Source organism: Dyadobacter jiangsuensis, assembly GCF_003014695.1.
GTDB lineage: Bacteria > Bacteroidota > Bacteroidia > Cytophagales > Spirosomataceae > Dyadobacter > Dyadobacter jiangsuensis.
The window spans coordinates 172,287-229,957 of the sequence record NZ_PYAS01000016.1 but is presented as its reverse complement, the minus strand read 5'-3'; the positions used below and the strand labels follow the sequence as shown (position 1 = coordinate 229,957).

32 protein-coding genes and 1 tRNA gene (1 of these 33 only partly in view) are annotated in these 57,671 nt (G+C 51.4%); 22 read left to right on the top strand and 11 right to left on the bottom strand.

What is annotated here, in order from left to right; translation table 11 throughout:
• From CLV60_RS28185 to CLV60_RS28145, 9 genes are all read left to right on the top strand, one after another.
• Window positions 1–6,338: the 3' portion of a SprB repeat-containing protein gene (locus CLV60_RS28185; protein ID WP_170118884.1), read on the top strand. The gene continues 739 nt to the left of window position 1, outside the view; 6,338 of the gene's 7,077 nt are visible here — the last part of the coding sequence; its start codon lies beyond the left edge, outside the window; it ends in the stop codon at window positions 6,336–6,338.
• A 7-nt stretch (window positions 6,339–6,345) separates the two neighbouring features.
• The gene (locus CLV60_RS28180; protein ID WP_106598740.1) at window positions 6,346–8,169 is read left to right on the top strand and encodes a hypothetical protein; all 1,824 of its coding nucleotides are present in this window, start codon (window positions 6,346–6,348) and stop codon (window positions 8,167–8,169) included.
• A gap of 51 nt (window positions 8,170–8,220) precedes the next feature.
• Window positions 8,221–13,284 carry a fibronectin type III domain-containing protein gene (locus tag CLV60_RS28175; protein ID WP_106598739.1) on the top strand — a complete coding sequence of 1,688 codons (5,064 nt, stop codon included), beginning with the start codon at window positions 8,221–8,223 and terminating at the stop codon, window positions 13,282–13,284.
• 84 nt (window positions 13,285–13,368) lie between these two features.
• Entirely contained in the window at window positions 13,369–20,760 is a 7,392-nt protein-coding gene (locus CLV60_RS28170; protein WP_170118883.1) for a fibronectin type III domain-containing protein, read from the top strand.
• An 8-nt stretch (window positions 20,761–20,768) separates the two neighbouring features.
• Entirely contained in the window at window positions 20,769–21,218 is a 450-nt protein-coding gene (locus CLV60_RS28165; protein ID WP_106598737.1) for an SMI1/KNR4 family protein, read from the top strand.
• A 67-nt stretch (window positions 21,219–21,285) separates the two neighbouring features.
• Window positions 21,286–21,723: a hypothetical protein gene (locus CLV60_RS28160; protein WP_106598736.1), complete on the top strand. Its 438-nt coding sequence runs from the start codon at window positions 21,286–21,288 to the stop codon at window positions 21,721–21,723.
• Window positions 21,724–21,996: 273 nt separating this feature from the next.
• Complete coding sequence (locus CLV60_RS28155) at window positions 21,997–22,779, top strand: hypothetical protein (protein ID WP_146151607.1); 783 nt, start codon at window positions 21,997–21,999, stop codon at window positions 22,777–22,779.
• A gap of 119 nt (window positions 22,780–22,898) precedes the next feature.
• A complete protein-coding gene (locus CLV60_RS28150; RefSeq protein ID WP_106598734.1) occupies window positions 22,899–23,999 on the top strand; it encodes a PQQ-binding-like beta-propeller repeat protein in 1,101 nt (366 codons plus the stop codon).
• Between the two features lie 135 nt (window positions 24,000–24,134).
• On the top strand, window positions 24,135–25,103 hold the full coding sequence (locus CLV60_RS28145) for an exodeoxyribonuclease VII large subunit (protein ID WP_106598733.1): 969 nt from the start codon (window positions 24,135–24,137) through the stop codon (window positions 25,101–25,103).
• Between the two features lie 345 nt (window positions 25,104–25,448).
• Here the strand turns inward: CLV60_RS28145 and CLV60_RS28140 are convergent, their stop codons facing one another.
• On the bottom strand, window positions 25,449–26,762 hold the full coding sequence (locus CLV60_RS28140; RefSeq protein WP_106598732.1) for a site-specific integrase: 1,314 nt from the start codon (window positions 26,760–26,762) through the stop codon (window positions 25,449–25,451).
• A 226-nt stretch (window positions 26,763–26,988) separates the two neighbouring features.
• A tRNA-Lys gene (locus CLV60_RS28135) sits at window positions 26,989–27,061 on the bottom strand.
• Window positions 27,062–27,303: 242 nt separating this feature from the next.
• Between CLV60_RS28135 and CLV60_RS34165 the strand changes: the two genes are divergently transcribed.
• The 6 genes from CLV60_RS34165 (at window position 27,304) to CLV60_RS28110 (ending at window position 35,040) form a co-directional block, all read left to right on the top strand.
• Window positions 27,304–27,672 (top strand): hypothetical protein, encoded by a 369-nt coding sequence (locus CLV60_RS34165; RefSeq protein WP_146151606.1) that lies wholly within the window; start codon window positions 27,304–27,306, stop codon window positions 27,670–27,672.
• A gap of 20 nt (window positions 27,673–27,692) precedes the next feature.
• On the top strand, window positions 27,693–27,872 hold the full coding sequence (locus CLV60_RS28130; protein WP_106598731.1) for a hypothetical protein: 180 nt from the start codon (window positions 27,693–27,695) through the stop codon (window positions 27,870–27,872).
• A 55-nt stretch (window positions 27,873–27,927) separates the two neighbouring features.
• Window positions 27,928–30,957, top strand: coding sequence for a sensor histidine kinase (locus tag CLV60_RS28125; protein WP_106598730.1), 3,030 nt, complete (start codon window positions 27,928–27,930; stop codon window positions 30,955–30,957).
• Between the two features lie 3 nt (window positions 30,958–30,960).
• Window positions 30,961–31,767 carry a LytR/AlgR family response regulator transcription factor gene (locus CLV60_RS28120; RefSeq protein ID WP_106598729.1) on the top strand — a complete coding sequence of 269 codons (807 nt, stop codon included), beginning with the start codon at window positions 30,961–30,963 and terminating at the stop codon, window positions 31,765–31,767.
• A gap of 109 nt (window positions 31,768–31,876) precedes the next feature.
• On the top strand, window positions 31,877–34,297 hold the full coding sequence (locus CLV60_RS28115; protein WP_106598728.1) for a TonB-dependent receptor: 2,421 nt from the start codon (window positions 31,877–31,879) through the stop codon (window positions 34,295–34,297).
• Between the two features lie 158 nt (window positions 34,298–34,455).
• A complete protein-coding gene (locus tag CLV60_RS28110) occupies window positions 34,456–35,040 on the top strand; it encodes an RNA polymerase sigma factor (protein WP_106598727.1) in 585 nt (194 codons plus the stop codon).
• A gap of 2 nt (window positions 35,041–35,042) precedes the next feature.
• Here CLV60_RS28110 and CLV60_RS28105 read toward each other — a convergent pair whose 3' ends face one another.
• Window positions 35,043–35,945, bottom strand: coding sequence for a LysR family transcriptional regulator (locus tag CLV60_RS28105; protein WP_170118882.1), 903 nt, complete (start codon window positions 35,943–35,945; stop codon window positions 35,043–35,045).
• A gap of 95 nt (window positions 35,946–36,040) precedes the next feature.
• Between CLV60_RS28105 and CLV60_RS28100 the strand changes: the two genes are divergently transcribed.
• The 4 genes from CLV60_RS28100 (at window position 36,041) to CLV60_RS28085 (ending at window position 38,709) form a co-directional block, all read left to right on the top strand.
• Window positions 36,041–36,796 (top strand): MBL fold metallo-hydrolase, encoded by a 756-nt coding sequence (locus tag CLV60_RS28100; protein ID WP_106598725.1) that lies wholly within the window; start codon window positions 36,041–36,043, stop codon window positions 36,794–36,796.
• 65 nt (window positions 36,797–36,861) lie between these two features.
• The gene (locus CLV60_RS28095) at window positions 36,862–37,470 is read left to right on the top strand and encodes an alpha-ketoglutarate-dependent dioxygenase AlkB family protein (RefSeq protein WP_106598724.1); all 609 of its coding nucleotides are present in this window, start codon (window positions 36,862–36,864) and stop codon (window positions 37,468–37,470) included.
• A 96-nt stretch (window positions 37,471–37,566) separates the two neighbouring features.
• Window positions 37,567–38,010, top strand: a complete 444-nt coding sequence (locus tag CLV60_RS28090; protein ID WP_106598723.1) for a hypothetical protein — start codon at window positions 37,567–37,569, stop codon at window positions 38,008–38,010.
• A gap of 159 nt (window positions 38,011–38,169) precedes the next feature.
• The gene (locus CLV60_RS28085) at window positions 38,170–38,709 is read left to right on the top strand and encodes a hypothetical protein (protein ID WP_146151605.1); all 540 of its coding nucleotides are present in this window, start codon (window positions 38,170–38,172) and stop codon (window positions 38,707–38,709) included.
• 72 nt (window positions 38,710–38,781) lie between these two features.
• Here the strand turns inward: CLV60_RS28085 and CLV60_RS28080 are convergent, their stop codons facing one another.
• Window positions 38,782–42,990, bottom strand: coding sequence for a M4 family metallopeptidase (locus tag CLV60_RS28080; RefSeq protein ID WP_106598721.1), 4,209 nt, complete (start codon window positions 42,988–42,990; stop codon window positions 38,782–38,784).
• A 269-nt stretch (window positions 42,991–43,259) separates the two neighbouring features.
• Here CLV60_RS28080 and CLV60_RS28075 point away from each other — a divergent pair, with 269 nt between their 5' ends.
• Genes CLV60_RS28075 through CLV60_RS28065 form a run of 3 tightly spaced genes read left to right on the top strand, consistent with a single transcriptional unit; the run spans window position 43,260 to window position 46,864 of the window.
• A complete protein-coding gene (locus CLV60_RS28075) occupies window positions 43,260–44,315 on the top strand; it encodes a glycosyltransferase family 2 protein (protein WP_229211161.1) in 1,056 nt (351 codons plus the stop codon).
• 8 nt (window positions 44,316–44,323) lie between these two features.
• Window positions 44,324–45,991: an ArnT family glycosyltransferase gene (locus CLV60_RS28070; protein WP_106598720.1), complete on the top strand. Its 1,668-nt coding sequence runs from the start codon at window positions 44,324–44,326 to the stop codon at window positions 45,989–45,991.
• A gap of 3 nt (window positions 45,992–45,994) precedes the next feature.
• Entirely contained in the window at window positions 45,995–46,864 is an 870-nt protein-coding gene (locus CLV60_RS28065) for a lysylphosphatidylglycerol synthase transmembrane domain-containing protein (protein ID WP_106598719.1), read from the top strand.
• Between the two features lie 79 nt (window positions 46,865–46,943).
• Here CLV60_RS28065 and CLV60_RS28060 read toward each other — a convergent pair whose 3' ends face one another.
• From CLV60_RS28060 to CLV60_RS28030, 7 genes are all read right to left on the bottom strand, one after another.
• Window positions 46,944–48,440: a choice-of-anchor I family protein gene (locus CLV60_RS28060; protein WP_106598718.1), complete on the bottom strand. Its 1,497-nt coding sequence runs from the start codon at window positions 48,438–48,440 to the stop codon at window positions 46,944–46,946.
• Between the two features lie 208 nt (window positions 48,441–48,648).
• Window positions 48,649–49,470 carry a ThuA domain-containing protein gene (locus CLV60_RS28055; RefSeq protein WP_170118881.1) on the bottom strand — a complete coding sequence of 274 codons (822 nt, stop codon included), beginning with the start codon at window positions 49,468–49,470 and terminating at the stop codon, window positions 48,649–48,651.
• A 17-nt stretch (window positions 49,471–49,487) separates the two neighbouring features.
• Entirely contained in the window at window positions 49,488–50,957 is a 1,470-nt protein-coding gene (locus CLV60_RS28050; protein ID WP_106598716.1) for a glycoside hydrolase family 28 protein, read from the bottom strand.
• A 150-nt stretch (window positions 50,958–51,107) separates the two neighbouring features.
• Window positions 51,108–52,541 (bottom strand): TolC family protein, encoded by a 1,434-nt coding sequence (locus CLV60_RS28045; protein ID WP_106598715.1) that lies wholly within the window; start codon window positions 52,539–52,541, stop codon window positions 51,108–51,110.
• Complete coding sequence (locus tag CLV60_RS28040; protein WP_106598714.1) at window positions 52,531–55,737, bottom strand: efflux RND transporter permease subunit; 3,207 nt, start codon at window positions 55,735–55,737, stop codon at window positions 52,531–52,533. Before CLV60_RS28040 ends, CLV60_RS28045 begins: the two co-directional genes overlap by 11 nt.
• Before the next feature lie 21 nt (window positions 55,738–55,758).
• Window positions 55,759–56,844 carry an efflux RND transporter periplasmic adaptor subunit gene (locus tag CLV60_RS28035; protein ID WP_106598713.1) on the bottom strand — a complete coding sequence of 362 codons (1,086 nt, stop codon included), beginning with the start codon at window positions 56,842–56,844 and terminating at the stop codon, window positions 55,759–55,761.
• Between the two features lie 156 nt (window positions 56,845–57,000).
• A complete protein-coding gene (locus tag CLV60_RS28030) occupies window positions 57,001–57,423 on the bottom strand; it encodes a hypothetical protein (protein ID WP_106598712.1) in 423 nt (140 codons plus the stop codon).
• Between the last annotated feature and the right edge of the window lie 248 nt (window positions 57,424–57,671).

The following is a 57,671-nucleotide window of genomic DNA, read 5'->3' as shown; positions in this document are numbered from 1 at the left end:
TGGCGATCCGTCAGGTAGGCAACAGCGCATTCAGCATCGAGAAGGCGGCGCTGGGAGGAAATTTTACCAAAACGACTTATCCGGCCACACCCAATACAGTATACAAGGTTACCTATGACGGGGTTTACTACCGGGCATACGCCGATAATGTACTGATCGACGAACTGCGCAGGTTTGTCGAGTACGGCGCGTCAAGCGGCAGCTTAAACCCGGGCTCGGGTGCGGGCCTGGATTACAGCACGCCCGTCACCTGGACGGGTATGTCCTCGGGCGCCCAGTGGGTGAGCGTGCTGGTAGACGGGGTCCTCTACACCCGCCAGCAGTTTCAGGTAGCGGCAGATATTATCATTAACCCTACGGTGACCGATGTGGCGTGCACAGGCTCGAATACCGGGCAAATCACGGTAGGCACTTCGGGCGGCCTTGCGCCGCTGCAATATACGTTGAACTCGGGCGCTTATGTTGCAAGCGATGTATTTTCAGGCCTTGCGGCCGGGACGTATCAAGTGCATGTCCGCGACGCGTCGGGCTGTACGGCCACGCGCTCGGTTACGGTGGGTTCATCCACACCGATGCAGGTTTCGGTGGCCTCCAAAACGGACGAAAGCTGCGCGGGTGCCGCCAGCGGTTCTGTCACTATTCAGGCTTCGGGCGGGGCTGCTCCATATTTGTATGCGGTGGGAAATGGCGCTTTTGGTAGCAATGCTACCTTTCCAGGGCTTTCAGCCGGGGCCTATTCTTTTTCGGTCAAGGACAACAATGGCTGTGTGGCATCGGTAACAGATACGATCAAAACGACGAGCAAACTGCTGGCAACGATTGCCTCCAAGCAGGATGTAAGCTGTTTTGGCGGAGCCACGGGCTCATTTGTTATCAGCACGGCAGGTTCTGTCGTCAATGGGGCATTATCTTATTCGAGCGATAATGGCGGCAGCTTCCAGGCTTCGCCTACATTCGCTGGTCTTGCGGCAGGTACTTATAAGGTGGTTGTCAAAGACAATGCCTGCTCGGTCTCTGTGGACGCTGTCATCGCGCAGCCGGCCGAACTTCTGATTTCGGCAGCACTCAAATCGGCCGTTTCCTGCAATGGCTTGGCCGACGGGGTGATTCTAGCCAATGCATCGGGAGGCACAGCTCCTTATCAGTTTTCGATCAATGGCACCCAATATGCTGCCGCGGAAAGTTTTACCGGCCTGGCACCGGGGAATTATAAGGTGTGGGTCAAAGACGCAGCGGGCTGCATCAAGGAATCTGCTATTGTAACTGTAACCGAGCCGGGCGTGCTTTCGGCTTCGGTTACTGCTAAAACGGACGTATCCTGCTTTGGCGGGGCAAACGGCTCGCTGACGCTTGCAGGTGCAGGCGGTACTCAGCCTTACACCTACGCAAAAGACAGTATCAATTTCCAGACTTTCCCGATATTTTCCACGCTCAGCGCGGGCACTACCACATTTATATTAAAAGATGCCAATGGCTGTAAAGTGGCTGTGAAGGGAGAAATCCTGTCGCCCTCCAAAATTACATTATTAGCGGCGGCCAGCGCAGCGGTAAGCTGCTTTGACGGAACCAACGGCCAGATCACCGCCGCAGCGACCGGCGGGAGCGGTGTTTTGCAATATTCGATCAATGGTACCGACTTTTCGGGTAGCCCTGTATTCAGCGGTTTAAAGGCGGGTGACTACCAGGTAACAGCGCGCGACGGCAATGGTTGTACGCAGGCTGCGCCTATTGTGAGCGTTACCCAGCCAACCCGTATCGAGCCTGCTTTCACCAAGACCAATGTCAAGTGTTTTGGTAATACCGATGGGTCTGTAGGCCTTACCGCCACGGGCGGAACAGGTGCTTACACTTTTTCGAAGGATTCGATTAACTATCAGGCTGCCGGCCTGTTTGCCGGATTGAGCGCGGGAAGTACGCCCTTTTTTGTCAAAGACGCCAACAGCTGTGTGCGCCGCATTACCGTAGACATTACCCAGCCATCTGCACTGGCCGCCACTACGACCATCAGCAGCCAGGTGCTTTGCTACAATGGCAACAGTGGTATGATCCAGACGAGCGCCTCAGGGGGCACGGCGCCATATCAATATTCCATCAACGGGACAAGCTATCAGACCCCGGCTACTTTTTCCTCTCTGGTAATAGGCACCTACAAAGTGTGGGTGAAGGACGCGCAGGGTTGCCTTTTGGAAACGCCTGCCGTAACCCTTACGCAGCCTACCGAGCTGCTGGCTTCGGTAGCTTCTCAGACGGCGGTCAAATGCTTTGGCGGCTCAGACGGTTCGGTGACCCTTGCGGCATCCGGAGGGGTAAGCCCTTACAGATTCTCGCGCGATTCGACGAATTTTCAGTCCGCGCCGTTGTTCCCGGGTTTGCCTGGGGCGCAGATCCGCTTTACGGTGAAAGATGCCAACGGTTGCACCAAACCGGTGACCGCTACGGTAGCGCAGCCTGCACAGGCCTATACGGTCACGCTCGCCTCGCAGGCGAACCTGGGCTGCTATGGTAATAATCAGGGGATGATCCAGGTCAAAAACAATGGCGGGACCGCGCCTTACCAGGTCTCGCTTGACAACACGCAGTTCCAGGGTTCGGAGATTTTTAATAACCTTTCAGCGGGCACCTATTCTGTATTCGGAAAGGATGCCAATGGCTGCACGTTTACCCTGGCAGGCATTGCGCTCTCGCAGCCGACAGACATTGTTGTTTCATTGATCAGCAAAAAGGATGTGGATTGCGAGTACTACGAAACAGGCGAGGCGCAGCTTTCGGCAACCGGTTCCGCCGGTGGGTTTACCTACACGCTGACGGGCACGGACTTCAAATTCCGCCCGGTCAATCCTGTTACCAGCGCTAATGGCGCCTTCGATGACCTGATGGCAGGCGACTATACCATTACCGCCCAGGACCAGAGCGGTTGCAAGAAGGAATTTGCACTGGCTATTGTTCCGAAGAATTCGAATATCCGCTACGATGTTTCCAAAACGCTTCCCACCAGCTGCAACAGTCAGGACGGCTCGATCAGCATAGTGAATGCAAATGGGGGCAGGCCGCCTTATCAGTACAGCATCAGCTCGCAAAACAGCTTTTCGGACAGTCCGAATTTTACCGGCCTTTTGAATGGGACCTACATTGTAACGGTAGCCGACGAGCTTTGTTCTTATAAAAAGGAAGTCGATCTGACAATCCCGGGCGGGATTAAGGCCACATACAGCATAGCACCCGTGAGCTGCTCAACGCCGGTGGCCAGTCTGAACATCACTGGCATTACCGGCGGCAGCGGTAGTTACCAGCTCTCGCTCAATGGCGGCGCGTTTACCTCGGACAGAAGTTTCACGAATCTTCACCCGAATGTTTACTCGGTGGTAATCCAGGATAACCCACTATCATGTAAAACCGTATTGGGCATTGAAATCAAGGAGCAGAACCGGGCCGATTTGACGCTGGTCTCCCGGCAAAACGTGCTCTGCTACGGCGGCAACACGGGCGTGATCGCAGTGAAAGGCGATAACAACGTTGGGCCATTTACCTACGCGATCGGCAGCGGTCCGTTTGGTGCCGATGGGACATTCAATGGCCTTGCGATTGGTACCTACAATATCTATGCAAAGAATAGCATGGGCTGCCTGGACAGCTTGCGTGTGACGCTCACCCAGCCTTCGCCACTTACAAGCACATTTACCAAAACCGATAATAGCTGTAACGGGGACAAAACCGGCTCAATAGAGCTTATCGGTAGTGGTGGTACTCCGGCCTATACCTATTCCCTGAACGGGACTGATTTTGTGGCTTCGGGTAGGTTCAACGCATTGACTGCCACTACCTATCACGCGGCCGTCAAAGACGCCAACGGGTGTGTCAGCTCGCAGCGAATAGAATTGATTCAACCGAGCGCTGTGACCGTTGTCCCGGTTTATCAGGACACGGTCCGCTGCTATGGCGAGTCTAATGGCGTGGTTGAGATCGCCGCCTCGGGTGGTACACCGGATTACAGTTATTCCATCAATGGAAACGATTATCTGACCGATAACCGGTTTGCCGGTCTGCCGGTGGGTAAATACAAATTCTCGGTCAAAGACAGCAGGGGCTGTGCTGGGTCAGGGGAAATCCAGCTTTCGCAGCCGGAAGTACTCACGCTTGCCCTAGCAAGCAAATCCGATCCGCTGTGTTTTGAAAGCAAGGACGGGGTGGTAACCGCCAGTGCTAAGGGCGGTAATGGCGGCTATCAGTATACGCTGGACAACGGCTCTGCCCAAGCCGGTAATGTCTTCCAGGGTCTCGGACAGGGCCAGTTTGCTATTACGGTCACCGACCGCCGGGGCTGTAAGGCAGACATGCCCTCTGTCAGCCTGAAATGGCCGGAGAAAATCGTGTCCACTTACAGCACTGCGCAGCCGGTTTGCTTCGGGCAATCCAGCGGCAGCATTACCCTGGATGTGAAAGGTGGCACTCCCGGCTATAAAGCGCTTTTTAACGGGCAGAATTATAATGCCGGTAACGGCATCTTCAAATTTGCCAGTCTGGCCTCACAGACTTACCCGGTCGAAATCACCGACAGCCACGGATGTATCGATAAGCTTGAAATACTGCTTTCGCAGCCCGAAGCGCTCGACGGACTTATCAATATTACCAACAATAAATGCTTTGGCGACAAGACCGGCCAGATCGCTGTGACCGCATCGGGCGGGGCACCGGGTGCATATCAATTCGCATTCAATAGCGGTGCTTACAGTACCACATCAACCTTCGCGGGCCTGGTCGCAGGTTCCTATAGCGTGAATGTGAAGGATGCGGCAGGCTGCACGTTTTCCAAAACTGTTTCGGTTGTCCAGCCTTCCCTTTTGAAACTCGCGGCAATGAACCAGGACACTGTGCGGTGTTATGGCGAAAAAAGCGGCTCGATCCGGATCGCGGCGACAGGCGGCACGCCGGTGTACCGCTATTCGCTTGACGGGGCGCAGTACTATTCGGACAGCCTGTTTACGGGCCTTGCCGCAGGGGATTATAAGTTCTGGGTGAAAGATGCGATGGAATGCCAGCAGACAACGGCTTTGCGCATTAGCCAACCCGAGGTCCTGGATCTTTCTTTAATGCGCAAAACCGACCCGTTATGCGCCGGAGAACAGAATGGGACGATCACCCTGGCTGTAAAGGGCGGCAATGGCGGCTATTCCTATCAGAAAGACAACACGGCCCAGCAGTCTTTGCCTGTATTTGAAAGGCTTTCCCAGGGCGAATATACCTTCAAGGTTACCGACCGGAAGGGCTGCCAGGATACGGTAAGCTCGGTCAGGCTGGTGTGGCCCAAGGCGCTGGCCAGCCAGGTAAGCTGGAAGGCCCCGGTCTGTGCGGGCGAGGCTAATGGCAGTATCAGCGTAAAGCTTTCGGGCGGGACGATGCCTTACAATGTAACGATGCCGGCCGGCACGGTTTCACAAACCACCGATACCTGGAATGTGACGGGAATTGGTGCGGGCAAATATGCCGTTCAGGCAAAGGATGCCAATGGCTGCGTTTCAGTCTCTACCGTTTCAATAGCCGCACCTGACCAGTTCGATGCGGTCGGCTTCCCGGTCGCCGAGCCAGTTTGCAAGGGACAGGAGGTAATATTGCAGGCCGGCAATGCGGGCAAATCCACTGTTTGGTATTATAAAGAGCAGGAAATTACTCAGGCCCGCAATGAGCAGACGCTCACGGCCGTCGAGCCTGGTACCTACAAGCTCGTAATTAGTAATTCCACCGGATGCAGCATCACCCGCGAGTACACGCTGATCAATAACAACAATGCCCTCAAAGCAGACTTTCTGATGACCGTCCAGGCGTTTGTCGGTGATACGGTCCGGGTGCTGGATATTTCCCAGCCAACCCCGGATGAGATAGAATGGCAGCTGCCGGGTCCGGCCGAGATCATTTCCAACCAGATTACCCGCCTGGCATTCGCGGTGGTATCGCCCGGTGAATACCCGGTCAAAATGATCGCTAAAAAGGGGGATTGCATCAATACCAAGATCCGCAATATCAAGATTTTCGACAAGGACGATATCGATCAGACCGACTCGCTATTGCATTACCAGGACATTAATGTGATCCAGGAAATGGTGGCAGCGCCCAACCCGAACTTCGGGCGGTTTACGGTAACGGTCAAGCTCGCCAAAACCACGGATGTGAGCCTTGCCATTACCAATTCGACGACCAATGCGCTCGTGTTGGCTGATGAAAAGAAAGGGCAGAAAGACTACGTGTTCGATGTCGTGCTCACTGGTTATGAGCAGGATACCTACATCGTTACCGTCCGGGCGGGTAAGTCGGTGCTGTACAAACGGGTTCTGATTTTAAACTAAACAGGCTATGTATAAAATTCTAAAAGCCTGCTTAGGCGGTTTGCTGTTGTGCTCGGTCTGTGAGGGACAAGACTTGGAGAAGCTCGGACGCTCGCCGCTGGGCGATCTTAAAAACATCAACGCCAAAGACGTCCTCAAAAAGAGCGTGAGCATTACCGGGATGGCAGCCGCCAACTTTGTATACTACCGGCCAGACGGCATTCAAGGCAGGAATATCCCGTTCAATACACTCTTCACAGGTAACCTGAGCGTCGACCTGTTTGGCAAAGTCCGGATGCCGGTCAGTTTTAGTTTATCTAACCAGAATATTAACTGGTCGCATCCTTTCGATGGTAAGCATAGGTTTATCCAGCCTTTCAACCGGTTTGTCATTAAACCAACTTATAAGGGCTTCACGCTGAGTGCGGGCGTGTGCTCGTTGAACTTTTCGCCATTGACATTGGCAGGTCACCGTTACGATGGGGTCGGGCTTGAATACCGGCCGAAGGACAAGCCATTCTATTTTGGATTAATGCTGGGGAACCTGCGGCGTGCGGTGCGGGTGGACAGCAGTTTCAGCACCTACGGTGCGGCGGTCCGCAATAATATCCCTTCCTACAAAAGAAGCGGCGCGGGCATTCAGCTGGGCTACCGCAAAAAGGAAGACAAGGTCGAGCTGATTTTCTTTACCGCCAAAGACCGCGTAAACTCGTTGCCCTACACGCTTGACGATTATTATCTGTACCCGCAGCAGAATGCGGTGGCATCGGTCAAACTGGCCAAGGCCATTCAGAAGGAATGGCTGTTGGATGGTGAAATAGCCGTTTCGGGCATTACCAACGATGTCCGCGCGAGCAGCGAGGGCACTTCCCGCGATGCATTCAACAGTTACCTGGGCACGCTGCCGCCGAATGCGAGCACCGAATATAAAAAAGCAATCAAAGGCGGGGTTACCTACCGCGGCAAGGGTTTCAATGCAGGGGTCGATTACAGCCGTATCGAGCCGGGTTACCGCACGCTGGGCGCTTACTATTTTGCCGACGACCTGGAAAATATCTCGGCGAAGCTGGCGGGTCAGCTTTTCCAGGGAAAGCTCAATGCGAGTGTCAATGCCGGGATTCAGCATGATAATGTTCAGAAACAAAAGCTGAAAACGCTCCGGCGCTGGGTCGGGGCGGCCAATGTGACCTATGTTCCTGCGGAGTGGCTGACGGTGATGGCCAGCTACTCGAATTTTACCAGCTATTCCAATCTGCGTCCGACTTACGATTACCTCAGGCAGGTAACGCCTTACCAGGCGCTGGATACGATCAATTTCCGGCAGGTGAACCAGAATATCCAGGCCGGTTTGAACATTGTGCTGCCCTCCCGCAGCGAAAATATCACTCAGAGCGTGGGATTTAATACGGTTATCCAACGTGGGAGTGACCAGCAGGGGAGCTCAGAGGTTAGTAACAACCTGAGTAACCTGTCGCTGGACTATAATTATGGGTTGAAACCCCTGAAACTGAATGTGTCCGCTTCGGTCTACTATTCGGCCAGCGATATTTTTGGGATCTCCGGCAAGCAGTGGGGGCCTTCGCTGGGCATCACCAAGGGGTTCGGCTCGGAAACCGGTGTGCAATGGAAGACGCAGCTTTCAGGGACTTACACGACAGGCGAAATGTCGTCGGTGGATCAGTCGATCCTGAACCTTCGGGCCGGGGCCTCGGCCGGACTCACCCGGCAGTTGAACCTGAATTTCAATGTGATATACCTGGATAGGAAGAATGTAAGCACCGAGCGCTACATCCCTTCTTTCTCGGAGCTGACGGCCACGCTTGGGCTGGTTTATAACTTCTCTGTCCTCTAACCTTCATCAACAAACGTTTATTCCGGCAGCTCGGCTACCGCGCCTATTTCCATGAGATCATTTTTTCTTTTTCTAAGCTTTCTGCTGGTTCTGTTTGTTCAGAACTGCGTCTTCGGAAAAGCTCCGAAGGCCGCTCAACCTACCCAGGCGGAGATCGATGCGGCCATGCAGGCGGCAGAGTCCCAGGGACGTATCATCAAGGTGGTCGCCGGTGGGATCAATGTGCCTGCCACGATGAAAGAGATTGCCAGCCTGCCGGTCATCTTCCGCGCTACGATCTCGGGCGTGGGCTATGATGTGGTAGTTATGTCCATGGATATCACGCCCACAGGCGCTAAGCTCGCTGCGGGTGCACGCTTCCGTGTGCACGATTCACAGACCGACCTTTATTTTGGCTCCAATGAAATCGCGGTTTCAGGTAAAAGTGGTTTTGCGGGCGCGTTGCCGATTTTGGAAAGCACTTTGGACGGTGATTTTAAAGAATTTGCTGTTCCTCGTTTGGGAAATAACTTCTTAATGGGCCTTGATAAAAACTCCAAGCTGGATTTTTCCTGTGGGGCGTTCAAAGAATTTGAATTATCGGGTCAAATTAAAGTCTCGAACCTGGTAGCATTGGAAACAGCCGATGGAAAGCCCGCCAGCGGGCCGCTTGCGATTACATTCTCAGGTCAGCATGTAGGGGATTGGAAGGATATATTGATCAGCGGAAAGGTTTCCGCCTCCGGGTCGCCGGCCGCCGCGTTCCATTCTGCTAATTACCCTGATCTTGGTTTTCAATTTACAGGCAGTGATCAGGCGCAAATCGATCTGAGTGATTTCCGAAACCCGGACGGGGTTCCTTCGTGTGCGCAGGTGTCCGGGGCCGCCTGGCAGGGGATCGCATTCCCCTCGTTCCGCGTAAGGCTTCCTGCGTTTTTCAAACTGCGGCCGGGAGTTACCCTGGGTTCCGCAAGTGGCAGTAACCTTTTCTTGGACGGTAAAGGGCTGGTGGGAAGTGTGGTCGCGGAAAACGTATTCTCGCTTGCACAAGGCTACACCGACGAGCTGAACAAATTCGACATGTCGCTCTCCAAGTTGAGTGCCGACTACTCGTGCAATGGCCAGGTGACAGCCTCGATGCTTGGCCAGATCGCGCTTCCCTGGTGTGGTGGCGGATCGCCGGCCGCCGGACCGCCGGATGCGCCTATGCTCTGGTACAGCTTCCGGTACATCAATGGGCATTATGAGTCTTTTGTCAAGGACAGTGAGCGTGGGCAGTTTGCTTCTGATCGTTACAAGTTATCTACCGGTTCGGAAATGAGGTTCGCGCTCACGCCCGGTGAGTTGGACATTCAGGCGACGCATAACCAGAAGCCCGGCATATCGGCCAGTGTGTTTAACAACAGCATTTGCCGCGAATTCCCGGCAACACTTACCGCATCGGGTTGCGAGGGCAAAGAACTGGTATGGAGCACAGGTGCTATCGGCGCGGCCATTCAGGTGAAACCATTGGAAACAACGACCTACTGGGTTAAATGCCGGGACAAATACTGCGTTGCGGCCAGCTCGGATTCGCTGAAAATTACCGTATATGAATCATTGCCCAAGCCCACGCTGACGGCAGGCCGCGATGTGATATGCAGCTACGAAAGCACTGACTTGCGTGCAGAAAATTGTGTGGGGATCATGGAATGGAAGATTCCTGGCGTCGCTGCATTTGCCGCCGGCGGTTCGGGGGATCTGGTTCGCAATGTCAGCTTCTCCGGCCAGCCCGGAGACTACTCCTATGCCGTGCGCTGCAATCTGAATGGCTGTTATAGCCCCGAGGCAACCAAAACGGTGCGTGTGCTGGCCGAGCCGCAAATGCCGGCATTGTATTCCAATGCGCCCAACAATACCATCGACCGGAACGGAAGGGTAACCCTTAGTGGTAGTTGTACGGGTGGCGATAGACTGGTTTGGGAAAACCTGGGGCAGGCCAACCTGCCAAACCCGGCGGTGACACTCGCCTCGACAGCGACTTACCGGGCGGTTTGCCGCAATGATCAGACCGGCTGCCAGAGCAAGACCTCGGCCAGCATTACGATCAACGTATTGTACCTGCCGCCTGCTGCTCCCTCTGATCTTGCATTTAGTAATGTGGCTACTGGTAGCCTGACGCTCTCCTGGAAAGATAATGCGTATAACGAGGATGGTTACACGGTACTCAGGTCGTCATCGCCCGATTTTTCAAATCCGCAAACCATCGGCCAGGTGGGGATGGGTGTAACTTCTATTAATGATAGCGGCCTTTCCGAGGGCGTTACCTATTACTATCAGGTAATCGCCCACAACAAATACGATCAGGCTGCTTCCGAGCGCGCCTCGCAGCGGACGCTGGTCAAGCCGTCGGCACCTGTGCTATCGGCAGAGAATATGAGTATCGTCAAAGGCGGCATGGCCAATGTCTACGGGACTTGCCCGTCGGGGGCCTTGGTTTGGACCGTTCCCGTCGGTTTCGGTGGGGGCCAACGGCAGCAGAATGAGAATACTACTTATTGGGCTAAATGCGTCAACCAGGGCGTGGAAGGTCCCGGGGCCAGCATTACGGTCTCGGTCTACACGCCTGCGCCGAACATGCCGCATTTATCGGTATCGAGCGCCAACATTGTAAAAGGTAGCGCTGCTACTGTTAACGGTTACTGCGATAGCGGTACGCTCGTATGGACTGTGCCTGTCGGGTTCTCGGGCGGTGAGCGAGTCCAAGCAGAGAACACGACCTATTGGGCCAAATGTGTCAATGAAGGAGGCGAAAGCCCGGGGGCCAGTGTTACCGTATCGGTGTACACGCCCGCGCCGAATTTGCCGCACCTGTCGGCATCTGCTACCAATATCGAAAAAGGTTCCAGGGCCAATGTGACGGGATACTGTGATACTGGCACGCTGGTGTGGACAGTTCCGGTCGGTTTCACCGGCGGCGAGCGTGTCCAGAATGAGAATACGACTTACTGGGCCAAATGCGTCAACGAAGGTGGAGAAGGCCCTGGGGCGAGTATTACGGTTAATGTTTATGACAGGCCCTGCCCGCCACCGTCGGCTCTTTGGGTGGCTGTGGATGATATTACGATTACGAATGGCAACTGGGGAACTCTTACTGCTCAGGGTTGCGAGGGCGGGTCATTGCAATGGAGCAATGGCTCTACCGATCGTAGCATCGGGGTAAACCAGGGCGGACAGTACTCGGTAACCTGTACGGTTCGAAACGATTGCGGCAGCGCGACCAGCAGCGATGGGGCGAATGTGAATGTGCAGAATGCGCCTTGCAACCCGCCTTCGGCTCCGTGGGTGGCTGTGGATGATATTACGATTACCAACGGCAGTTGGGGCACGCTTACTGCCCAAGGTTGCGAGGGCGGCTCCTTGCAATGGAGCAATGGCTCTACCGATCGTAGCATCGGGGTAAATCAGGGCGGGCAGTATTCTGTCACCTGTACCGTTCGTAATGATTGCGGAAGCGCTTCCAGCAGTGATGGGGGGACTGTCAATGTGCAGAATGCGCCATGTAATCCGCCTTCGGCACCGTGGGTGGCCGTGGATGATATTACAATCACTAACGGCAGTTGGGGAACGCTCACGGCACAGGGCTGCGAGGGCGGCTCCTTGCAATGGAGCAATGGCTCTACCGACCGTAGCATTGGTGTCAACCAGGGCGGGCAGTACTCGGTAACCTGTACCGTACGCAACGACTGTGGCAGCACGACCAGCAGCGATGGCGCGAACGTGACTGTGCAGAATGCACCTTGTAATCCGCCTTCGGCTCCGTGGGTGGCTGTCGATGATATTTCGATCACCAGCGGCAGTTGGGGAACGCTTACGGCCCAGGGCTGCGATGGTGGTTCTTTACAATGGAGTAATGGTTCTACCGATCGTAGCATTGGTGTAAATCAGGGCGGGCAGTATTCTGTAACCTGTACAGTGCGTAATGATTGCGGTAGTGCGACCAGCAGCGATGGGGCGAATGTGACTATTCAAAACGCGCCTTGCAGTCCGCCTTCCGCTCCATGGGTAGCAGTCGATGATATTACGATTACCAACGGCAGTTGGGGAACGCTCACGGCACAGGGCTGCGATGGCGGTTCTTTACAATGGAGTAATGGTTCTACCGATCGTAGTATTGGTGTAAATCAGGGCGGGCAGTATTCTGTAACCTGTACAGTTCGAAATGATTGTGGTAGCGCCTCCAGCAGTGATGGAGGAAACGTAACGATCAGAAACTGCCCAGGCGCGCCACAGATAACGGTTCCGAACGTTACTATGTCAGGCTTTAACACTGCAACCCTGGTTGCTTATGGCTGTAACGGAGGAAGTGTCCGCTGGAATACAGGGCAGACAGGCGACCGTATCCAAACCTCGCAAACAGGAACCTATACAGCCTATTGCTCGGTGAACACCGAATGTGGTGTCGTTGAAAGTTCGGCTTCCGGCACTCTGAGCATTTGTATCGCCGGGACGCCCATTTTCCGAGTCAATGGCTCGGGTACTTTCAGCGATCAGATCAATGTGACTAATGGCGCGAGTGTGAATATCGACGCATCCTGTACGTTTGGAAATATTGAATGGCTGGAAGGTGGGCCGGGGACATTTAATGCATCCGGTACCCGGACTTTCCGTGTCAGATGCGGCGATTCCGAAAGTTGTAAAGGTTCAGAGAAACAATTCAGGGTGGTAGCTGACGCACCTCCGGTTGTATCAGCGTGTGATTTGAATCTGAATTCAATTGGAGGCGATGCAGGATTTAGCGGGGACTATACCATGTTTGAGTCAGGCAAAATTACATTTGGTTTTATGGCAAGTGCCAAGCCTGACCAATTGATTATAACTGTGAATGGCAGAGAAGCTATTAATAGTGGTTGTATTTCCATGGGTAATAATGGTGTTTACGAAGCCTCAGTTTCTTTCTCACAGGGCGACCAGATTTCAATTCGAGTTAGACCTAATTGTACAGGAACTAATGACACCTGGTGGAAGCTCTTCTCCTCATGTCAGTATAACACCAGCGCAGCGCCACGTCTCCCGGTCCAAATTGGATCAAACTTTGACCCTGAGACAACAAACCAATATTTCAGTGATAAGATCAAGGTGCCGACCCTAGAATAGGTTTTAGCATCGGACAAAGTTGACAATTTAGCATCGACCTGCTCAATGAATAACAGTTTCGAATTATCTAGTAAATCTGGACTAATGCCACGTCTTTTTCGCTTCATGCTATTCTTAGTGACAGCATGTTGTAGTCCAAAAGAAGTTCATGCCCAAACCACTGACCAGAACTACCCGGTCACCGCTCAGGCATTCATTGCTGCTCAGCCTAACGCAAGGCTTTCGACCTATTTCAGTAGTAATACGGCGCTGATGGTCAACCTGCTGCTGAAAGATTTGACCAAAAGCAGCATCCAGGTGTATCTGAAATGGAGCCTGGATGGGCCGGGTGTCCGCGTAGCCAGCCAGGAGGGGTACATCCCGGCGGGGCTGATCACCCTGGACCGGGGCGTGATCGTGCGCCTGAGCGGCGCGCAGCTGCAAAACGATTACTTTTTGGCGGGCGCGATTGAAGAGCAGGGTTTAAATGGGAATCCATTGAGGACGAGCTTGCCAGAGGGTTTCTATACCTTCCGTGTGCAAGCGCTCGAAGCAGGCACAGGCCGGGAAGTTTCCAATATCGGTGAAACCTATTTCAGTATCACCACCCCACTACCGCCGATCATCAACATTCCTTTCAATGGTGCTGAACTTACAATGAATCAGCCGCAGCGGGTAGATATACAATGGATGCCAAGGCATTACCGGCTACCCGGGAACATCACCAGCTACGATCTGAAAGTGTGCAAAGTCCCGGATGGCTACGAGCCGACAGAGGCACTGGATGCCTGCGTGAACCCGGTGATCGATGATAAAGGTAACCCGGGCACTTTCTATCCGGGCAATACCGGCATTGGCAATAGTATCATAGGGGCCTTGGAGCGCGGTGCCCGGTATGCGGCGCGTGTGACCGTGCATGAGATTGATGCGGATGGAAATGAGGTGGTGTTTGCCAACGACGGGCAGAGTGAGGTCACATGGTTCAGGTATGGTAAGCCTTGTGTTTCACCGGAGAAATTTACCATCAATGAATCCGGGCCTGGGAGGGTTCAGCTCGGTTGGGACTCACAACAGGATGTAGATGGGTATCATGTTTTGTACAGGAAGGAAGGCGAGCTGAAATGGACTAGCCAGAAAGTATCGGCAGCCAGCGCGACAGTTACAGGGCTTGAAGGGGCAAAATACGAGTTTGCTATTCAGAGTGTTTCATCTTCCGGTGGCTGCCCGGTAGGTGAACCGGAAAATAGCCAGCCTTATACGGTCAGCGGTGACGAGCAGGACGAATTGGATCTTCCTATCGCGCTCTCAGACCCGATGAACCTGCCTGTTCAGGCCTCAGGATGCCAAAGCGTTGATCCCGGGCAGCTGGGCGATTACTATTCCAATTTCCCCGGCGCGGTAGGGGCCGATACGACAAACAAGCTGAAAATCCCGGGCTGTGCGTTGCAAAGCGGGGTATTTACGGTTTGTAGTCCCGAGCATCCAAGCGTCGCATTGCCTGCGGGACAGAAGCTGACCAGCCTTTCTGCCGGCGACGTGCTGGGGATTTACGACTTTGCCGTGTTTGTGACCGAGGTTTCCGGGTCAGGTGCCTTCTCGGGCCGTGGCCTTGTCCGGATGCCGTTCATGGAAGGTACGCTGGCACTTGCCGAATTCAGCGGCCTGAAAGCGACCACAAGTGGCGACGGCGCGGGTGGATGCGTGTATGAAGCAGCCGAATTTAAAATTTTGAGTGTATCCCAAGCGGAAGTAGCAGCTGCCAGGAGCAAACTGACCGGCGCGCTTGCAAAGCGAACGGACCCCGCTGCTTATACCGGTACGCTTGCTGACGCGCTCGCACGATATGATTCGGTACCCGCCACAGCAGGTGCGCAAGCCCGGTGCAGCTACCAGGCTGCGATTGTTGGGGCAACTCAACAAATCAAAGAGGCATTGCAGCAGGTACTTTCGGACAATCCGACTCCTGCGGTGAACAACCTGATTGCCAAGATCGATTCGCTAATAGGTGGTTTGGCAGGTAATAGCAAAGTGGATAGTCTGCCTCAGAAGTATCAGGAACTGATTAGCCAGATAGATACCTGGAAACAGGAAAGGCAACAGCCGGGCGGCGGAGACGGCAGCACCGATCCTGTGTACCAGATTCGAAACGTAAGGGTGAATAATATCACTTATCAGGGTGCGGTTATTAGTTGGGAAGGACCTGTCGGCGTCAGCAAATATGTTATAGAATATACAGACAAGGATGGTGCTGTTTTACAGGAGACCGTGCAGGAAACGCAGATAGACCTGGCGCGGCTGCGGGGAGGAATGCAGTATAACTACAAAATAACGGCCTATAAGGACAATCAGGCGGTAGCCAGCGTGGAAGGTGCGTTTCTCACTGACATGCGCAGTGTTCCTCGTCCGGAAAATTTGCAATATGTCCGGATCGACGAGGAGTCTGTGAAAATCACTTGGGATAAAAACAGGCTTCATGACAGCTACATGCTTGTCTACACCGATCGAAACGGCGTGCGACACACGGTTTATCCGACCGATAATGCAATTGTTCTGAGAGGCTTGGATCCGTCGCAGTTTTACGATTACGAAGTGGTTGCTTATGACCGAGCGCGGCTTGCAAGCGATCCGGCAAATGCAAGAATTGCTTCGAGTGAGAAGTGTGAGCTAGGAATTGTTGTCCAAAACGCCAGGACTACTGCTTCACTGGCAGGGAATGTTCACATCCTCACCATAGCAGGCTGTATCGCAACGCCGGGAACAGAAAATCCAATAGCTTGGTCTAACGGAACCGCCGGTATAAGCCAAACAAATGGTCAAATAGTCTTTGGCGACGGTGAGATAGCTCAAATTAGCACAGGTAACACCCCATTGATTGGGGCTACACGTATGCTGACAGTAAAACCATCCAAAAATACGTTCTACACCGCAACTTGCGCGATGGGTAAGGGTGCTGCGACCAAGATCTGTACTTATTCGGTGGAGGTGAAAGTTTCTTCCCCGGATTGTGGATCCCGTTTCGCTATCACAGTTTCATCGGGCCAACAAACAGGCACTTCAGTGTCGGTGACGTCTGCTGCGATGGTCGAATTAAAGGCAACGGGATGTGACGGAGATGTCAGATGGTCCCCGGGACTTGGAAGCGGAAATGAGCTAAAACTGACTCCTATCAAAAACATGCTTGTTTCGGCCCAGTGCCTTAAAGGTGAAAATATTTGCTATTCGAATACTGTTGATATCAAGGTACTGCCGGCTGAGACGCCAGAACCTGTGCAGACCTGTAAGGACAAGTTACTTTATTCATCTACTGACCCTTACACAGCGGCAATTGAGGTTTATTCATACGCAGGGAGCTTTTTACTTTCTGATGGAATCAAAGATTACAACTCAACTCCGCTCAGCAGGGTGTCCGTTCCATCGCTGAACGTCAGCAATATCTACGTTGCTACCTTCCCGAATGGCTGCAAAACAAGCATTCAGATCCCCAATAAGTTCGAAATTGTTCTTTCAAAAAATGGATCGGGCATTGTAGGCGACGGTTACGATATTTCAGCGATACGATATGACAATCAATCCCAATTAAGAATGCTGGCTCGTACAGCTTGCAATGGACGGATAGTCTGGACTAACGATCAGGATGATAGCTTCGAATCGGAGGGGCCTTGGCTGGAATTCGGGGCAACTCCTTACCCTCCTGACATCCACCCCTATCCTTCTCTGACGACAACTTATTATGCCACCTGCTTTGCTAATGACGGTACGCTGTATCAGGCCACAAACCCGAAAACACTGATAGTGCCATCCGAGGAATGCATTGTCATGATCGGAAAGACCCAATATGGTAAAGGAGAAAGTGTAAGTCTGGCAGTCAGGTCCTGTGTTGGGAATGTGCAATGGGAAAAGGACGGTAAACCGTTTACAAATGGGCGTGCGCTTGAAGATGTAGCTCTCAAAGAGGCGATCTACAAGGCAACTTGTGATATGCCGGCTTGCTCGGTAAGCAAGCGTATAACTGTGAGCGGTTGTGGCCTGGTTGTAAAGCAAACGAAACTATCAGAAAGACCAGGAGATGATATCATACTAAACGCGACAGGTTGCGCAACGAAGATAAACTGGATGGATTCCGATGGGACGGTTGTGGATGCAGGTGCTGAATTGCGGGTGTCTCCTAGGCAAACGACTTCCTATAAGGCGGTCTGTGAGCTTACCGATTGCTCTTTCACAATAGAAGTCGAAGTTCCGGTTATCATGCCGCCTTTGGTTGTTTGTGAAAACCTGTCAACACAGGCTCAGCCAGCTGTTATCCGTAAAGGCGAACTGAACGATATTGTACTTACTGCCGCAGGCTGCACTGACGGAACGACGATTTGGAATGGACCAGGGCTTCCCACTGACACGAAAGGTGTTGGTCAGGAACAACAGGTTATCGCAAAGGGCGTCAAAGACCTGGCAGTATACTCAGTAAAATGCCAAAAAGACGTCGTAGGTGAAACAGAGGCTACTATTGAGGTCCCGGCCCAGATCAGACTGGATTTGATAGCCGAGCCTTCATCGGTTGAAAAGGGGCAAAAGACGACATTGATCGCGGAGGGATGCGGTGGAGGATTGATTACTTGGAGTGGTGGCGTTACCAAAACTTGTGCGGCACCTTGCAGAGTGGAAGGTGTAGTGATTAATGTTCCGTCAACTTTTACTGCGACCTGTGTTTCGGGTACCGAAACCTTGGCCAAACAAGTCAAGGTTTCGGTCAAGACTCCGATCGCTGGTCCTTCTGGTAACGACTATACTTCTGTGTTCGGGCCGGATTGTGCGAGCTTCGCGGCATACGTCTATCCTTCGGACAGGGCCAATGCTGTAGATTATCCCTATTTCGCGGGCACAAAACTGAAATTTGAAACATCGAATTGTAACGGCGGAACGGTGCGTTGGCGACTATTAGAGGGAGGCACTGTGGATATTTTAAACGAATCTCCAAAGGAAACAACAACCTACATCGCACAGTGCGTAGTGGGAGGCGCTGTATGTGCAGAATCGGTCAGAACAATAGATATTGTTGATTTCTCTTGTGAGGATTTTTCAGTGGCATACGAGCAAGTTAACGGACAGTTCAAGTTTTATCCAACCTGGTGTGTGGGAACTCAGACTGTTAAGTCTATCACGCTTTTTAAGAACAACGGAACGACTGAGAATCTGCAAATAGGGGGGACGAATGCCTATTGGCCAGATATCGACGATCTTAACGCCATTGAGTTTAAATGTACGCCCGAGATGCGTTACCCCGACCGCAGTTGTTACCACACCTTGTATTTTTCAGATAACAAAATAGTCCGGGGACAAGATAAGCCCTACAACGAGAAATTCGGTACCGAGCTTTCATCAGAACGTACCAGCGAGGGAAACAATGCTAACCTAGTTGATTGCCAAAGCCAGTATCCAATGTCCAACTTAATGGGCAGCTATTTTGATGCGCTGGTTTGCAATACAATCTATCAATATCAGGGAGTTGATAATGTTTTGTCGGAAGCGGATGCTAAGTCGTACCTGGAAAATCTTCAAAGAACTCTCGCTTCTGATCCCGCATTCAGCAAATACAGTTTTGATTTCTCAGCGGTAACACCTAAGGCGTTGGCGGCTGCAATGCTTAGCGAAACGCCCTGCAAAACTGCCGGTGCGCTACTTGGAAAAGCGGTAGATGGGTCCGAGTCGGCCGACACATATAACAATGTTATCAGAAATACCTTCCCAATTATTAATCAGAAACTTTTGGGTGAGGAATGTATCGATCCTCCCACTACCATCGCAGATGCTGCACCAACAACCGGACGGGTTGCTGCACTGGAGATTGATTACAATAGGTACTTCATTGCTCCGGATGGTATGGCGGTAAAGTTACCGACGGGAGCCGTTCCTAAATTCTCCAATTTTGGCGGGCGTTGGGCGGCTCCGCCTGCCGGTACTTTACAAGGCTTCACACTTGCTGATGGACGCGAATTCTTTGCTGAAATTACACATAGCCCTTCGCGCTTTGTAGGTTATCTGTTAAAGATGAGTCCGATTTGTGAGCCACGGGAATATTACGACAAGGATCTGTTTTATCTGCCTTCGGGTAAAAATCCGGTTTACTATTTTGCGCAACAGCAGGGTGGCGGGCAATGCGGGTACAATTGGATCGAGGCGAACTATACTTTCCAGCCAGGTTCTGGGCGGGCGACAATCGAGATTTCACCTGAATTAACTGGGCCTTATAACAACACAACCCGGTTTAAGGAATGTGTAGAAGATGGCGACTGGATCACAGGGAGCGACGGCGTGAGGCGAAAGACTATTACCGAGTCAGGAAGCAAATTTAACCTGGAAGATCGGAGCGGCAACATCACCGTTACCGGAGATTGGAAAGCATTTTCCAAATGTCCGGAATGCAAGCAGGTAGCAGAACAGGCGCTGCAATCCGCGTTAACAAAAGCACGGGCAGCAAATGGCGGAAAACTCTCCGAGCAAACAAGCGTCATTGCTAAAAACACGCAGAATTACGGAGATGCGGGCGTCGTCGAGTATGCCGATATGAAGCTCGGTGACATCCTGAAAAACCTGGCTCAAACATACAACAGCCTTTTGGACCGAGCCAAAGTGCCGACCGAGGCATGGGAGCCTGGTAAGCAGTTCTATGTGCGGGATGAAACGGCCGTGATTAGCGGTGCCATTGACCAAGCACTCGAAGAAGCAACGGAGCTACCGCAATTAGTGGGCCTTGGACTGACGCTGGCATCGGATCCCGAGGGCGCGCGAAAACAGCTGGAGTCTTTCGCTCAGGAGTTGGATTGGGAAAAGGCAAAAGAAATAGCTGTGGAAGTTGCCCGAGGAGCCGTGTTTGCCGACGAATTTGAGAAGGGTGGAAAGTATGCTCGCCATGCAACCGGACGTGCCGGAGTGGTGCTGGCGAAGACGGTGGCTACGGGCGGGGTACTCACGGCAGTGATGTTGGCACCGAGTAAGCTAAAAAAGGGTACTGAGTTATTGAAAGGATGGATTGTTGATCTGTCCAAAGTGAAGTTGATTAATGGAAGGTTTCCAATAAATTCGCAGATGTATGCTGGCAGGAAGTATTCGTTCGATATAGATCAAAATCTGCCACTTCAGGCAAAATACGCCGGGGAAGTACCAGGTGTAGTAAAAGCGAGAATAGATGCGCTGGGCGCAAAATATCCAAATGGAGTTGATTTTGATGAATTAGGATTTGCTCGGTTTGAACCCTACACGGTTATGGTGAATGGAAGGGAAGCGAAAGTGACCATTCAAACATCGGGGAGTCGGGATGTCGATTTTGCAGAGGCCGACAGATTGATGGGTATAGATAAGATTTATAGAGGGGAGAACGAACTTACATGGCATCACGTGGAAGATAGTAAAACAATGATCTTAGTACCATTTGACATTCATGATCAAGTTAAACACACGGGCGGAATCGCAGTATACAAAAACGATGTTTCAGTTGAAGAATAGAAAATAATATGGAATTTTTAAAAAAATTTGACAGTATCCCTTCTTCAAGAATTGATGCTTTTGAAGAGAAACATGGATTTAAACTCCCAACCGACTACTATGAATTTTTAAGTACTCATAACGGCGGATATCCGAGTCTCGATAAATTCGAAATTAGTGATTCGCAGGGTGCTGACGTGCTAGATGTGTTTCATGGGCTTGACGTGCAATCCAGATTTTGCAACCTAGATTATTTATTGGATAACTATCCTGACAAGTTTTTAAAAAAAATGATACCAATAGCGCATGATCCCGGTGGGAACTATATCTGTTTGAACGTTAATGAGGGGGATAGTTTCGGGCACGTCTACTTTTACGATCATGAAATAAGTAATGAAGGAGTTGATGGAGGTTTGACATCAGATAATTTGTATCTAATCTCCCGGAGCTTCAGTGAATTTCTTTTAAAAATTTATTAGGGAATGCGTTACGCTGGCGTGCAGAAGTATGGCATACAGGCGGCATAGAAATAATTGAGAATGATATTTGGTGATTGCCACCTTGCTTAAAGAAGATGCTAGTGTGTTCCCGCCGCAAACTACTATTTTTGAACAGACCATCATCGGTATTGACAGGCGATATGATGCCATTGTAGATGGGGCTGTGACGATAGGAGGCCGACCTGGAAAGAGATACTTTGAATTTAAATCCTATGGTAGTGTTCCGCCAGCAAACTTTGCAGAACAATTCCTCAAAGATTTAAATAATCCAGACATTATTGATCTTAACCAACTCCGCTGGCTATTTGACGCTGCTAAGAATCCAGCTAATTTTGAAATGAATATGAAAACGGCAATTGATGGGTTGGATTTATCCGTAAATAAAATCCCCGCAGCGACATTTCAGGAATTAGGTATTAATGGAGAGGCTGGGTTAAGAGTATTGATTGAGCAGAATTTTTCAAACATATTTAATTTGAATTGATATGAGAAAACATAAGAAAATAAACAATGCCTTTGAGATATTTAAAATTCGTAATAGCCTATTTTTATACAATTCGGAAAAAAAGTAATTGAAAACCTTGGGAATAGCGCACAAATTAGCATTCCTTTAATGTGCAGGTATTGGTACGATATTTACTATTTATCCTTAATTTTCGACGGAGAAATACAAATATTAAATCCGTTTTTTGAAGTGGTAGAAACTATAAAAGATGATCGAATAAAGAGTGACGGATCATGGATATTTTATTTTAGTATGAATTACTATATCCTTTTTAATGAGCATTTTGATATGAAAGCACGGAAGCTTGTTTCGACAGCGGTTATAAAGAGAGAAGGAAAGGAGATTTATCAAAATGGCTTTATTGGAAAAATTTTAAACTCTAGTTTTCGATTAAACTTCAACGAGAGAGAGAGGAATACTCCTCGTAATTTCCGATGCAGCGATTTGCTGGATGAACATACCTATTGGGAATACGATTGTGGCGAAGGGTATATCGCTGGCAGGTTCTACATGTGGAATGAAAAGCTGGTTTTTTCAAAAAGCAAAGGCGCAGATGTACAATTAATCTTAATCGACATGCCTACTGGTATAGTTGATTGGGAAGTGGAAATTCCATATGGATCTTTCTTTTTTGATGAGCAGAACGGGATGTTGACTTCTGTCTGGGGAAGCAAGAAGGAAGGTGGCGAGTTTCAAATAATTCATTTGGATAAACGTTTGGTTGAAATTGGAAGGTTAGAAGATTTTAACATGGAATATGTTCGTGTGAACTGGCAAACCCAGTACTTGGAAAACAATAAATACTATTTTACAGAAACCGTTTATACAACTAGCAACGAAAGGCCTCGGCCCATTAAATTTGGACGGTTTGATATAGAAACAAAAAAGATTGATTTTTTACAGGAAGTCCCTGGATCAGCTGGTCATCAATTTGCGCAGGTTATTTACCATGATAGTAAGCTGTATTTGCGCAGCTCTGCTAATGAGCTTTTTATTCTAGGGGAGGAAAACAGTGCTATGCACCTGAAAGTGTGAAATAGTAGACGAATCTATTTGAATTGGCTTTCGAATCCTTTATAGATACTGCTAGCACTGCCATCTGCCTTATTTCTCTGTGAAATACAAAATATGCTTACTATACAATAATAAAATCGATGAAGTTCCTCCGCTTATTTACCCTCCTTTTGTTGGTACACACTTTCGCATCCTGCGATAAAGATTATCTAGCCGAGATTGATGTTGCCGAAACGGTATACGTGGGCAGTTATGACAAGAAGCTATACGCGATTGACGCGGCTACTGGCGTAAAAAAATGGGAGTTTGCTACTAACGATGAAATTCATTCGAGTCCTTACCTGGCAAATGGTACCGTATACGTAGGAAGTGACGACCATAAACTATACGCACTTGATGCTGTTACGGGTGTGAAGAGGTGGGAATTTATTACTGATGACGAAATTCGTTCGAGCCCAATTGTGGCTAATGGAACTCTGTACGTAGGGAGCTTAGACGGGCGGCTTTATGCACTTGATGCTACTACCGGCGCAAAACAATGGGTGTCTGAAACTTCCAGCGGCCCAATTTATTCGAGTCCAAGTGTGGCTGGTGAAACAGTCTATATTGGAGGCAAGGACGGGAAGGTCTACGCAATTGATGCTGCCACAGGTGCGAAAAAATGGGTATTTGCAGAGATTCCGTCAAATGGGATAACTGGCCTTACATTGGCGAGGGGGCTGGTCTATGCAGGCCTGGATTCGACGTTGTTTGCTTTTGACGCGATCACCGGAGCAAAAAGATGGCAATTTCAGGCAGAAAGTGTGGTTACTTCCGCCCCGACCGTCAAAAATGGAAAAGTATATATAGGTACGTTTAAGGGGAGGTTGTACGCTCGGGATGCGGCCCAGGGGATCGAAAGATGGGAATTTTCCAGCGACACGACCAATTCCAGCGCTATGGTAGGTAATGGCATGGTATATGTAGCCAGTGTTGATGGTAAACTGCATGCGCTCGACGCAGTCAACGGGCAAAAGAAATGGGAGTCTATGACCAAAAGTCCAATTCATTCGAGCCCCACCGTTGCAGGTGGAGGCGTATACGTATCTAGCCTAAATGAGAAAAGCCTTTATGCATTCGATGCTACTACTGGGGCCGTCAGGTGGGTTTTTCAAACAGGAGGTAATATCAGTTCTTCGCCCTGTGTGGTGATGAAGAGCGGGGAAGCATATCACTCGGGGGGAATCGGCGTACAGGAATAGGAGCGTTGTTGGCATCTTACTATCTATCGGTTTTGCTGCAAAAAGGACTGCCATCAAGATTAATAAAAAGATGCAAAGGCATTAATCGATTAATTGTTACCATAAACTGATCAACGGCTCCCTAAAAAGCTCACTATGCATTCTCACAACACCATTAAGGACTCCTTTGTATTCACCCCAACTGAGCTACTGACTCAATTCCGCAATTCGTTACATTCAACGATGGACGGTCAACTCTTAGCTGTTTCCGGCTTTTATAACAGCACCGGTAGAGAGCAATACGGTGATTACTTTTATGACCAACTTTCTTGCAGTGCTGACGTAACGGGCAGCCTAGCAGTCAAAGTGTCGGCATTGATTCGAGACGGGCTGGAGAATGATAGCTACTATACCTTCAAGGGGTTTATTGAGAAAGGAAGGGTAAACCGGCAAGGGATCAACCTTAGTTTTCAAGTGACTGAAGTGGCGGGTGTTGACAAAGCGATAAGCCGATTTTCGAATGAAGACTTCAATTTAATCGGTAATAGAGTTAAAAGAGGGTTTGCTGATATCAGGACGATACTCGCCGGGCAAATTGAAAAAGGTCTCAGGCCACCAATCTTGGTATTAACTGGTAACGAGTCAATCGCGGACCAGGATTTTAAGCACGCGTTGGAGGATACCTATTCGTGTTTTGACTTCTTCTGGATTAGGGCCAAACTTGGTACCCCTGGCACAATCATCGAAGCTATTCAAAAAGTGCGCCTAGATAATCCGCCGTTGCTGGTATTCATGCGAGGAGGAGGGAGCGGCCTTGAAGTCTTTAATAGTATAACTCTTTGCAAAGCGGTATTCGATCTTGGTATTCCGTTTGTAACCGCAATTGGCCACCATAGTGATGAACCCTTATTACAAAAATTCGCGGATAGAGGTTTTGCCACACCCACCGCTTTTGGACATTTTCTTAAAGATTTAGCAAAACACGTTGCAAAGCAAACCAAGACAATCAGTTACTTATCTTCGGAATTGGAAAAAGCCCGTAACGAGCAGAAGAAGGAGAGACGGTTGTTGTATTGTATAATCGGGGTGATCCTCTTATTGCTTTTACTTGTCTTACTTCGTTAATCAGATGTTATCGGGATTGAAGATTTAGCTGCAATCTTCTAACGTGCTTGTTGGTATGCGCAAATCCGGCAAGCAGTTCTATGTCAAGGCGCCGCCCGCGTTGACGCGGGTGGCGCCCCTGTGACCTTCGAAGGGAGCGGAAACAAATTGTCTGGTTGAAGGTTTGTAACAAAAAGAGTCCCCTAGTCTTCACTCAGGGACTCCCGTAATCGAACTATAGGACACGGATGATCAAGTTCGCTCACCGAAGCTGGCAATAGCTATAACCAAAGATTGCTAGTCATCTCGGTAATTTTTGGATCGGTCCCCGACGAGTCCGAAATTTGAAGAAAGACGGTTTCAGCGTCAACCTAAATGTTTCAAGAAGCCTGTCTTAGAAAATAACCTGTTCCTCACCTTCGCCATATTCTCGCTAATTCGCGATTTTCTTACTCGGCAATAACGCATCGTTGTTCTAATGCTTCGGTGCCCCAACATTTTGCTGACATCTTCGAGAGGGACCCCATTGTTGAGCATCATATCTGCGAAGAAATGCCGGGCGTCGTGTGTATCCAGCCGTCTAATGTTTCCACTAACATCCCTGATTTCGCATAGCTGCGCAATGTCTTTCAAATACACGTTGTAGCGGTAGTTACTGTTAACAGGGATCAGTTTGCGGTTTGCTACACAATAAGGATGGTCTTCATATTTGGATATCAGTTGGTCGACGATCGGCAGGATCGGTACCATTTCGCCAACCTCTGTTTTACCTCTGTGCTTGACAAGCCAGCGTTCTTTCTTAGGCCCTACAAGGACGACGTTTTCCGGACTGAGGTCATAAATGTCCTGATAGGCAAAGCCAGTGAAGCACTGGAAAATGAATGCATCCCTAACCTCAGAAATCCTATCCACGCTAAACTGTTTTTGCTGAATTTTCTCGACTTGCCAAAATTCCAGCGGGATTACCTCCACATCGCCGCCAGAGCACTTGAAGCCTTCCATGGGGTTGGAAGGGATATATTTCTTTTTAACCCCAATTTTGACGATCTGACGCACCCATTTCACTTCTTTCCGCGCTGTCACCTCAGCTAGCGGTTTCGAAACGTGTAGGGTCAAATAATCGTACAAATCTTCGGCAAACGTGTCCGGAAGAGAAGAAAAGTGAACATCCTCACGCTCGAAATGATATTTGATGAAACCGGCCACCTTCTTTCTGGTGCTGCGCCAGTGCTTCAAGGTTTCATACGAGGCATTTTCCCGTTCTACACGCTTCTCGAATTTTGCGATGAACTCGTCGAAGACTTCCAGCAGGGTTTGCTCGTTCTTAGCAGCAGGCTTTGCCAGCTTAGGCTGCTCGATCGCAGGTTTGCACAGATAGACGTTTTTGACCATTGCCGGGGTAACCTCAGGAAACTGCGTTTGAAGGCCGTTGAAAATCCGTTCGACGTCAGTTTGCAGTTGTGCCAGTTTCTGGTTGGCCAGCTTTACTTCTAGTCCTGAGCCAGTGACCTGTTTAGCCTCCAAGTCCCAGGATGCCGGGTTTACTTTCTTGCCTGTTGAGATTTCGGTGTACTTACCGTCAATTGTGATTCTGGCGTAAATAGGAGCTTTGCCGTCTGCTTTCGCTTTTTGTCTGTACAGCCAGAAGAGTACAGTCAGGTTCTGTTTGAAATTCATCATCCTCACAGTTTAAGGTTAGAAAAACATTGATGTTTGAGAAACCTTGGTCAAAATCGCCTCTGTCAAACATGTCCATTCGGTAACCTAATTTAGTAAGCAAAGCAGGTTACCGAATAGGTTACCGAATGCTTTGATCTGGATTGAATCAGAATGATATGCTTATCTTCGAAAACAGTGAAAAAATGACGTTTTTAAACGAAAAAAGCGCCCTTTGAGGCGCTTTCAGTGATCCCGCTGGGATTCGAACCCAGGACCCATACATTAAAAGTGTATTGCTCTACCAGCTGAGCTACGGAATCGATCTATATGTTAGTGGCGCTTTTTCTGACTCTTTCAAAACTTCGTGACCTTGATGAAAACTTAACATTCGGGCCTTTTTTCGTTTCGATCTGTCTGCCGCAGCGCCGTATCGTGGTGCAAAAGTACAATTGGGATTTTATCAAACAAATTTTGAGAGGACTATTTTTTGAGCGGAAATGCAGGAAATTTCGCAATTGGCTCAGATTTAGAAATTTAAACGTCTAAAAAAATTTAAATTTTTTTGAATTCATATCTTGGTAACATTCCACCGCAAGGAGCGGATCGTCGGTGCCGGTTGAAGAATGTGGCGGCGGGATGGGAAAACTATGGACGAAACCGGTTTCCGGATATCAGGTGCTTTCTGCCGGCTATGCGTTTGCGGGTGCCGGATTTGAAGCTGTGGCTATTCCTGCGCCGATTCTGGCGACTTTTAAGGCACAGGAATCAAAAAATCAACAACAGGCGTATGGAAAGAGGCGGTAACCCGGCAAAAAAGGAGGGGAGGAGGTTGGTGAAAGGGGAGGTCAGGAAGTTTTTTGACCGGGAGTTCGATTGGATCGCATTATTGCTGATTGCCGCAATGATCCTGTTGAGCCTCGTACTCTTTTGAACGTCGTCACACATGCGCTTATGAAGACATTTTTAGCTTACCTTACTTTTGCGGCCCTGTTGGCGCTTTGTTATATCGAAAAGACGAATGCAGAGGTTGCCAAAAGTCAGGCGCACGCGTATCGCAACGGGCGTGAGGCACGGACTGATGCAGCCTCCCACGCGGGCCACGATGCAGCGGTGGCGCAGTGGGGGGAGTAAGAAGCCCTGCGCTTTCGCTTAAAGATATTATTTGGCCCAGCTCTTTTTAACCCGCATGCGGATTATCGCTTTTTTGACGCTCGTTTTCCTGCTTGGCGCGAATGTCTGTGCCCAGATGCCCGTTCTCACGCTCGAACATCTCACGACTAAGGAGGGGCTGCCTTCCAACGACGTCTGGTGCCTCAATAAGGACCGTCGGGGCTTTCTGTGGATCGGTACAGGGCGAAATCTTTGCCGTTACGATGGCTATTCGTTTTTGCGGTTGGACAGTTTGCAGCTCGGCTATTGCTCCGGCGTGTCGACGGACTCGAAGGGCGATTTGTATACTTCGGTGGATACGCGCGGCATCGCGCGGATTGATCGCAATACGATGGAGGTGAGCACATTGGTGCACAATAACTACGATGACGAGGACACCGGCAACGACCTGCATGAGCAGGGTATGGTGGATTCGTACGACCAGATGTGGGTTTGCGATTATACGTCGGTGCAGCGGTACGACATCGCCCGAAAGAAGCTGTTCCGCTACACTTTCGCTGCTTCGGGCGACGGCGGCGACGTGTATCAATATGCCAGTTTTTTCGAGGATCGGGAACGTGTATTGTGGATCGTTTCGGAGCTGGGGCTGTATTACTACGACCGCCGGGCCGACAAGCTCGTGTGCGTACTCGGCCCTGCTGCTATTTATCCCGAAAACCGCGTGAAAATCCGACTGAGCCGGGGTTCGCAGGATTCGGCGGGAGATCTCTGGATTGGTGGCTATGAATACGGCCTGGTGAAGTATTCGCCGTCGGATCACCGTTTTTCGATCCGTAAGGCTGGTTTTGAGCAGAACAACGTGGTATGCGTCCGGGAATCGCGCGATGAAAATGGCGGCAAGGTGTTGTTCGTGGGTACGAACGACGGCGTGAGCGTCTACTACCCGGAGCGTGAGGAGCTTTATCACCTCCCCGAATTCTACAACCAAGGCATCCGCATTAAGGACATGTACGACGATGTGGCCAATGGCATTTTGTGGATGGGGACTAGCGACGGCATATTCAAATACCGCTACCGGAATATCGGCGTTCGCACGGTGGCGATACCCGCGGACGTCGTGCGCCTGCCTGTACAGGTGACGAGCATCCAGCCCGCACAGGGAGGCAGTTACTGGCTCGGTTTGTCGCATTCGGGCGTGCTGCATTGGCAACCGTCGTCGAACCGTTTCAAACTGCACCGGTATGCACAGCAGGAGGCATTTGCCGATAAGGTGAGGACGATAGACGGAAAGGCCTTTGCGTTTACCGACAAGGGGATTTACGCGGGCGATGGTACGTCTGACCGCTTTCAGCCCTGGCAGGCGGGAACGGGTTTGTTCCGTAATACCGATTTCCGGGACGGGTTATCAGACCGCAAGGGCCGCCTCTGGATCGCCAGCTTGAATGAAGGACTGAAAGTACTCGATGCGGCGACGAACCGGGAGCTGCATTTGTGGGCGCCTGAGCAGGGGAGGAAGCTGGTCCAGCAAAGTTATATCAAAGCCATGCGGGAAACGCCGGACGGCAGGATCTGGATCGCCACCTGTTCACGAGGATTGTTCTTTTTTGATGAAATGAAGGCTGTTTTTACGAATATCCGCGAGTTGGCTATCAACAAAGACCGGCGATTGGGCGGCGACTGCATTAACGCCATTCAGGTTGCGCCGGACGGTTCGGTGCTGGTGGCCAGCTGGGGTGGCGTTTCCAAAATTGCGCCCAACGGTTTAATCCAGGAATCGTTCGATTTTAGATCCGGAACATTGAAAGATACGTACTGTTCCAATATCGCCGAGACACCGGATGGCAAACTATGGTTTAGCACCAACGAGGGCATCCATGTGGTTAATCCTAAAACGCGTTCAGTTCGTTACCTGACAACCATCGAGGGGCTTCGAAGCAATGCACCGGTCGGCTTTTATTACAACGCGCCGGGTGAGCTTCTGTTGGGTTATATCAATGCATTAAACATACTGGATGTCAGGCGGCTAAGTGGGAGTGTACGTGCGCCGGAGGTTGTGTTGTCTACGGTGGAAGTGAAAGGTAAAAAGATATTTCAGGATGAGGCGAAAGAAATTGTTCTTCAACCGGATGAGAACTCGGTCAGTTTCAGTTTTACGCCGTTGAATTTCGAACCGGCTTCGCAGAACCGCTTCAACTACCAGCTGGAAGGTTATGACAGTGATTGGATGGATCTCGGGAATGATCACTCGGTATCGTTCGCGAACCTGCCCGCGCGCTCCTACACATTGCGTGTGCGAAGCAGTAATGCGTCGGGGATCGCAAGCAGGGAGGCGCTGGTGATCAGGCTGGTCGTCCGGCCTTACTTTACCAGTACGCTGTTTTTTCGGGTGCTTATCGGCCTCACGATCGCCGGGCTGGTCGTTGCGATGATGCGCTGGCGCGTGAGCACGCTGGCTGAGCGGAACCGCCTCGACCACCAGGTTACCGAATGGCGGCTCAAAGCATTACAATCGCAGATGAATCCGCATTTCCTGTTTAATTCCCTCAATTCGGTGCAGAATTACCTGCTGACCAACCGGGGGGTCGAGGGGGCCAAATATCTCTCAAAGTTTTCCAAGCTGGTGCGCCGCATTATGGAGAACTCCAATCACCAGTACCTGTCGTTCGAGAAGATCATCGATACGCTGCGGATGTATGTCGAAATCGAGTCATTCCGGTTCAATCACGAGTTTAATTATTCATTTGATATTGAAGAAAATGACGTGCTTCTGGACGCGCAGCTGCCACCCATGCTCTTGCAGCCTTATGTAGAAAATGCGATCTGGCACGGGCTCATGCCCAAAGAGGGAGAGAAGAAGCTGACGATCACGGCGCGGCTCAGCGACCGGCACATTGTCTGTACGATCGAGGACAATGGGGTGGGCCGTGATTTCGCGCCGCGCACCGAAGGGCATATTTCGCGTGGGCAGGAGATGACGCGGGGCATTTTTGAGGCGCTGCGGCAAAAGGACAGCGAAGCGCGCATTGAAATGATCGATCTTTTTGATATTGATAAAAAGCCGGCCGGCACGCTGGTAAAAATGATCATCCCGATTGAAAACGTTTAGGCTATGAACCGATCTTTACGCGCCGTCATCATCGACGACGAAACCAATGCCCGGGAAGCACTCACTAACCTGCTTCGCATCGTAAGTCCGGAGGTGGAAGTCTGTGGCGAGGCCCGCAATGCCGACGCCGGTATCGATCTCATCCGGAAAGAGCGGCCCCACCTCATTTTCCTGGACATTCAAATGCCGGGCAAAAGCGGGTTCGACCTGCTTTCCGCGTTCGAAAAGGTCGACTTTGGAGTTATTTTCACCACGGCCTACCAAGAGTATGCGATCCGTGCGTTCCGTTTCAGCGCGATCGATTATTTGCTCAAACCCATTGATCCGGACGAACTTCAAACGGCCGTCGGGAAGTTCAGGGACAGGGTAGGGAGCGTAAACCCCGAGCAGCTGCGGATTTTGCAGGAGCAGCTGGACCCCGTTCGCGCGCCGCGGCTGATCGAGCGGAAGCGTAATGACAACCAGCGCATTGCACTGCCCACTGCTGAGGGCGTCCATTTCGTACAAATGACCGACATTATCCAATGCGAATCGCTGGGTTCCTACACCAAATTCCACCTCGTAAAAGGCCCTGCCATCGTAGTTTCACGGCTTTTGAAAGAGTATGAGGAGATCCTGGATAACTACTACTTCTTCCGCGTGCATCAATCCAACATCATCAACCTCGAACACATCAAGCGGTACGTCAAGGGCGACGGCGGGCAGGTATGGATGAGCGACAATACCGAAATCGAGGTATCACGCAGACGTAAGGATGAGTTCCTGGCGCTTCTTTCAGATTTTTATGTCAATTCGGGTAAACTGAAATAGCAGAATGCCATAGCGCAGACTGTCAGAACGAGTCGGGTTTTTCTTTATTCTATTTTGTTGTTTAGATTTAGTTTAAATAATATTTTTGCCCGAAATCTAAATCTACGCTATGACAAAAAAGCTATTTCTACTCGCGCTAATCTTCTATTTTGTTGTTGCAAAGGCATTTGCGCAAACCGGTACCATCAGCGGATCGGTGCGTACTTCCGACGGCGAACCGGTGGAGCTGGTGACCGTCAATGTGAAGGGCACTACTAAAGGCGCATTGACCGACCGCAACGGTAAATACCAGATCAGGAATATTCAACCCGGATTGCACAGGCTGGTGGCGTCGTTTATTGGTCTGGAAAAACAGGAGCAGACCATCGAGGTGACGGCCGGCAGTAGTGCCTCGCTGGATTTTACGCTTAAAGAAAATGCTTCGCAGTTGCTGGAAGTGATGGTTTCCGCCCGCAACCTGAACCGCGAGAATGTGATTGTGGCCAAAATACCCTTGAAAAAGCTCGAAAACCCGCAAGTTTACAGCACTGTTTCTTCCGAAATCATGAAACAGCAGGGCATTACCAGCTACGACGACGCCCTGCGCAATGTGCCGGGCATTTCCCGCACCTGGGAGTCGACGGGTAGGGGAGGCGATGGGGCTACCTACTTCGCATTACGCGGGTTTGAGGCGCAGCCATTGCTCTATAACGGTCTTCCGGGCATTACCAGTGGTAACCTCGATCCGTCCAATGTGGAGGAGATCCAGGTGATTAAGGGACCTTCCAGTACGCTGTTTGGCGGCTCGTTTTATGGTTATGGCGGCATTATCAATACCATCACCAAAAAGCCTTACCACCAGTTTGGCGGTGAAATCGGTTATAATGCCGGAAGCTTCGGACTGAACCGGGTTACCGCGGATATTAACACGCCATTGAGCAAGGCCGATAAAATCGCTCTGCGCGTGAATACCGCGTATCATTCCGAAAACAGCTTTCAGGATGCGGGTTTCAAGAAATCGTTCTTTATCGCACCTGCATTGGTATATGAGGCAAGCGACAGGCTGACATTCCATTTCCTGACCGAAATTCTCAATGAGGAGCGGGCCGTTGCTCCGGTGTTCTTTCATTCAGATCGTTCGAGCCCGTTGCCATTCAAAAACCTAGCCGAGCTGAATCTGGATCCGCGCCTCTCATTCACTTCCAACGATTTGTCGATCCGCAACCCGCGTTTCAATTTGCAGGCCCAGGCGGTTTACAAGCTTTCGGATCAGTGGAATTCGCAGACGGTGTTTTCGAGAGGATCGGTGAAATCGAATGGTATTTACACGTATATCTGGGATGATGTTTCGGGTGATAACTGGTTCAGCCAGTACTTCCACAACGAGCAGCAAACGACGAATACGACCGATATCCAGCAAAATTTCAACGGCGATTTCAAGATCGGCCACATGCGTAACCGTCTTTTGGTAGGGGTCGATTATTTCAAAAGAAATGTGATAGACAACGGCTCCGGCTGGGGCCGCGCGCGCAATGTAACACCGCAGGGGGACATTAATTATGTTGATCCTTACTCAGGCGACACCCTTGCGCCCGTGTACCTCACGCAGGCGTCGGTGGATAATCTGCTGGCCGGTACCGAAGGCGGGCCAAGCAATATCAGCAACTCGTCGTTAGGGTTTTACGCTTCTAACGTTCTGAATTTCACTCCGAAACTGAGCGCGATGGTGAGCTTGCGAGCGGATCGTTACGATTCGAAAGGCGACCGCAGCACTTCCGACGACGATTACGATCAATGGGCATTGTCGCCGAAGTTCGGGATCGTGTACCAGCCGGTGATCGACAAGGTTTCGCTGTTCGCCAACTATATGAATGCATTCATCAACGTGGCGCCGCGCCGTGTTACCGATGCCGACGGTACGAATCCCCGGGTGAAATCATTCAGGCCCGAACACGCCGACCAATGGGAATATGGCATCAAAACCAACCTGTTTTCGGACAAGCTCGCTGCCACGCTTTCGGTATACGATATCAAGGTGTCGGATCGCGTGATGACCAACCCGGCCAATATCCTGGATTACAACCAGGGTGGAAAAGTGGGAAGCAAAGGTTTCGAGCTTGATATTGTGGCTAACCCCGTAACCGGGCTGAATGTGATCGCCGGTTTCAGCCACAACAAAACCAGGGTGATTTCAGGAGATCCCGAGGATTTTTACAGCGAACCGGGCCGTGCAATCGGCGGACAAGGGCCGCAGAATCTTGCTAACCTCTGGGCTACCTACCGCATTAGCAGCGGTACATTGAAAAACGCCGGCTTTGGTATCGGCGGAAACTACGCGGGTGAGTACAAGGTGATCGACAATAGCAAGACCGGCGTATTTACGCTACCGAGCTACACATTGTTGAACGCGAGCGTGTTCTACAATGCCAGCCATTTCCGTATTTCGTTGAATGTCAATAATATTACCGATAAGCAATACTATATAGGTTACTGGTCGGTGAATCCGCAGAAGCCCAGAAATTCGACATTGAGTGTGGCTTACAAATTTTAGTTCAAAGAATAAGGTAACAGGAGCCGGAAGCAGCGTATTTGCTTCCGGTTTTTTTATTATCAAAATTTTTGCCCCTTTGCTGATAAGGTTGAATGCCGGGCGGTATAAACAGACATCGATTACCAGTCTGTCAACTACCCAACTTCCTTTTACAACTCATGAAGGCATCAACCAAAAAGAATTACCGAACACTGACCGACCTCGTCAGGGCTTGCCAGCACAACGATCAGCGCGCGCAGACGCTTTTCTACAACCGCTTTCGTACGGAGCTCATGCGTATTTGCGCGCGGTTCGCCCGGACGCGCATGGAAGCGGAAGATATTTACCAGGAGTCGTTCGTGAAGATTTTCAGGCACCTCCACGAGGTGCAGAACATCGAATCCATCGAATCCTGGATGCGCTCCGTGGTTACCCGCACGGCGATCAATTATTACCACCGCGTCACGAAGAAAGAGGCGAAAAACCATTCGATGGACATGTCGCCGCTGGATTTCGAATCCAATGATCACACCTGTATGATCGACCGCCTTGGCGTCGGGATCGTCGATGAAATGATCGCGCAGCTGCCCGAGGGATACAAACGGATCATCAACCTGAGCCTCATCGACGGTTATTCCCACATTGAAATCGCCCAGGCGCTTTCCATTACCGACAGCACTTCACGCTCGCAACTCCTGCGCGGGCGCAACCTCCTCATGAAAAAACTGAGAAAGCAGGGCATTACCGGCTACGAAATGCCCTGAAATCAGCCCATCGCGGGGTTTTCGGTTCCCAGCAATGCGGATTGCATTTTGCTTACGAGCCGGCTCAGGGCGTCACTGCGGTCTTTGTGCGTGCATGCGTACCAGTGACGTGTACCGATCTCCGAACGAAAAGGCAGCGTAGTAAGCCCGCTGGTGCTCAGGTATTGGCGGGCTGCCCATTCGGCCATAATGGTAATGCCCATGCCAAATCGCACCATTTCCACGATGGCTTCGGTCATCGGAATGTGGATGATTTTTTGGGGAGAAAGCTGAGACACCAGGTCCGGCGAAAGCAGGTTGCTATCGCTGCTGATCTGAAACGCCACCAGCGTCTCGGAATGCAAATCCGAAAATTCGAGCGGCATATTGCGCATTGCCAGCGGATGCTTATCCGAGAGCAGCGCCACCATCCGGTCCTCGAAAAGCGGCTCGAAATGGAGGCTGCTATTATGGTTGGTGCCGTTTACCAGGGCCAATTCCAGCTTGCCGGCTTCGAGGTACTCCATCGGGCGGCGGGTCGCTTCGGCGACGATCTGGATGTCGGTGCCGGGATATTCCCCATGAAAATCGATAAGCAGCCGCGGCAGCCAATGATAGCAGGTGTAGCATTCGGTGCTGATGCGGATCGTCTGTTTTTTCCCCTCGCGCATTTCTTTCAGCTCTGCTTCCAGTTCGCGGATCACAGGCAATACCTTTTGCGAACTGCTCACTACACGCTGCCCGGCTTCGTTGAGGACCAGCTTTTTGCCGATTCTGTTGAAGAGTTTGACCCCACTGGCCGCTTCCAGGTCGCGGATCTGGTGGCTCAGGGCCGATTGCGTCAGGTTCAGTTTCTCGGCTGCCTTGGTCACCGAGCCTTCACTGGTGATTTTTTCAATGATATAGAGGTGTTGGAGTGTTAGCATAACATGAGTATTGTTCATTGTTTTGATAAAAATAAATCATTTTTCTCATATATCTAAAACAAATACTTTTGTCATGTACTAAAAAACAACAGCACATGAAACTTCAAAGATTATCCTGGGCAGGCCTGAAAGTAGAATCCAACGGACAGATATTGCTTATAGATGCGGTACAAAATTACCAGCGCGGCGCGTCCATCGGGCCGGAAAAACCTGTTCAGTTTGCAGGAGATACGAAGGCGGACGTGGTGCTGATCACGCATTTGCATTCAGACCATTACGATCCCGAGGCGATTCGTACCGTGCTGAAACCGGAAGGTCGTTTCGTCGTTTCCGAGCAGATTGCTGCCGAGGTGACCAGCGACGGTTTTGTACCGCTGGCACTTGCGCTGAATGCGCCGCAGCAAATCGGGAACTTCACCATTACGGCGGTGTTCGCCATGGATGGGGTAGGCGACAAACAGGTTTCATGGGTGATCGAGGCCGACGGCCAGCGCATCCTGCACGGCGGCGATACGATGTGGCATAACCAATTCTGGCATTTGGGCAAAACCTGGCAGCATTTCGATGCCGTGTTCTTGCCCGTGAATGGCGCGGTGGTGAACATTCCGCGCGTGGAACCAAGCCCTGTACCCATTACGCTCACGCCCGTTCAGGCGATCACAGTGACCCGCCTGCTACATGCCGACGTGCTCGTGCCCATTCATTATGGTTTTCACAAGGAAGGCATGTACCATCAATTCCCGCAAATGGAGGCGGAGCTGGCCCACCACGCGGAAGCGCAAAACGTGAAAGTGCAATGGGTGGAACAAGGAAATGTGGTGACTCGGCCGGTGGCAGCGGAGCAGGTTTGACAAGCTGGCTTAGACTTTTTTAGGTAGTTTGTTGTTATGTTTCGAAACATGGATCAGCAAACTACATGAAACAACTAAGTCTGTTCGGCTCGCAGGAAGCCCTCCAATTCCCGGAAGATTTACTCGAATATTATCCGGGCTTCATATCGCCAGCGGAATGCACCGGGCTAATGCGCAGGTGGATTACGGAAGTGCCATGGCGGCAGCAGGTAATGCAGATGTACGGCAAGGAAGTGACCGCCCCCAGGCTGATGGCCTGGTACGGTGATACGGACAAATCGTATACGTTTTCAGGCACACGGTTTGAACCCTACGCATGGACGGCGGAACTTGGCGGTCTGAAACAGCAGATCGAGCAGAAGACGGGTTTTACGTTCAACAGCGTATTGCTCAATTATTACCGCGATGGCAACGATTCGGTGGCGTGGCATGGCGACAATGAGGATGAACTCGGTCGTAATCCCGTGATCGCATCGGTGAGTATCGGGCAGGAGCGCCGCTTCGAGTTCCGGTACCGCCCCGACCATTCCAGGAAATATGGGTTGACGCTCGAAAACGGCTCGCTGCTGATCATGAAGGGCGATTTGCAGCACACGTGGGAGCATCGCATCCCGAAATCGAAAACGCAGAACGGCCCGCGGATCAACCTTACGTTCAGGACGATTCGTAAGTAGTGGCAAAGTGTGTTTGGGTTACAAATTTTCCCGTTATTCCAACGAAAGGGGAATCGGGTGAATCTATGTAACCGAAACCACTTTAATTCTTAGCCCATGAAAACTACCCGTTTACTCCTTTCGCTGCTGCTACTATGGACGGTGATGGCCTGCAAAAACGAAACCGCCGATCCGACCGACGACACGGCCAAAAGAGGCATGAAAGAGAACAATGGCCTGGTCGGCAAATGGAAGCTCGTCGAATACCTCGCCGACCCGGGCGACGGCAGCGGGACTTACCACGAAGTGACAGCCGACTTCGCGCATACCATCGAATTTAAGGAGAACGGAGAATTTATCGAGAAAAAGGGACAGGGGCAATCCTCCGTACCATTATTCAATGCGTATAAAGTGCTCGACGACAAGCGCGTGGAGCTGATGCCGATCGATAAGGCCACGCCATCGCATATCTGGTATTATTCGGGTCTGTCGGCAAGCAAGCTTACACTGGGTTACGGTTGTATCGAAGCCTGCTCCGGCAAATATGTCGCAGTGGAGTAAATAGGTTCATAGCTGACCGGAAGCGGAAACGTTACTAAGCCTGTTGTTCGTGCAGAATCAGGAATAATAAAGATGGGTAACAACCTTTGAACGGTCTGGTTTGTCATGTGTTCGGTTGATGGAAAATTTGTAACTTTAATCCCGTTAGCTGATAACGTCATGAGAACCAGATCGTTTTTAATTTCTCTGTGCATGATTGCCGCGGCGATTGCACTGCCCGCCTGCTCGGATGAGGAGTTCTCCGTTTCCGATGACCAGGAAATCCTTTTCGAAGTCAATTACGTGAATTACGCCTGGGGTTTCCAGAATAACGGTTTCCTCATCGACAAAACGGGGCGTGTGCGGACTTACGACAAGCCCAAAGATTGGAAATTTGCCTCGGAAGGGCCATTTACCGTCGCGGAAATGGATGAAAGAGTGTCGAAAACAACGATTGCGAATTATACCGTGCCGGCCAACGAGCTATCCCAATATGTGAGTAAGATGCGGCGTGTAAGCGACAAGGATTTCACCACTCCTGCCAGTGTCGGTGCGGATATGGGAGCCAGCGCATTCTATATTTACCGGTACGACACGGGCTCAAAAACTTACAATGCAATATTACTGCAAAGCGTCGGCGACGATAATGTATACAATAAAGATTCCGATGCGAAGGAAATTGCCGACTGGCTGGTGAAAGTCAGGCAGGCATTACTTTGAGCATATCCTGCAAATAAAATGGGCCGCACTTCACAGCGCGGCCCATTTTCGTTATTAAGAGTGATACCGGCATCACTGCTTGAATACCGATATTTGGCGAACGTCGCCGTCTCCCGAAATCACTATCTGGTAAACTCCCGCCGCCAGCTTTCCTACCGGTATCTGAAGTTTTCCATTCTGCAACGCGATCTTTTCGAACACCAGCACTTTTTGGCCCGAAGTATTGATCAGTTCTGCACTTACAAAACCGCTTCGCTGGTCGGGCAGCTCAATGCTGAGCATGGATTGTAGCGGGTTGGGATAGAATTTCAGGCTGCCGGCCACCTGGGCATCAATGGCGATAATCTTGCTGTACGCAAACTTTCCATCGGTATCCACCTGTTTGAGCCGGTAGTAGGTAATTCCTGCCGGGAAATCAATGTCTGTGAAATGGTAGCGGTTTTTAACGGATGAATTTCCGGCTCCAGTAACCCGGCCTGTTTCAACGAACGAGCGGCCATTGGCACTTTTTTCAACTGCAAAATAGGCGTTGTCCTGCTCGGCACTTGTCCGCCATTCCAGCCGGTTGCCTTCCGGTGTGTTTCGGCCATCGAAGCTGATGAGCGTCACAGGCAGCGCACTGCCCACGGGGGCATCCGACAATGCGAAGCCGGAGAAGCCCGTCGTGAAAGTGGAGGTGAATGCGTAATCGGTGTTCATGGCTGCCGCGGATTGAACATCCACGAATACCGAAGTGCCTGTACCGGCCGGGATGCCGCCTTCGCGCTTGCACATCGATTTAATCTTCGTGCCGTTAAAAGTCGGGAGTTCCGACGATTTGTAGTAAAGCGTGATCTCGTAGTTGCCGTTGGGGTTGTTATTGGCAGGCGTGACTTTGAATGTTTTGTTGGTAACCTGGAAACTTGAAAACGGCGCGGCATCGGTACCGGCCCGGTCTACCTCGACGGTCGTACAGCCGTAATCGTGGGCACTGAGGTTTTTGATCTTCGCCATGATGTTTCCGGTAGACGGATCGTAAAAAAACGCAGTTTCATTTGGTCCGAGATATTGCTGGTCGGCATTTCCGGTGTTGACAGCCGTGAGAATAGCATCCGCCCGCGACGCCGAAATCTTGACATTATCCACAGCCCACCATCGTTCGGAATTCGCCACAAAGCGGAACCGCACTTTCATATTCGCATTGGCATACTGCGCAGGAATCACGATGTTCCGGACATCCGCCGTGAAAGTCAGTATGTCGCCCAGCTTTCCTGTGGCCTCATTTTGGGTTAACAGGAGTTGCCAGGCATTACCGTCCCAAACCTCAATAGTCCCCGTTTCGGGATAACTTCCTATGAAAGGAAGCCAGGCCTGGGAAAACGTCAGCAGGATGTTTTCGCGCCCGGACGTGTTCACAGCCGGGGATTCAAGGTAGTCATCAATGAGGATAGCGTTGCCCTGCGGAGTATTGCTATTGACGAAAAAGAATGGTGAACGCTGTGCGTCCAGCCCGGCATCCGAATACTGCGTCACACTCCAGGTGTAATCGCTATTCCCTCCGTTGCGTACCTGCCAGTCGCCGGGACCATTATCAAAGTCGGAGTCGAGCAATACATCGGTGTAAATACCGGGAGTAAGGTCATCATCGGTGATCGACAGCTGAAAATTCTGAAAGTCCGTCGCCGCGTAACCGTTGCCGCCGTTGGCGTTAAGCGCGTAGGAGAGGGTGATGGTCTCGGTACCTTCCACATAGGCGTCATTGTAGATCCTTACCACGATATTCTGGCTCGGAGACGCTGCCGAGAGGCTAAATGAGGTCGGCGAAATGGTATAATCCGCGGTGGCTCCCTGTTTGGCGCTGCCGCCCGGCGTGTTCAGGGTAACTGTCACAGGCTGCGTAGGAGCTTTGTCGATCAGCACGGTTACGATCTTGTCGATATAATTCAAACAACCCGCGCTGATGGTGGCCTCGCTTTCATTGACTGATGCCTCCGAAGCCAGGAAATGCACCGCGGGCGTACTCGCGCACGTATACACCCGAAGGTTGTCGATGTACCAGCCGTCCACTGCTCCGCAGGCGTCTGTACCCATTTCGAACCTGAAACGGATGGTCTGGCCTGGGAGCAGCGAAAGGGCTGATAAGTTGACCTGGCTTTGCCCCCAGGAGCCTGCAATAGTGCCGCCGTCGGAGCCGCTGAATGCCTGCTGGCCCTGCAGCGGATTATTATTGCCCGCCCCCGAGGTGGTCAGGTTCATGTTATACGGATTAGCGGTAAACGCCGTGGCCGGCACGATGGTCCAGGCTCCGCCGTTGATCGAATATTTGATATTGCCTCCGTCCATACCTTCCTCGGTAGCCACATAATGATCGAATGCCATTGCCAGGTTTCCGGCTGTGCCTGCCGGAATCGTGATAGCAGGGCTTTCCATTCGGATCAGCCCCTGCTGGAACGAATTGATACAGTTGCCGCCCGGATAATCTATCCCGAAGGCGACCTTGCCGGAGCGCCCGCCGGGGGCGTCGGCCTGAACCCAGCTGCGGCCTTCCCAGGTGCCGGAGGTAGTTTGGAAGGAGGTGGTGAACCCGCCCAAACCGCTTTCGAAACTCTCAAAATACAATGCAGTACCCTCCTTAGCACCTTCGCAAAGTGCGGGGGCGGGTTTCAGAAGTGCAGTGTTAACACAGCCCGTTTCTGCGCGAAGCTCCACGGCTTGTATAACTTTGGCCAGCTGAGTTGCATCGTTCGCGTCGATCTGGAGTCCCGATGCCCCTGCCGCGGGGCTATTGGTTGTGAGTGCAAGCAACGGTTGTCCGCTGAGCGATTGCACCGCGTCTTCGAGCATATCGGCCACCGCGGCGAAGTCGGTCGTACGGGTCATGTATACCGACTGTGCGCGCCAGAAAATGTGCGAGGCCTTGGTGATGCCGATACCGGTGATTGTTTGACCATTGTAGGTGCCGCCATCGACCAGCAGGGCAAAGGCGTGATTAAGTACGCCGCTGTTGATATGCACGCCGCCGTTATCATTGGCTGCACACCAGTACTGCGGATCGGAAACCTTGCCGGGCTGTCCGAAACAGGTCGGGCTCCACATATCGCGCAACGCGCCGCCGAATGCCGAAGCTTTTTCACCCATCTGCCAGCGATTGGAACTGCCGCAGCCGGTGCGGGGCAAGTTGCTTTCGCCATCGTCCATATAAATGTCGAGCTGATCCACCACTTCGCCCCATATATCCGAGAATGCCTCGTTGAGCGCGCCTGCCTGCCACCCGTACACGAGGCCGCTGGTGTACTCGGTATAGGCGTGCGCCCACTCGTGCGCTACCACGTCGTCGGATGCGGTTTCTGTACAATAGTTAGCGGTTACGCCGTCCCAGTTTGCATTGGGGCAGCCCACTAGCGGATTGTTGTTGATGGTGATCATCGGGGCATCCGCGCCATTGTAGGAAGTCATTCCGAAGCTGTTTTTCATCAGATTGTATATAAAACCGGCCGATTGAACTTCCGACTGCTGCCATATATCCAGGCTTCCGGGAAATGTGTCGCCTTCCTGCCAGCGGAGGTTGGGCGCACTCACCGAGGTTTCATACAACTTGCGCTGAATGCCGTGGACGCCCGTAAATTGCTCTACCAGCGCTCCACTGTGTGCATCAATGTAAAGAAACTCGCGGATCCCGCCGTCGTTTTTGACTTCCACTTCGTACACCAGCGATTTCTCCCCGTTGTAACCCTGCACCAGCCCTTTCTGGAAAATGTAAAGCGCGCTTTTTTCCGCCCGGAGCGGTGTAGCTGTTTTTTTCATCAACTGGTCTTCGACGAACGCCACGGCGATCGCCTCTGCCTCGTGCTGTGCGAGTTCGGGTATGACATTCACCTTAATGTTCGTGATCAGGTTTCCATTGACGGCGGTCAGGTCAAGGTTTTTGTTAAAGTGAAATTTGTAAGTCCCGTCGAACACCGGGACGCCCTGGTAGGTCTGTTCAAGTGTTACGTGCTGGAATCCGAAAGCGTCGGTATGCTGCGCACGGAAACGGAAGTCGTCATCGGATCGCTGCATGCCCAGCATGGCGCGGTTGCCGGTAATGAAGCCGGCGGCTTTTTGGCTCACATCGTTTCCGGCCACAGGGTAGGCGCGCTGCGAGGGGAACCGGAGAAAACTCAGAGCATTCGTGGCCTGGTCGACGGTCGGTCGGGCGCCTGTCCGGGAGGTGAAGGCATTGAGCTCGGGGCGGCCGACCTGCGCCCATGCGATTTGCAGGCCCAGCAGGAGCCAGCAGGCAGTTAGTAGCGTGTTTTTCATAGAGTAATTATAACGAGGTGACTGGTGTCGAATTTAACTAAATATTTCTATAAGTAGAATAGCACGAGTTCGACAAACGGCGGGCCCGGAAATTTGAGTTGAATATTGTGTTAATGTAATCAAATTGAGAAGGATACGCATCATTTCCGGGGTTACTATTATGAAATTATTAGTATTAAAAAACATGCAAACCTGGCCATTATCTTCAATGTTCCGGGGAAGGAGGCTTCGGCCCGGCTACATCAACAACCAACTATATTGTTTCGATTATGATGGAAGGATTTTTCGAGCTGCATGCATCGTATGATTTGTTTCCTGAAATACGGAAAAAACACGGTTGCCAAATTTCAGTTGTCATCCCACTTTTCAACGAGCAGGATAACGTACCCCATTTGCTCGATGCGGTGCGCGATACCCTGAAAAACTTCAATTACGAGATCATTGCGGTCGACGACGGCTCGACCGACAACACCGTAAACATGCTGAAACAATCCCGTGACGAGCGTTTGAAGGTGATCGTGATGACCCGCAACTTCGGGCAGACCAACGCCATGGCCGCCGGAATTGCCCATGCTTCGGGGGAATACATTGTGACCCTCGACGGCGATCTTCAGAACGATCCGGCCGACATTCCGGCAATGCTCGAACACGCTCGCAGCGGCCACTGGGACATTGTAGCAGGCTACCGCGCCAACCGCCTCGATGGCTGGCTGCTCCGTAAACTGCCCAGCCGTATGGCCAATGCCATGATCCGCAACCTCACGGGCGTGCACCTGCGCGACTACGGCTGTACGCTGAAAGTCTTCCGCAGGGAGGCAGCCGAACGCCTCGGGCTATACGGAGAACTGCACCGGTTTATTCCCGTGCTGGGCAATATCACCGGCGCCCGCATGACCGAAATGCCTGTGCGCCACCACAAACGCCGCTTCGGAAAATCCAAATATGGGCTCGGCCGCACCACACGGGTGCTGGGCGATTTGCTCCTGATGGTGTACATGCAGCGTTGGATGAGAAAGCCCATGCACCTCTTCGGGGCACTGGGCGGGAGCCTGTTGGCTGCCGGTGTGCTGCTGTTGTTGTGGCAGCTGATCCACCTGTTTTCAGGGATTACCGGAACGATGGCTGGGCTCGTGCTCGCAATGACTGGCACTGTGATCATACTCATGGGGCTGATCGCCGAAATGCTCATGCGCAGCTATTACGAAGGCTCCGGCAAAACACCTTATACGATCCGGGAGATTATCGAGGGGGCTGCTGAACTGGTTATCCGGAATGGCCACACATCCAAACAGGAGCGCAGAACGAGCGAGCCTGTGAGATTCTGAAATTTTTTATGCAAACACATCCGCCTTACATCCGGTACCTCTATGCCGGCCTTATCCTCTCGATTTACATCCTGGGCTTGCTGCTGCCGCTTTTCGATAACGACAGCGCGCATCACGCGCTCATAGGCATGCATATGCACGTCATGGGCGACTACGTGAGCCTCATCGACCGCGGCCGCGACTATCTCGACAAGCCGCATTTGCTCTTCTGGCTCTCGGCGTTGGGGGATATGCTGCTTGGAATAGGTACGTTGTCGTACAAACTGCCGAGCCTGCTGCTGGCGATTCCGGGCATTTACGCCACATTCCGACTGGCATCGAGGCTTTACGGCAGGCAAGCCGGAATACACGCCGCGCTGATCCTCGTCTCGACCCAGGCCTATATTCTCGCCCATAATGACGTCAGAATGGACGCATTGCTGCTTTCATTCATCATCACCGCCACCTGGCTGCTTTACGAGTACACGCTTACCCTGAAACCGGCCATGCTCATCGCCGGCACAGCCGTGCTGGCACTGTCGTTTTCGACGAAGGGCATGTCGGGAGCGGCGGTACCGGTGATCGCGGTGGGCTCGCAGCTGCTTTATACCCGCAACTGGCGGTTTTTGTTTTCGCTGAAATGGATATGGGCGATACCGCTCTTTTTTGTATTCATCAGTCCGGTGCTGTATTCGTATTATTTGCAGTATGATCTGCATCCCGGCAAAGTCATTCGCGGGATGAGCCGGACCTCCGGGGTGGCATTTATTCTTTTTCACCAGAATACCGAGCGGCTCAACGGGGTAAACTGGGGAAGCGCTGGGGGGAACGATCCATTCCTGTTTTTTCATTCGCTGCTGTGGGCGCTTTTGCCGTGGTGCCTGCTTGGTTACTGGGCTGTTTTTAAAAGGGGTTTTGAGTTAATTAAAAGAAGATTTTCTCCGGAAAAAAATGGCGAGATACTCAGCTGGACCACGATAGTCGTAATGTTCTGCATTCTTTCAGCTTCCAATTTCCGCTTACCGCATTACCTTAACATCCTCTTTCCTTTCTTCGCGATCCTTGTTGCAGGCGAGCTTGAAAAGGTGAATGCGGAAAGTACGGAGAGCAAGGTGCTGAATGGTATGCAAAAGTTCGTGGCGGTCGTGATGATCCTGTTGGGGTTGTTGATCAACCTCTACCTGTTTCCGGTGAAGGCATATGCCATTGTCCTGCTGGTGGTACCTGCGCTGTATCTGGTGTTCTACGAATGGCGCGCGACCAAGGGCTGGCCGCACCGGCTGATCGGCATTTCGCTGAGCGCCTCGGTGCTGGTGAATGTGCTGATGAACGGCAGTTTCTACTACGAATTGCAGAGGTACCAGGCCGGGCAGCACATTGCCGGTAAAATCAGGGATATCGGCCTGGAAGAGAACAATATTTTCGTCATGAACTGGGAAAGTCCCACGCTGAATTACTATTCCGGGTATTTTTACACCGAGGCCGATTCGGCGGCGCTGGTATCCCGGAAGGATTTCTGGGTAGTGGGGCCGGTCGACGAGATATTCGCATTGCAGCAGGCAGGAGGCTTACGGGCGCGTGAGGCGTATCGTTACCTCGATTTTGATACAACCAAACTAAAACCCGGTTTTATCAACCCCCGGACCCGGCTGGAAGCATGCAAGCATATCGGTCTCGTGCATTTGAAAAGCGACTGACGCATGATGAAATACCTGAAATGGCTGCTGAAATTTTCCATCACGGTCGCGCTCCTCTGGTGGGTTTTTAGCCGCATTGACCTGGAAAGTGTATCGCAGGCCATCGGAAAGGCTGATAAGTTGCTGCTGGCATTGGCATTTGTGCCTTACCTGGCTTCCCGCGTTACTGCGGCGGTACGGCTCACAACCATCCTTCAAGCACACAAAGTAGGGCTGTCGCATTACGGCGGGCTGCATCTGCATTGGATCAGCATGTTTTACGGTATGTTCCTGCCTGGCGGGTTGGGCGGTGATGCCTATAAGTTGCTCCGTTTGAAACAGCATTTTCCGGCACAGGGTACGATGCTGCTCACGCGCATTCTGCTCTGGGACCGTATCATCGGCTTTGTCATGCTGGGGTTCCTGGCCGGTGTGATCGGCATGTCCCGGTTCTACCACAATGCACTCGTGTTCGCCATACCCGCATTGGCCTTGCCCGGCGCTGGTGTACTTTGGTGGAGCGCCAAAAAGTGGTTGCCGGGCATTATTTCCGTACTGGGGCGCATATTGCTGCTTTCGCTCGGCACACAGGTTTTTCAGATCATCTGTACGGGTTTTCTGCTCTATTCTATGGGTGAAACCGACCATTGGGCCGACTATGCATTGCTTTTCCTGCTTTCCTCGATCGCTACGGTGTTCCCGCTCAGCATCGGCGGAATAGGCGTGCGGGAGCTCGTGTATTTGCGCGGCTCTGTATTGCTGGGCGTTTCGGAACCCATCGCTGTGACCGTAAGTGTGTTGTTTGACATTATCGTTACTGCGACGGCTGTCACCGGTGCTGCATTGGTGATAGGAGAACGCTCGGAGCGCGGCGCGAAGGTAGTTTCGGAATGATGCTTTTTATTGTCACGCTGAGCGCAGTCGAAGCGCGGTTCTGCGCCGCGCTTCGACTACGCTCAGCGTGACAAATGAATTACGGCTGGAAGAATTTCACGGTACCATCTTCTTCATTACTCGTCACGAGCAGACTTTTGCCGTTGGGGCTTTTGTCCGCGGGGATGAATAGTACGCCCTCGGGAGCATCGCCCGTTTTGATGATTTGCAGGAACTGTGGAGCACCCGGGTTGCTAAGGTCGTAAACGCCCACGGCGTCTACACGCTCCATAGCCACAAATGCCACCGGCTTGCTGTTCATCCATCCTACGGTAACTCCTTCCGGTTCAACGCCTTTGTCGTCCGAGCGGGTATCGTCGTAAATACCGGCCTTGATCACCTCCTGTTCGAGCGAGTTACCCGATTCGTACACACGCTTCATATCGGCGGCGTGGAAAATACTGAAACCACGACCGCCAAAGCTGTAAAGTTCTTCGTACGTGCCGTCGTTTTCAAAGTCACCGCGCGTGCTGGTCACGCGCAGGCGGCCGAGATTCGAAGTCTTTTTCAGTTCGTCGCCATTCGGAAAATATACGGGGTTCAGTTTGAGCGAGCTTACGCGTTTTTGCTCATCGAACGTGCTGTATTCGCGGGCGTCACCTTCGTCGGCTGTGATCACATATGGGGTGCCGTTCACCGTGAAATAGGAGATCGCATCGGGCAGGTAGAACGATTTGATCGGCCAGTTTCTCAGTTCGACTTTCTTATCGTCGTCGCTAGGATCGAGGGAGTTGAGAATGTAGCTGATGTCTTTAGTGCCGAGGGCATGAAGGCTCAGTATTTTGCCATTGATCAGGTCAATTTCGGCCACACCGTTGTTTTCCTGCAAGGTCACGAATGCTTTTTGGGAATTGTCGGAGATGGCCACATATTCGGGTTCAATGTCCTGTGCAAAAGTAGCCTTGGGGCCGAACTTGCGGAAACCTTTCGCTGCCAACGTGTTGTAATCGCTCTCAAATGCTTCAAAAGTGAGGGTTTTGACACTGTAACCGTTCGAAATATCGATAATGGATACCGATCCTTCCGGATCGACGCTATAATCGGCATTCGGCTCGCCTTCGTTGGCCGTCACAATAAAGCGACCGTCGGGGCTGAAAGTCACCATATCCGGCAATGCGCCGACGGTGATCTGCTTGATCGCTTGCAATGTGCTGGTATTGAGTACGATCACGCTGCCATTGGCCTGTTTGTTAGTCGCTTCGAGCGCGATTGCGAGTTTGCCGTTCGATACCGCCACGCTATTGGCCACGCCTCCCAGCGCCGAAACGTCGATGGGTTGCAGTTTGGTGATGGCCGGGAATGCGGAAAGGTCGAGCACATCTACGATAGCCGCCTTTTCGTTGTTCACGGTAAAAAGTCTTTTGGTAGCAGGGTCATAGGCGGAGATTTCAGCCGCCGCCAGGTTACCCAGGTCCATACTCGCCACTTCCTTGAACATCGAAGGGTCTTCCTGCACCGAGTTCTGAGGGAAATGGTCGGTACACCCATTCATGAGAGCTGCCGCGAGCAGCAACGCCAGTAGAGATTTCTTTTGCATCTTGATTTGTGAGTAGTTTTTGGAAACTAAAAATACTCACGTAGCAAAACGCAGGGGCGCCGTGTGTGGAGACTTAACAGAATGTTAATGCGGAGCGCGATTTTATATTCAAAAGGGTTTAGTATCAGTACTTTGGTTAATATTTGGGTAACAATTGCTTGATATTGCGGAAACAGCGGGGCAGTAGGTTTCCTCTTTCGCACTCTAGTTAATTCAGCGCAGCCGCCCAGGCGATGCCACCCATAATATGTCTCATTGCGGTGGGATCGCTGTATGTGGATGCATTATGCCCGATGGCCGTGTAGAACATCCTTCCTTTGCCCATTGATCGCGACCATGCAATGGGATGATCACCCCGCATCGCTTTGGGCCAGAATGCGGGGTAGGTGCTTTCGTCGATGGTCAATAAAATCTGAAAACCCGATTTCCCGCGCACGCTTTCGTGGAAATTGTACCATTCGTCCTTCTTCGACCAGCGGGCTGGGAGGCCGTCGATCGCAGGATGCAAGCCGGGTTCGGTCACGATCTCTGCCTTTGGAATAGGGTAGGGCAAAAACGTGTGGCTCCGGAAACGTGTACCGAGCATCGTGCCGTACCAGTCCCATTCGTATTCACAGTCGGCGGCGGAGTGAATGCCCGCATAACCGCCGCCGTTTTCAATGTATTGTTCGAATGCGCGTTGCTGTTCGTCGGTCAGGAAGTCGCCGGTGGGAGAGAGGAACGCGACGGCGCGGTAGGATTTCAGGCAGATTTCATGGAAGTAGGCGCCGTTTTCGGTTGCTACCACTTCCCACCCGCGCTTTTGGCCCGCTTCTTTAATAGCCTTCACACCCGCTTCAATGGACGCGTGCCGGTAGCCGTTTGTTTTGGAAAAGATCAATATGGCTTTGTCGGTAGCGGCTACGCAATTCGCCGGAATGGCTTTATCGAATACCGGTTTCTGCCAGGGCAGCCAGCGCATGGAATGCAATGCGTACCCGGCTGCGCCAGCCATAACGATCATCACTGCGGACAGTATTTTTAAAACCATACCCCTGGAAACAGGTTTCATTTCTTGGTCACAATACCTGTGGATTTATGGGTGTAAATGTAATTTTTTGAATTGCCCGGCTGCGTTACTTTTATTCCTTCGAACGTTGCGCCGTGGAGGTCGTCGGTGACGATGGCGGTGCGGTAGTCTTTCTTTTCGCAGGATAATGTGAGATTGCTGACTTTAATATCCTTCGCGTGGCGTATGTACAGGCCCCACGCGGGAAGCTCGTCGAACATCGAGAACTCGGGATAGAATGTAGGCTTTTCCGGCACCTTATCCAGTTCATCCAGCCCGATTTTCGCGAACATCGGGTTGCCGCCACCCGGCATTTTGATTTCAATGTTTTTCAAAGTGACGTTGGTAATGATCGCATCCGGCATGCCCACAATATCGGATGGCGAAATGTTCCGCGGCATGTCTTCGATAGGCCCTTCATATTCGTAGCCCGCATCCGGTTTGGTGGCAGGCACCTCCACATACATATTGGAAATCGAGACATTCTCCATCCTCCCTTTCCTCCCTTTCATCCTTTCTCCAATTCTCAAAAAGATCGCATTCCCGGTATTATAGGCCTTCAAACTATCCACAATCACATTTTCCACAAAACCGCCATCCACCGCTTGCAGGGTGACGGCCGAACGGTAGGTGTCGAAGATTTTTACATTATAAATTTTAACATTACTAAAACCGCCATACGAAGCCGTTCCAAACTTGATCCCGTTGGCGCTCGAACGGATGGTGCAGTTCCTGACCAATATGTTTTTGCAAACTTTGGACGCATCGTGCGATTTGAGGCAAATACCGTCGTCGTCCGAATCGATGAAAGAGTTGGTGACCGTCACGCCGTCGCAATCCACGATGTCGATGCCGTCGTTGTTCCAGTAGGCTTTGCTGTCGACAGTAATGCTGTCGATCGCGACATTCTTACATTGGTCGTAAATCTGCACCCAGCTTGACGAATTCTGCATAGTCACGCCCTTGATATTCACATTTTCGCAGTTGCGTATGTACGCGAGTACGGGGCGGGTTTCGGCTTCGGGGCGATCCTGCCGGAAGAGATCCTTGATGAGGCCCTTGTGGATCATGTCCACGATATTGCGGGCAATGTAGCGGCCGCGGCCGTCGATTACACCCTGGCCGGTAATGCCGATGTTCTGCTGGTCGTGTGCAAAAACAATGGCGGTCCACACTTTCTTGTCATAATCCCAGGGATTCAGCGAGCCGAGAAGCACGGCGCCTTCTTCGAAGTGGAGCGTTACATTGGATTTCAAATGGATGGAGCCGGTGAGATAGCGGCCCACGTTGAACACCAGCCGGCCGCCTCCGTTCTGGGAGATGAAGTCGATCGCGTATTGAATGGAGCGGGTATTGAGGGTAATGCCGTCGGAATGGATGCCGAAAAGCGAGGTGCGGTAGTCTTTGGCCTGCGATGGCAGGCAGGTGATGGTCAGCAGGGCAAGGATCAGGTAATTTTTCAGGCTCATAGTAAAAAGGGGATTGGATTGGTACGAACGGTTACTTCATTCAAATCCCCGTAATAAGCTGATTTTGTGGTGGAATTACCTGCAAAAAATAAAGATTCCCCCGAAGGCCGGGGGAATCTTTACCAAAAAACCACATCCTAAGTTAATCTATCAATTCCAGCCTCCTCCGAGTGCCCGGTAAATATTCACCATGGCATTCATCTGCTTCATTTTGGTTTCGATCAGTTCGAATTTCGATTCCAGTGCGTCGCGCTGGGTTAGCAATACTTCCATATAATCCGCACGGGCCGAGGCGAACAAGCGGTTCGAAATGGTGGTCGACTGGTTGAGTGCTTCCACTTCTTTCGTTTTCAGGTCGAAGCTTTTTTCGAGGTTGCTGATGTTCGAAAGCTGGTTCACGACTTCGATGTACGCATTCAAAACGGTACGCTCATAGTTGTAAATCGCCTGGATCTGACGCGCATTCGCGTTGGCATAACCCGCGCGGATTGCGTAACGGTTGATCACCGGACCAGCCAGGTCGCCGATCAGCGAGCCCATGATCGACTCGGGTACGCGGGCGAGGTAAATCGGCGTGAAGGCTTGCAAACCCAGGCTCGCCGACAATCCCAGCGACGGGTAGAAGTTCGCCCTCGCCACAGTCACATCAATTTTCGCCGCTTCCAGGTCGAGTTCCGCCTGTTTGATATCCGGACGGTTCGATAACAGCTGAGAAGGGATACCCGATTGTACCACGTTTGGAACGAGGTTTTCGAAGCCCTGGCTGCTGCGCTGTACCGGCTGCGGGTAACGTCCGACGAGGAAGTTGATCCGGTTTTCGGTTTCGATGATCTGCTGCTGGATACCGTATTGCAGGTTTTGCGTTTTGAGCACCTGCGCTTCGAACCGGCGTACGGCCAGCTCGGTTACGCGGGTCGCTTCTTTCTCCATGCGCACGATCTTCAATGCATTGTTCTGGATATCGATGTTCTGGCGGATGATGGCCAACTGCGTGTCCAGCGCGAGCAGTTCGTAATAGGAGTTCGCGATCTCCGCCGCCAGGTTGGTCATCATGAAGTTCTTGCCTTCGATCGACGACAGGTAGCGCGTTGCCGCCGCTTTTTTCGCATTGCGCAGCTTGTGCCAGATATCGACTTCCCAGCGTGCCACTGCCTGAATGTTTACGTCGGGGAGCGGATCGGGCGTCTCTCTGCCCGGTTTGATATCGGTAGTCGCTTCGCTGGCACCGATGTTGGTGTAACGCGCCGCTTTTTCCACGCCGGCTCCGCCGCGCAGGCCTACGAACGGCAGGTATTCCCCTTTGCGCGCCTGGATCTCGTTTTGCGAGATCGCGATTTCCTGCATGGTAATGTTCAACTCCTGGTTATTCTTGAACGCCGTGTCGATCAGCGCATTCAGGTTGGGATCCGTGAAAAACGTTTTCCAGCTTACCTTACCAGTGTTGGTGGAGTCCTGTGAGCCATTGAAGCTCACAGGTACCGCCCGGTTTTCCGTTTTCTGGGGCAGTGTCGGGATGTTACAGGCCTGGTAGGTCAGCCCCATAAGCGCGATACCGGCCCAGTTCAATATTCTCTTATTTCGCATGTTCGTCTTTATCTTCTGAAGTTGGGAAAGCATCAATGGCATGTACGAATCCTTCGGACAGTGAGCTGTCTTCTTCGTCTCTGATGAGTTTTCTGCCATCAGCCATTTTGGCGAATATGTAATACAAGCCCGGGATGATGATGACCCCGAAGACCGTACCGAACAACATACCACCCATTGCGGACGAACCGATGGTACGGTTACCGATTGCACCGGCGCCGGTGGCCATGATCAACGGGATCAGACCGGCTACGAATGCGAACGAGGTCATGAGGATCGGACGGAAACGTACTCTGGCTCCCTCAATGGCTGCTGCCAGGATAGTGGCGCCTTCGGCACGCTTCTGCACTGCGAATTCCACGATCAATACGGCGTTCTTACCCAGGAGCCCGACCAGCATGATCAGACCGATCTGCGCGTAGATGTTGTTTTCGAGGCCCATCAGTTTCAGCATGAGGAACGATCCGAACACCCCGACAGGGAGTGAGAATACCACCGCAAGTGGAATGATGAAGCTTTCGTATTGTGCTGCCAGTACCAGGTACACGAATGCCAATACAATCGCAAATACCACTACCGATTCATTTCCACGGATCGATTCGTCGTACGAAAGACCTTCGAATGCGATATCGTAACCTTTCGGAAGCGTTTTGGCGGATACTTCGCGAATCGCCGCGATGGCTTCCGCAGTGGTGTAGCCTTTCGCAGGAAGACCCTGGATCGCCGCCGAGTTATAGAGGTTGAAACGCGTGATTTCGTTAGGTCCCTGTCCCTTTTTCAGTTTCATGAACGACGAGTAAGGCACCATTTCGCCCGCTTCGTTTTTCACAAACAGTTTCAGAAGGTCGGTTGGAAGCCGGCGGAACTGTGGATCAGACTGTACGTATACTTTGAAGAACTGGTTGAATTTGATAAAGCCCTGTTCGTACGTACTACCGATCATGATGTTGAGGTTATCCATCGCTTTCCCGATCGATACGCCCTTTTGCATCGCCAGTTTGTTGTCGATTTCCAGTTCGTACTGCGGATAGTTCGCAGCGAAGAAGGTGAACAAACCGGTCAGCTCTTTGCGTTTGCCGAGGTTTTCCAGGAATTCCTTATTGATCTTGTCGAACTCCTGGTAATCGGTGTCTGTATTTTTATCCAAAAGACGCATCGAGAAACCGCCGGAGGTACCGAAACCTGGAATCGCTGGTGGTTCGAAGAATTCGACCGTCGCACCGAGACCTTTCGAAGCGTGTTCCAGCTCTTCCATGATCTCCTTCACGTTGTGGTCACGCTCGTGCCATGGTTTAAGGTTGATCAGACAGGTACCCGCATTGGAGCCGCGGCCTTCCGTCATGATCTCGTAACCTGCCAGTGATGATACCGATTCGATACCTTCCACTTCCTCGCATATCTTTTGCAGACGACGCGATACTTCATTGGTTTTTTCCAAAGTCGATCCCGGAGGTGTCTGGATGATCGCGTAGATCGTACTCTGGTCTTCGTTAGGGATAAAACCTGCCGGTACAATCGAGTTGGCCCAGTAAATACCGAAACAGAATAGTCCCAGAACGAGGAATGTCACCAAACGGCGGGCCACAATCCTGTTCAGCAATGCTACATATCGGCCGGTGAGTTTTTCAAAACCTCGGTTGAATGCATCGATCCCCTTGTCCATGATGGATTTCTTTCTTGCGTGGCCATGGTGGCTCTTCAAAAGCATCGCACACAATACCGGCGTAAGCGTCAAGGCGATCAACGCGGAGATCACGATAGAGCTGGCCATGGTAATGGAGAACTGGCGGTAGAATGTGCCCACAGGGCCCGACATGAACGAGATAGGTACGAATACCGACACCATGACCGCGGTGATCGCGATGATCGCTCCGCTGATTTCGGAAAGTACCTTTTTCACCGCATTGTAAGGCGTTATGCCGGGTTCTTCCTCAAACTTGGCGTGGACGGCCTCGACGACGACAATCGCGTCATCGACCACAATACCGATCGCCAATACCAATGCGAACAGGGTGATCAGGTTGATGGATAGCCCAAAGCCCTGTATCACAAAGAATGCCCCGACTAATGATACCGGAACCGCGAGGATCGGAATCAGGGTTGAGCGCCAGTCGCCCAGGAAGAGGAATACTACCAATGCCACGAGGATAAATGCATCACGCAGGGTGTCGATTACCTGCTCGATAGATGCGTCGAGGAACTGGGAAACGTCATAGCTGATCTTGTAGTCGATACCGGGAGGGAACGACTCTTTCATAACGTCGAGCTTTTTCTTCACTTCCTCGATTACGTCGCTCGCGTTACTACCGTAGTTCTGGCGCAAAACGATCGCGGCAGAAGCCTTGCCGTCGAGGTTGGAGTAAATATCGAAGAATTCGCTACCGAGTTCCACTTTCGCGATATCCTTCAAATGAATGCTTTCACCTTCCTTGTTGGCGCGGATGATAATGTCTTCGTATTCCTTCGGCTCGCTGTAACGTCCTTTGTAAGTCAATACATATTCCAAAGACTGTGCGGCGATACCGGAGCTTTGTCCGATACGGCCTGGACGACCGATGATACTTTGTTCGGCCAGCGACTTCATTACTTCTTCTACCGAAATGCTGTATGCACGCATGCGGTCGGGGTTGAGCCATACGCGCATCGCGTAACGGCGGCTACCGAGGATCTGTGCACGCGCTACCCCTTTGGTCCGCTGAATTTCAGGGATCATTTTGACGGTAGCATAGTTAAAGAGGAATTTCTCGTCAATGCTTTTCGATTTCGAGTACAGGTTGACGTACATCAACATACTCGGCTGAATAGGCGTGATAATTACCCCTTCCCGCTGAACGAGTTCCGGAAGAAGCGGCATTACCTGGTCAACCCTCGTTTTTACCCTGATCACGGCGTCGTTCGGGTCGGTACCGGGTTCGAAGATGATCCTTAATGTAGCTTCACCGGCACTGGTGGCGTCGGTAGCAATATAGCGCATATCCTGAACACCGTTAATCGCCTGTTCCAGCGTAATGAGCGTGGATTTTACCAACACGTCGGCACTCGACCCCGGGTAGGCGATAAAGATGTTAACAGTGGTAGGAGCAATGTCCGGGAACTGCGAGATAGGCAGTTTCTTGATAGCCAGTACACCGATAAAGACTATCATGACCGATATCACAATCGCGAATACAGGTCGTCGTATGAATTGATTAAACATATCTTTTGCTTTCGGACCTGATTATTCCGCGTACAGGCTTAGGTGAGAGATAACCGAATCGGGCTTCTGGAACTTGTAGCTGATCTTCTGGTTTTCGCGTACCTGGCGCAAGCCTTCCAGCAATATTTTGTCGTCCTTTTGAAGACCGTGTGAAACCGCGAAAATGTGCGGCAATTCGGCAGCGATCGTGATTTCGCGTGACTGTACTTTACCATCCTTGTCGATCACGTAGCAGTATTTCTTTTCCAAAACCTCGAAAGTCGCTTTCTGCGGGATCAGCAACGCGTTTTTCAACGGTACGCTGATTTGCACATTACCCGTCTCGCCGTGGCGCAGCAAGCCTTTGGGGTTCGGGAAAGTAGCCCGGAATGCGATGTTACCTGTTTCGTTATTGAAGTCGGCCTCGATGGTTTTCACCGCTCCGGTATGATCGAAGATCTTTTCGTTGGCCATTTTGAGTTTGACTTTCAGGAGGTTACCATTGTCTTCGCCCGACTTGTAGTTCAGGTATTCCGCTTCCGGAACGTTGAAGTAAACCCACATTTCACTGTTGTCCGAAAGGGTAGTAAGCAGGTCGCCTTCATCCACGAGACTTCCCAACCGCACCTGGAAATGGTCCATGATACCATTAAACGGCGCACGGATCTCGGTAAAGCCCAGGTGCGTTGCCGCCAGCCCCAGTTCCGCTTTCGCTTTGTCCAGTTTCGCTTTGGCCAATGCGAGTTCGTTTTTGGAAACTACATTGCTGTCGGCCAGTGCCTTGGTGTTTTTGTATTCGATCTCTGCGAAGTTGGCTTCGGCTTGCGCTTTTTGCTGCTCAGCCTGGTACACCAGCGGCATGATCTGGAACATCAGTTGTCCCTTTTTTACCAACTGACCTTCATCCACGTATATTTTTTGCAAATAACCTCTTTCCAGTGCCCGGAGCTCGATATGGCTGATGGCCCGGATCTGACTCACGTACTCCTTGATGATGGTGGTGTCTTTTTGTAAGGGGCTTGTTACTGAATAGTTAACCGCTTCTTCTTTTTCTTCTTCGTGTTTGGATGTACAGCCTGTCTGATACAACAATGCACCCAAGCTCACGAGCATGAGAATTCTTTTCATGATGATTTTTGGAGTTAGCTAATTTGAATTTTTGATAGTTACTGTTCGTATGGGTGTGCCTGACGGCACAGTGTAAAGCAGCCGTGAGCTACCGGGGGAGATGGGCGCCACGACGACCGGATTGACAGGCCATAGGTAGCCTGCCGCTGAGCGGGATCAAATCCTGAGTACGCGAAGCCTCAGGTATCGGCGGGATGAATAAAACGAGCCAAACCTGCGTACAGGCCGGGCCGTGGCGATGCTGTAAAAGGGGAAAAGCTGGCGCGAAGCAAATGCGGCCGCGAGAATGCCGCCGGCGCGTGGTGATTTTTTAAGGGAGAACGACTCGCTGGAATCTTCTTCTTTTTCTTCGGAAATGGTCCGTACAAACTCCGCGAATTTCCGGGCATTGTCGGGTAGACGGAATGCGGGATCGTTATCGTCGAAAGCCTGTACGAGATTCGGGTGTACCGAGTCGTCAAGAATCTGAAGGGGAGAGAGGCAAGCCTGGCGTTCCTGTGAGCCCGCATACATATTGCTGTATCCGTCCACCAGGAGAATGCACAGGGGCAGGAGATATTTCAGCAATTCTTTGATCATCTTAACGGGTCGCTATTGAGTCTTTTGTATAATTTGAAGCCGCGCAGGAGCGGCCTTAATGGGTATCTTTATTTCAAGTCTTTGAAAATGAGCATTCGTTTAGGCGCCGATGGTATGGCGCGGGATTGATAAATTGTTCTTTTCGTAGGTGTGTGCCTCTTATACGCATACAAAAACCGCACTTCATCCTTAACTCTATGTTAAAAGGAGGTTAAAAAGGGATTAAAATCTTCAAATGGCTATTGCGC

What these genes read in the sequence shown, in the direction of transcription:
- CLV60_RS28105 (WP_170118882.1), bottom strand. Translation starts at nt 35,945, where the DNA reads ATGCTAACACTCCAACACCTCTATATCATTGAAAAAATCACCAGTGAA.
- CLV60_RS28040 (WP_106598714.1), bottom strand. Translation starts at nt 55,737, where the DNA reads ATGTTTAATCAATTCATACGACGACCTGTATTCGCGATTGTGATATCG.
- CLV60_RS28080 (WP_106598721.1), bottom strand. Translation starts at nt 42,990, where the DNA reads ATGAAAAACACGCTACTAACTGCCTGCTGGCTCCTGCTGGGCCTGCAA.
- CLV60_RS28175 (WP_106598739.1), top strand. Translation starts at nt 8,221, where the DNA reads ATGAGATCATTTTTTCTTTTTCTAAGCTTTCTGCTGGTTCTGTTTGTT.
- CLV60_RS28035 (WP_106598713.1), bottom strand. Translation starts at nt 56,844, where the DNA reads ATGAAAAGAATTCTCATGCTCGTGAGCTTGGGTGCATTGTTGTATCAG.
- CLV60_RS28130 (WP_106598731.1), top strand. Translation starts at nt 27,693, where the DNA reads ATGAAGACATTTTTAGCTTACCTTACTTTTGCGGCCCTGTTGGCGCTT.
- CLV60_RS28050 (WP_106598716.1), bottom strand. Translation starts at nt 50,957, where the DNA reads ATGAGCCTGAAAAATTACCTGATCCTTGCCCTGCTGACCATCACCTGC.
- CLV60_RS28090 (WP_106598723.1), top strand. Translation starts at nt 37,567, where the DNA reads ATGAAAACTACCCGTTTACTCCTTTCGCTGCTGCTACTATGGACGGTG.
- CLV60_RS28150 (WP_106598734.1), top strand. Translation starts at nt 22,899, where the DNA reads ATGAAGTTCCTCCGCTTATTTACCCTCCTTTTGTTGGTACACACTTTC.
- CLV60_RS28060 (WP_106598718.1), bottom strand. Translation starts at nt 48,440, where the DNA reads ATGCAAAAGAAATCTCTACTGGCGTTGCTGCTCGCGGCAGCTCTCATG.
- CLV60_RS28075 (WP_229211161.1), top strand. Translation starts at nt 43,260, where the DNA reads ATGATGGAAGGATTTTTCGAGCTGCATGCATCGTATGATTTGTTTCCT.
- CLV60_RS28165 (WP_106598737.1), top strand. Translation starts at nt 20,769, where the DNA reads ATGGAATTTTTAAAAAAATTTGACAGTATCCCTTCTTCAAGAATTGAT.
- CLV60_RS28030 (WP_106598712.1), bottom strand. Translation starts at nt 57,423, where the DNA reads ATGATCAAAGAATTGCTGAAATATCTCCTGCCCCTGTGCATTCTCCTG.
- CLV60_RS28085 (WP_146151605.1), top strand. Translation starts at nt 38,170, where the DNA reads ATGAGAACCAGATCGTTTTTAATTTCTCTGTGCATGATTGCCGCGGCG.
- CLV60_RS28120 (WP_106598729.1), top strand. Translation starts at nt 30,961, where the DNA reads ATGAACCGATCTTTACGCGCCGTCATCATCGACGACGAAACCAATGCC.
- CLV60_RS28110 (WP_106598727.1), top strand. Translation starts at nt 34,456, where the DNA reads ATGAAGGCATCAACCAAAAAGAATTACCGAACACTGACCGACCTCGTC.
- CLV60_RS28125 (WP_106598730.1), top strand. Translation starts at nt 27,928, where the DNA reads ATGCGGATTATCGCTTTTTTGACGCTCGTTTTCCTGCTTGGCGCGAAT.
- CLV60_RS28065 (WP_106598719.1), top strand. Translation starts at nt 45,995, where the DNA reads ATGATGAAATACCTGAAATGGCTGCTGAAATTTTCCATCACGGTCGCG.
- CLV60_RS28155 (WP_146151607.1), top strand. Translation starts at nt 21,997, where the DNA reads ATGAATTACTATATCCTTTTTAATGAGCATTTTGATATGAAAGCACGG.
- CLV60_RS28070 (WP_106598720.1), top strand. Translation starts at nt 44,324, where the DNA reads ATGCAAACACATCCGCCTTACATCCGGTACCTCTATGCCGGCCTTATC.
- CLV60_RS28100 (WP_106598725.1), top strand. Translation starts at nt 36,041, where the DNA reads ATGAAACTTCAAAGATTATCCTGGGCAGGCCTGAAAGTAGAATCCAAC.
- CLV60_RS28140 (WP_106598732.1), bottom strand. Translation starts at nt 26,762, where the DNA reads ATGATGAATTTCAAACAGAACCTGACTGTACTCTTCTGGCTGTACAGA.
- CLV60_RS28095 (WP_106598724.1), top strand. Translation starts at nt 36,862, where the DNA reads ATGAAACAACTAAGTCTGTTCGGCTCGCAGGAAGCCCTCCAATTCCCG.
- CLV60_RS28145 (WP_106598733.1), top strand. Translation starts at nt 24,135, where the DNA reads ATGCATTCTCACAACACCATTAAGGACTCCTTTGTATTCACCCCAACT.
- CLV60_RS28055 (WP_170118881.1), bottom strand. Translation starts at nt 49,470, where the DNA reads ATGGTTTTAAAAATACTGTCCGCAGTGATGATCGTTATGGCTGGCGCA.
- CLV60_RS28170 (WP_170118883.1), top strand. Translation starts at nt 13,369, where the DNA reads ATGCCACGTCTTTTTCGCTTCATGCTATTCTTAGTGACAGCATGTTGT.
- CLV60_RS28115 (WP_106598728.1), top strand. Translation starts at nt 31,877, where the DNA reads ATGACAAAAAAGCTATTTCTACTCGCGCTAATCTTCTATTTTGTTGTT.
- CLV60_RS28045 (WP_106598715.1), bottom strand. Translation starts at nt 52,541, where the DNA reads ATGCGAAATAAGAGAATATTGAACTGGGCCGGTATCGCGCTTATGGGG.
- CLV60_RS28180 (WP_106598740.1), top strand. Translation starts at nt 6,346, where the DNA reads ATGTATAAAATTCTAAAAGCCTGCTTAGGCGGTTTGCTGTTGTGCTCG.